This window comes from Halorhabdus salina, assembly GCF_013839425.1.
GTDB lineage: Archaea > Halobacteriota > Halobacteria > Halobacteriales > Haloarculaceae > Halorhabdus > Halorhabdus salina.
Genome location: NZ_JACDNP010000002.1, coordinates 125453 through 181404, shown reverse-complemented (window position 1 = coordinate 181404; position 55952 = coordinate 125453). Strand labels below are relative to the sequence as shown.

Here is a 55952-nt window from a genome sequence, read left to right as displayed (position 1 = left end):
TCCCTGAAGCGAGCGTCAATCACCAGTTCCTATGAGTGAACCCACTGACGAGCGAACCGAGGAATCCGATCCTGTTGATCTCCTTCTCGAATCAGCTCGCGACGAGGCGATCGAGTCGCCGTTTCACGTTACCGGCGTCATGATGCAATACTACGAGGTTTGTAAGCGCGAACTCTGGTTCGAGAGCCGAAACATCGAGATCGACAGGGAGAATCCGAACGTCGTCCGGGGAACGCACGTCGACGATACCGCCTACGACGACAAGCGACGGAACCTCAGTATCGACGGCCGGATCGCGCCGGATATGCTGGACGACGGACGGATCGTCGAGGTCAAACCGTCCTCGTCGCTGGTCGAGCCGGCTCGCCTCCAGTTGCTGTACTACCTATGGTATCTCGACCGTGTGGTTGGCGTCGAGAAAGAGGGCGTTCTCGCCCATCCGACCGAGCGAAAGCGCGAACCGGTCGAGTTGACCGACGAAGCGGTTGAACGAGTCGAGGATGCGATCCGCGGGATCCACGGGATAGTGCAGCAGGAATCCCCACCCGCAGCGACTGAGAAGCCGTACTGTGACTCGTGTGCGTACCACGACTTCTGCTGGAGCTGTTAAGCCATGAACGACAACTACCACATCTTCTCGGACGGACGCGTTGAGCGACACATCGACACGGTGCGGCTCGTCACCGAGGACGGCGAGAAGAAGTACCTCCCGATCGAGAACGCCGAGGCGCTGTTCTTGCACGGTCAGATCGACTTCAACACGCGTGTTGTGTCGTTTCTCGACGATCACGGGGTCGCGATGCACGTCTTCGGCTGGAACGACTACTACTCGGGGTCGATCATGCCCGAGCGCGGCCAAACATCGGGTCAGACCGTCGTCGAGCAGGTCCGAGCGTACGACGATCCCACCCAACGGACCGAACTCGCCCGCGAGATTGTCGAGGGGAGCATCCACAACATGCGGGCGAACGTCTCCTATTACGATAACCGGGGGTACGACCTCGATTCGACACTGGACGCACTCGATCGCCGCGGTGAGGAGATACCGTCTGTGGCGTCCGTCGAGGAAGCTATGGGCGTCGAAGCGAGTGCTCGACGGGCGTACTACGCGATCTTCGATCAGATCCTGCCGGACGGGTTTGTCTTCGGCGGCCGAAAGTACAACCCGCCGAACAACAAGGTGAACAGTCTGATCTCCTTTGGGAACAGTCTGGTCTACGCGAACATCGTCTCGGCCATTCGAGCCACGGCACTCGATCCGACGATCAGCTATCTCCACGAACCAGGCGAGCGGCGGTACTCGTTGGCACTTGACCTTGCAGACCTGTTCAAGCCGGTACTGACCGATCGGGTGGTGTTTCGCCTCGTGAATCGAGGGCAACTATCCGACGACGACTTCGATTCGGAAATGAACTCGTGTCTGCTCACCGAGAGCGGGCGAGAGACGTTTTCGAAGGAGTTCGAGGAGACACTGGACCGGACCGTCGAACATCCGAATCTCGACCGGAAGGTGAGTTACCAGTATCTACTCCGGGTCGAGGCGTACAAGCTCAAGAAGCATCTACTGACCGGCGAGCCCTACGAATCCTTCGAGCGGTGGTGGTAACGTGGTGTACGTCGTCGCCGTCTACGATGTCGAAGCCGATCGAACCCGGCTGTTCTTGAACTTCCTCCGTCGGTATCTAACCCACGTCCAGAACTCGGTGTTCGAGGGGGAGATAACGGAGGGTGATCTGGAAGAGATCAAGCAGGAACTCGAATCGATGTTGGAGCCCGGTGAGTCCGTGATCGTCTATCGGATGAGCGCAGAACAATACGTTTCCCGGACAGTCTACGGCGAGGATCCGACTGAAGACGACCAATTTCTATAGTCTGTCATCGACCCCCCCGGTGTTTGGGGGCTACTGAAGGTCGACGAAAATACTAACAGCTATCCTCCCGTATTGGGCCATATATGGCCAGTTTCGGCCATGGTTTCAGACGGACCCTCGTGGGGTTGAAGCGAGGCGTCTGATTCCGTGCCGTCGAGGACGGTCGTGACGGTTTCAGACGGACCCTCGTGGGGTTGAAGCCGTGACCCCAGCCAGAGCCCGACGGCCTACTACAGCGTTTCAGACGGACCCTCGTGGGGTTGAAGCACGGACCTACGGCCAGGAACCGATCGACTTCAACAGTTTCAGACGGACCCTCGTGGGGTTGAAGCACGTACTTGACTGGGGACGAGCTGTACTGCGTCCTGTTTCAGACGGACCCTCGTGGGGTTGAAGCGCTTTGTAGGCTTGGCCGCCGGCTGTTGCGGTATAGTTTCAGACGGACCCTCGTGGGGTTGAAGCCGATCGAAGGTGATGCTCCCGACGGTCAGCCACGACGGTTTCAGACGGACCCTCGTGGGGTTGAAGCCTCCTGGTCGTCGACGTCGTCCTGGTCGTCGTCCTGGTTTCAGACGGACCCTCGTGGGGTTGAAGCTCGGTCACATCGAACTGATGCAACTGCCCCTCAGTCACGTTTCAGACGGACCCTCGTGGGGTTGAAGCGCCGAGTTGGCGGCCGAGGTCAACCGCCTCCAGAACGGTTTCAGACGGACCCTCGTGGGGTTGAAGCGCCATCCAGCAGCCCCGTGTCGCTGTAGCTGGTCGTGTTTCAGACGGACCCTCGTGGGGTTGAAGCCCCGAGGACGTCGATCCCCGGCAGGCGCTCAAGAGCCGTTTCAGACGGACCCTCGTGGGGTTGAAGCGAAGGGTGCGACCGTCGTCGGCGTGATCGACGCAAGGTTTCAGACGGACCCTCGTGGGGTTGAAGCATAGAGACCGGCGTGGCTCAGGACGTAGGTGACGGTTTCAGACGGACCCTCGTGGGGTTGAAGCAATGCGGGAGATCCGGCCCAATTGAGGGGAGTGAAGAGTTTCAGACGGACCCTCGTGGGGTTGAAGCTTGCTTGATGTGGCGATCGTCGAGCAGTATCTCGAGTTTCAGACGGACCCTCGTGGGGTTGAAGCCCCTGCTGCCAGTTCGACCGGCTCGATTTCCCGCCCGTTTCAGACGGACCCTCGTGGGGTTGAAGCGTGTGGGAGGAGCGCCACGACCCACCGGACTGGGTCGTTTCAGACGGACCCTCGTGGGGTTGAAGCGGTCTAGTCATTGGTGGGGCGTGGACGATCGCAACTGGTTTCAGACGGACCCTCGTGGGGTTGAAGCCAGTATCGATTCAAGGAGATCGAAAACCGCTGCCACGTTTCAGACGGACCCTCGTGGGGTTGAAGCGACGGTCCCGCGCTACTCCTCGACGTCCTCGTCCGGTTTCAGACGGACCCTCGTGGGGTTGAAGCCGAACGACAAGGATATTGGGACGATCTACTCAGACGGTTTCAGACGGACCCTCGTGGGGTTGAAGCAAAACGGCATGGACTCCGGACGCCGCGAGCATGGCGGTTTCAGACGGACCCTCGTGGGGTTGAAGCATCAATACAGGCCACGCCGTTGTGAGCCTTGACAAGCGTTTCAGACGGACCCTCGTGGGGTTGAAGCATGGCGGTGATGGAAGGCCAGTTCGGGATCAAGGTTTCAGACGGACCCTCGTGGGGTTGAAGCAATGGCAACGCGGGAGAGTCGATCCTTCGCAAAGGCAGTTTCAGACGGACCCTCGTGGGGTTGAAGCGGACGCACTTACCCTGTGAAGGGGTTGATGAGTATGGTTTCAGACGGACCCTCGTGGGGTTGAAGCTGTCGGCGGATCTCGCGCCGCGGATCGTGCCTCGGAGTTTCAGACGGACCCTCGTGGGGTTGAAGCATGCAGTTGAGGGCGATCCTTCGTCTCGCCGGTCCTGTTTCAGACGGACCCTCGTGGGGTTGAAGCGTAGATCGCGCCGCCGCCCTCCTCGCTGGCCTTGAACTCGTTTCAGACGGACCCTCGTGGGGTTGAAGCCTCATCGACGGCAGTGACAGCGCGACGGGCGCGGCGTTTCAGACGGACCCTCGTGGGGTTGAAGCGGCGTGATCGCTGCGGCGGCGATCGGCGCACTACCGGTTTCAGACGGACCCTCGTGGGGTTGAAGCAACCCCACACTTGTCGTGCCCCTCTCCAAGATCCGGTTTCAGACGGACCCTCGTGGGGTTGAAGCAGCCATTCGCGCACCGACAGAGAGTTCACTCAGTCCGTTTCAGACGGACCCTCGTGGGGTTGAAGCAAGAACCGGGCGGCCTACGAACTCAAGGCCATTCGTGTTTCAGACGGACCCTCGTGGGGTTGAAGCCATCACGTGGCGATCTCCCCGCCGGCCGAGTGGCACGTTTCAGACGGACCCTCGTGGGGTTGAAGCCTCAAAGTGCACAGTGGTTGTGCGTGCCGCTGTGCGGTCGACGGTGTATTGATACTGGTGTACTCATTCAGACTGATCGTTGCTGGTTCTAACCCGAACCACAATTAAATAATAGTAGCACTTAAAAATAGGGTTATCTAGCTCTCTTTAGCGGCTTCTATCTCCTGGGTAGCTTCGAGGACGAGATCGTGTGCACCACCGTTAGAGGCGACGAGACCCTTGCTGTCCGGTTCCCAGGCGTCGCCGTTCAGGTCCGTCACCGTGCCACCGGCCCATTCGACCATCGCCGCCCCGGCGATCGTGTCCCACGGGTTCGTTTCGAGATTCGTGATTGCGGCTTCGATCTCGCCGGCAGCGACAAGTGCGAGTGCGAGTTGGGTCGATCCGACTCGCCGGAGATCGCTGAAGCGTTCGACGACGGCATGCGCTGCGGCGGCGAACTGCTCACGGCTGTCAAAACCCCAGAAGTACGTTGGTGCGACCATGAACCCTTTCGGGTCGGTACGGTCGCTCACACTGACGGGCTCGCCGTTCCGGTGAACGCCCTCGGGAGTACCGACGTAGGCGTCATCCAGTGCTGGGGCGACGGACGCGGCCGCGACGGGCTCGGCGTTCTCCACTGCGGCGACGCTGGCACACCAGAGGCGGTTGCCCCGCGTGAAGTTGTACGAGCCGTCGAGCGGATCGACGACGAACGACAGTCCCGACTCAGGCACTTCTTTCGCTGCGTCACCTTCTTCACCGATGATCGTCGCATCGGGGTACAGCCGGTCGAGCGTGTCCATGATCGCCGCCTGCGCGCCGCGGTCGGCCTGCGTCACTACGTTGGCCTTGGTATCGTCCTTGTATTCGACTTCGATATTCCGGCGGAAGAGATTGGCCGCAACGGCGCTGCCGGTAACTGCTGCCTGTTCAACGACCGGAGTGTAATCAGTATCGTTTGTCATGGGTGTCGTTTGAGTCTCGGTAGCTGTCTCGGTATCCGTTAGTTGATCCGTCTCAGGAGAATCCGTGATTTCTTCGCCGGACGAACAGCCGGCGAGCCCAATAGCTGCCCCGCTCGCCACGATCCCTTTAATATAGGATCTCCGGTTAAGTGGCCGGACCATCACCCGCCTCTGCCGCTCACTGGCAAATAAAGGTTATGATTTATATGTTAAATCTAACTAAAATCCGCTTTGCAGTTCGACCACGTCAGTTGGAGAGGCGGTTTTGCTGTACCTGGTGGACGCGAAGTGATCTTCCGAGCGTTTGCCGGTCACCCACCACGTTCAAGGGACGTGACACGCAAACCCGGGGCATGTCAGCCTCGGAACTCGCCACCAAGATCCGCGAGACGCTGTCTGTCGACGCTGAGGCCTTCCAGGAGCGCACAGAGGCAGAGGCCGAGGAACTTAAAACGGAGGTCAGAGCGGGAACCTTCGACAACAACCAGGCGATCGTCGGCTTGGAGTTCGAACTGTACGCGGCCGACGATCAGACCGACGCCCTCCGCCGATTCCCGCGGCAGTTGCTCGAACGCATCGGCTTCGAGAAGGAACTCGGACTGCACAACGCCGAGATGCAGACTAGCCCCCAGCCGCTGAACGACTACGGGTTGGAGGCCCAGCAACGGGAATTACAGGCCACCCTCGCACCGGCGCTCGAACGGACCAAAACCAAAGACATCCGCCTGGTCAGCGACGGTCTGTGGACGGTGCCGCCCAACGGCGAGACGGCCACCGAGTATCTCTGTGACTCTGTCGAGGAGGACGGGATCCGCATCGGGACGAACATGTCCGACAGCGTCCGGTACCACACAATGGCCAACACCGAGTACCCCTGTGGCTTCCGACTCGACGCGCCACACGTCTCCGTCCAGGCCGAGACCGTCATGCCCGAGAGTCTCATCACCTCGATTCAGCCCCACTACCAGATCCCTCACGCGCCCGACCTCCCGGAGTACTTCCGATACGCGCTCAGAGTGGCCGGCCCCCTGCTCGCGCTGTCCGTCAACTCTCCCTTTTTCCCGCCGGACTGTTACGACGACGCCCACGATCGGGAGATCGTCGCCGACGCCCACATGGAACACCGGATCGGCGTCTTCGAATCGGTGCTGAATCCACCCGAGGAGAGTGACGCCCAGCCGAAAGTCATCTTCCCGCGGGACCTCGAGTCTGTCGAGGAAGCAATCGACCGGATCGTCGCCGATCCGTTGATCGTCCCGATGGACGTCAAGAGGGGACAGCGTTTTGACGACCGCTTCGCCCACATCCGACACAAACACGGCAGTTACTGGCGGTGGGTCCGGCCGGTCTTCGACGGGGTAACACGGTCTTCGGCCAACGCCCGCATCGAATTCCGCCCCCTCCCCGGCCAGCCGACGATCAGAGACGCGGTGGCCTTCGAGGCCGTCTTCGGCAGCCTGTTGGAGAGTCTGCCGCGCCGGGACCACCCCGTACGGAATCTCGACTGGGAAACGGCAAAGGAGAACTTCTATGGGGCTGCTCGGGACGGATTGAATGCCGATCTGACCTGGATCACGGACGACGGCGAGACGACGGCGACCGACGAGATCTACGGCGACCTCTTCGAGCACGCCCGGGACGGACTCGAACTCCGGGGTCTCTCGACGACGGAGGCACGTCGATACATCAAACCACTCCGCGAGCGGTTCGAACGGCGGATGACGCCTGCCAGATACAAACACGATATCGTCAGCCAGCAGGTGCAGGCGGGGGTGCCCCTGGGGGAGGCGATCTGGGGCATGCAATCGAAATATATCCAGCAGCAACGCGAGACCCTGCTCGAAGGGACGTTCGTCGACTGGCTGGCCTGAGAGCTATGTTTGAGTTCTGACAAACTCCAGCCAGCGTTCCCAGAATCGGTCACGAAGGTCTTCGGTCAAGCGCCAGACGACGTATGCAGGGATGATATAGTACGCGGCGAAAGCGATGATGAATGGGACAGTAAACCATATTGTACGAACCATGGGAAGCAGCTCTCGCCACGTCAGGATTGAGACGAACCACAGCGTGGTTGCCTGGAAGAGGAACTCGATTCGGTCCATGGCAGACGGCTCATAGCGCCCCGTCAAAAATCTTGTTACTTGTATGCCAATATCGATCAGTGTCGAGAGCAGCATCGGAATTGAGAAGGGAAAACGCACTTCCGCCAGGCGGCCGGCCTACGAGTATGGCCACGGCACGATTCGGCGTCGATCCACGGCGGATCGCTACTTTCGGCGGATTGGGCGTGACGACGGCACTGTTCGGCGCGTTTCTCGTCGGGACCTGGCAAGCGCTCGCGGGCGAGAGCACGCCCGTCACCGAGATCGTCTTCACGCTGGCGGTCTTTTTCGCCGCGGCCCTGTTCTTCCTCTCGACGGTCGATCGACCGGCTCGCAGCCAACACCAGGGGCCGATAGCGATCGGTGGCGGGCTGATCGGCGCGGGCGCAGCCGTGCTCGTCCCGCCAGTCTGGAGTGACCTGTCGGTCATCCAGTTGCTCACCTATCCGTTCGTGTTGCTGTGGATTTTCGCGCTCGTGGCGACCAGCGAGTGATCGAGGAACGGCGAGAGTCAGGGTTCGAGTGCACGTTCGACGTACTCGACGGCCGCCTGTGGCGATTCGACGTGCTTGACGCCGTCGATATCGTGGGTCTGGAGGCCCGCAACCGGGTTGCCGGCGTCAAGCGCCAGTGCGATCTCCGAAAGGGTGCCCGTTCCCCCGTCGATCGCGATCGCGGCGTCGCCGTTCATGACCACCAGCGCGTTGCGTGCGTTGCCCAACCCCGTGGCAATCGCTGTCTCGACGTATGCGTTGGCTGCTTCACGATCTTCACCGGGCAGGATGCCGATCGTCTGGCCCCCCGCCTCGCTCGCCCCACGGCAGACCGCTTCCATCACGCCGCCGCGCCCACCGCAGACGACCACGTGATCGCGCTCGGCCAGCAACCGACCGACATCGCGAGCCTGCTCGGCCAGTTCCGGAGAGACAGTACTCCCGCCGATGACGCTGACGCGCATATTCGCTGGATCACCGCCGAGCGTCGTAGCCCTGTCGATCGCCACGCTGGCCGAACATGTTTGCCGGCAGTCCCAAGCGTGGGTCCGCCGTACGACCAGTATGAGCGACGATCAACTCGCAGAGTTGGCGGGATCGGTACTCGAACTGGAGGCACTACTGGACTACCAGGAGGGGGCGATCGTCAGCCGCACACTGGTCGATCGCGAAGCGGCGACGCTGACGGTTTTTGCCTGCGATACGGGCCAGACGATCAGCGAACACACCGCGCCCCACGAAGCACTCCTGCAGGTACTGGACGGGACCGCCCGCGTCACGATCGATGGGACCGACCACGAACTTGAGGCCGGCGAGTCGATTGTCTTTCCCGCCGAGACGCCCCACGCAGTCGCCGCGCCAGCCCGGTTCAAAATGTTGCTGACGATGATCAAGTAGCAGACCGGCCACAGGGCCGGATGGACGTGGTCGAGACTGGCGAGTTGCGCTACGGACCCGGCGAGCCGTCCAGGACGGGAGCGGATTCGCTGACCGAGGCCCGTGTGTCGCCGGACGGGAACGCGGTGGACTTTCGCCTCCCGTGGATCCTGTTGGACGTCGCAGATCCCTCCAGCAAACGGTGGTCCGAACCGACTGGGAAGCGGGGCTCGCGGCCACGGACTTCGAGGATCGGTGTGTACGTGACCACACCGAGCACCAGCGACTCCGGGACCAGCACTCCCGCCGTCGATAGCGTCGCCACGGGACTGACCGGGCGGACGCTACAGACAGCCAGCTATCAATGGGTGCCCTGGAACCAGCTCGAGTACGACGAGCGGCTAAAAGGGTCCGACGCGGTACTTCGGGACTCGGAGTGGCAGACGAAGTGAGACGGTAATTGACTGTGGGCTGAGTCCGCTCATTGGAGCCGGAGCGCTGCTGGTACCAGCCCCCGGAGGCGAACCTCGACCGTCCCCAGCGAGAGGAGTCTTGACAGCCTGTCAGGTGCGGCGTCTGTCCCGGCGACCGCAATCACTGCGTTCCCGACCCGTATCTCGGCCGTCAGGCCAGCCTCGGAGAGTACCCCCGAGAGGACGGGTAGCCGTTCGTGTTCACGGCGGAGGAGCCGGAATCCAGCCCGCACCGAGGGCACCTGAACGCGGATGCGGTCGTCGACGGTACTGATCGCAAGGTCGATGTTTTCGACGGTCACCGAAAGGTTGGCGGTGACACTGAGATCGGGACCGCTGCGAGCGAGACCCTCAATGGTCGAGACCAGGTCACCGCTCGCGGCCACGATCAGTCACTCTCGTTGGTCCTAATGTGAACCGTCCCGTCAACGTGCCAGTGGGCGTGCTCGGCGTCCTCGCCGACTTTGCTCGGAACTGCCACGTCCATGTCTTCGAATTCGTAGACGATTTCGGCTCCCCGACCAGTCAATCTATCGTACAGCCCAACAGCGAGTTCGGGCCAGTTGGTCGTCTCCTGAATCGGCACGTCAGACTCTGTTTCAGTTTCGCTCATCATCTTTCATTATGGTCCAATTAACTTATATCTGTGCTATCGTTTGCAAGCGCGATCTCGGACAGCTTCTATTAGGGGAAAACGAGTTATCCGGATTCCTGTACCTGTGTTTCCGGTTCGACCGTACGGTATCGTGTAATTCTCTCACACCCCACTATCTACGCCAGTACAGGCGAGAGCGTTGCGCCCAACTCCTCACGTACGCGGTTGCCGAACCACGCAGGCGACCCAAGCGACCGGTCTGTCACTGCAGACATAGAACCGACTGGTCTCGACCGAAAGCCGACTGTGGCACGCAATCGAAGTATCACGAACAAGAACTGACGGAGACGATTCATAACCCTCCGACACTTACTGACCACAATGATCGGGACGGACGACGGCGGTGACGAAGGGATTCACGTTCTCTACGTCAACGACGACGAGGGGTTTCGGGAACTCGTCCGAACGAAACTCGGGACGATAGCGCCCGACTTCGAGGTCACGACGGTCGGGACGGCCGAGAGCGCGCTCGATCGACTGGCCACCTCGCAAGTCGATTGTGTCGTCACGTCGTACTCGCTGCCGGACAGTTCGGGGATCGAGCTACTCAGGACGCTGACCGATGAGGGCCACGAACTCCCGACGATCATCTTCACGGGACAGGGTGACGAACAGGTTGCGAGTGAAGCGACGCAGGCGGGCGTCTCGGACTACATCCCGCTCCATGCCGACCAGAACAACTTCGAGGTACTCGCCCGGCGTGTCCGGACGCTCGTCGAGGCCGCCCGCAAAGAGGAGCTGGCCGAAGCAGTCTCCAAACGCTTCGAGCGGACGCTCGAACGAACCACGGACGCGATCTATGCCGTCGACACCGAGTGGCGCATCGAGTACATGAACGACACGATGGCCGATCGTGTCGAGCGCGATCCGGAGTCAGTCATCGGAACCACGCTGTGGGAGGAGTTCCCGTCGATCGTCGACACGGAGATCGAAGACAGATTTCGGACCGCAATGGAGACTGGTGAGTCGGTATCATTCGAACAGCGGGTCGGCGAGCCCTTCGACTACTGGGCCGAAGTCCGGGTCTTTCCCGACGACGACGGGCTGACAGTCTTCTCCCGGGACATCACCGACGAACGGGAGCGCGAACGGGAGCGACGACGGTTCGAAAACGCCGTTGAACACGCTGGCCACGCGATATTCATCACGGACACTGACGGGACGATCGAGTACGTCAACCCGGCCTTCGAGGCAGTAACGGGGTTCGACGAACAGGAAGCCCTCGGCGAGAACCCACGGATTCTCAAATCGGGCGAACTGTCCGAGAAGTACTACGAACGGCTGTGGGAGACGATCACTGCGGGAGAAGTCTGGCAGGAGCAGATCATCAACCATCGGAAATCCGGTGAGCGCTACGTCGCAGACCAGACGATCGCCCCATTCGAGCGCGACGGGGAGATAACCGGCTACGTCGCGATCCAGAACGATATCACGGATCGCAAACGGCGCGAGAACGAACACCAGCGACTCGCCGGGGAGTACGAGGCGCTGCTGGACAGTTCTGGGGACGCGATCTTCCTGCTCGACGTCGATACATCGGGCGAGGAGCCCCGATTCGAGTTCGCCCGCCTCAGTCCGGGCTACGAGACACAGACCGGGCTCTCGACCGAGGAGGTCAAGGGTCGGACACCGCGGGACGTTTTTGGCCAGGAACGTGGTGCGGAACTGCACGCCAACTACAGCCGCTGTGTCGAGGCCGGCGAGCCAATTTCGTATCGTGAAGAGTTGGCTATCGCTGAGGACGCCCAGTTCTGGGACACGAGTCTCGCACCAGTCATCGTCGGCGACGAGCTCGTCCGTATCGTGGGTATTGCCCGGAACGTGACCGAACAAGTCGAACGCGAGCGGGCGCTCGAAACCACGAACCAGCGACTCGAGTCGCTGATCGAAGCGACCCCGCTGACCGTCATGGAGATCGACACCGACGGGACCGTCATTCGCTGGAACGAGGGTGCCGAAGAGATGTTCGGGTGGTCACGCGAGGCGGTGCTGGGCGAGCCAAACCCCATCATACCCGAGCAAAAGGCCAGTGAATTCAGCTCACATCGCGAGCGAGCCCTCGGCGGCGACCGTATCCGCGGCAAGGAGGTCCAACGCGAACGGAAAGACGGCACGGAACTGGAGGCCCTGCTCTCGGTCGTCCCGATCGAAGGTCCCGATGGGGAAATTACGAGCGTCCTCGCTGTCCTCGAAGACATCTCCGCCCAGAAGCGACTGGAGCGGAAACTCCGCTCGCTCCAGGAGACTGCCCAACGCCTCACTGGCGCCCAGTCGGACGAGGAGATCGGCGACCTCGCCATCGAGGCGATCGTCGAGATACTCGGCTTCGATGTCACAGCCATCTGGAAATACAGCGAGCAGGCGAATGCACTCGTCCCGCTCGCCGAGAGCGACGCTGCACGGGACGTGATCGGCGAAGCCCCGCGGTTCGCGCCTGGCGAGAGTCTCGCCTGGGACGCGTTCGAGGCGGGAGAGGTCCAGGTTCACGACGACCTTTCGGCTGTGAACACTCTCCACAACGCCGAGACTCGACTCAGTAGTGAGCTACTGGTTCCGGTCGGTGACTATGGGGTGCTGTCGGCGGCGTCGGTCACGAAGCGGGAGTTCGCCGACGCGGACGTCGACCTGTTCCGGATCCTCGGGTCGACCGTCGAGGCGGCGTTCGCACGAGCGAGCCGCGAAGCGGAACTGAAGCGCCAGAACGAACGCTTAGACGAGTTCGCAAGCGTCGTCGCCCACGACCTCCGGAACCCGCTTTCAGTCGCAATCGGGTTTCAGGAGGTTATCGAACAGACGGGCGAGTTGGAGTATCTGGACCGGATCGGGTCAGCACACGAGCGCATGGAGCGACTCATCGAGGACCTCCTTACGCTCGCGAGCGGGGAATCGACCATCGAGAATACCGAACAGATCGACCTCGAAGCGCTCACGACGGAAGCGTGGGGCTACGTCGATACTGACGGCGCGTCACTCGACGTGTCCGCGGATGTCCCGACGGTAGCCGGTGACGCCGGTCGCCTGACGCAACTCTTTGAGAACCTTTTCCGAAATGCGGTGGAACACGGGGGCCCGGACGTGGCCGTGGTGGTCGGGCCACTGGACGACGGTGGGTTTTACGTCGAGGACGACGGGCCAGGCATCCCGCCGGAGCGACGGGACGAGGTGTTCGAACACGGCGTCACCTACAGCGACGGCGGTACGGGATTCGGCCTCTCGATCGTGGCCGACATCGCGAACGCACACGGCTGGACGGTCTCCGTGACAGAGGGAACGGACGGCGGTGCACGGTTCGAGTTTGTGATGAGTGAGTGATGACGGCCGGTTGCCGACGAAAGCAATGATACTCAGATCGTCAACGAATGGGATCCAATCCGTCGAACCCAGTTCTCGCCGGTTCCGAGGGTACGAGAGTCCGTTCGTATGCGAAGTAGTCAGTCCGATCGACGCCCAACCGTCATCGATCGGGTCGTGACGCCTCCAGTACGTCACAGTCCGCTGGATCTGTCGCCTCACAATTGTACTCACACGGTTGCTCGACACGATCGCCGACGCTTCGTACCTGATCGCGGTCGAACTCGATCGCGATTTGGTAGGCCTGCTCGTTCGACAGCGAGAAGCCGAATTCCTTCTCGAAGAACTGCTGAGTGACACACCGCCGCCACAGCACAGCCCGGGCGACGGCTTCGCCACGGTCGGTCAGCTCGACACCGCGGTAGCGCTCGTGTTCGAGGAGGTCCGTCTCGGCGAGCGATTCGACCATTCCCGTGACGCTGGCGCCGCTCACGTCGAGATAGTCCGTGAGGTCGCGGTTGCTCACCGGCGGGGTGTCCACCAGCGTTACGTACAGGACGCCACAGAGGTATCGCCCCTCGGCGGGTGTCAGATCGTCGACGATGGCATGAGTATCGGTGTCCGGCACCTCGACCATTTGATCACTCACTCTCATGTTCGGTGACTCTCCAGTAAACGATCGTTCTGCCGGTCTTGCGTCGACGACACGTCCCCGCTGATACCAACGCGTTTAGATGCTGTCGAGCCGACTCCGTGGTAATCCCCAGGACGTCTGCGACATCCGTGCTCGTCACGATGGGCCCCTCGACGGCATCGAACACCGCGAGCACCTCTTCGGTGTCGATTTCATCGGTGAACTGTCCGTTCTCGTCACGGACGCGACCGCGACAGCCACCCCCTCGACGACGGCCGCGACGACACCCGCCGGCGCTTTCGCCGCCACGTCGGCCTGTTTCCTGTGCCATACTATCACAAGGCGACTCCACGACATAGCCCTTTTGCTAGTATCCAACTGGTGAGAACGGTTGACGTGGCGGGTTCTCTGGAAATCGATCTGTGAGTCTGCGCCGCCGTGGCGAGAGTGCTGTCGGCACCGTTTCGGGCCCGTACTGTCGGACCTTCGGCGTTTTGCGCCCGATCGGAGCGAGCAAGTGGGGGCGCTCCCCCAGGCCAACCGAGCACTTTTGGCCACTCTATACGTATAGTCTTGGGAGAACTACAAACAACCATGGCACGGGACGATCTCAGCGAGACAGAGCGTGCGATCCTGCGACGACTCGCGGAGACGGACGGCTGCATGCCGGCGGAACTCGCGCTCGACCTCGAGGCGGATCTGGGCAGGATCTACGAGGTCGTCGCGGATCTGCGCGAAGGCGGGCTGATCGAACGCGCGGCGTTCGACACGAGTTCACTCGCCCAGGGCGGCCGGGACGCCCTTTCGGCCGCCGAAGCAGTCGATCCATGACGGGGGATCGATGAGTCCCGACCGCAACGGCGAGCCGACTATCACACTGCTGGACGCCTCGATCGGCGAGACACCCGCACAGCGCAACGTCCGCCGGGAACTCGATCTCCCACAGACGGCCCACAAAGTAAGCGAAGGTCATCTCCCGCCAGATCCCACCGGCGAGGACTGGGATGCCGACGGAGTCGTCATTTCCGGCTCCCAGACCGCAGTCTACGACGATCGAGCGTGGATCAAGCGGACGGCCGAGTGGGTCGAAGACGCGGTGATCGCCGGCGTCCCGGTGCTGGGTATCTGCTGGGGCCACCAGTTGCTCGCCCGTGCGCTCGGGGGCCGGGTCGGGCCCATGGACGACTACGAACTCGGCTACGCGACAGTCGAACGCGTCGCGCCCGATCCACTCCTGGAGGGCGCAGGCAAGCGGTTTCTGGCCTTCGAGAGTCACTCCGATGCCGTGACCGACCTCCCCACCGATGCCAGAGTACTCGCGGACAACGACCAGGCGATCCAGGCGTTTCGCCTCCGGAACGCCCTCGGTGTCCAGTTCCACCCGGAGTACGACGTCGAGACCGCCCGTTGGGTGGTTCAGAACAAAGCGGACGAACTGCCCGACGACCGCCTCGATGCGATCCAGCAGTCGATCACACCACAGCACCACGCCAAAACTGCTGGGGCGAACGCGGTGTTCGATGCCTTCGAACGATTGGTGCGCGAACGGTCATGAGTACAGTCAGTTCCTGTCTGGCCCCATAGTAGTGCGATCAGACTGCGTATGGGCAGGAGGGTTTACAGGTGTGCGGAATCATTATATTCTCATGGCTGAAATTCAGGGCAGCGCTGCTGGCGGCGAAGATCACACCCAGGAGATCGTCGGGGGCAATTCAGTGCCGGACGACGAACTGTGGGACATTCTCACGAACAACCTCCGGGCAGTCATGGAATCGACGGGGGCAGCCATGCGGATCATCGATCTGGAGTTCAACGTCGTCGTCGAGAACGCCCAGATGAAAGCGATGGGAGGTGTCGAGGCCGAAGGGAGTGACGATATCGATTGTTACGATCAGCTCTGCAATCCGGAGGTCTGTGGCACTGACAACTGCACGCTCAAACAGATCGTCGACGAGGGGCGAGACGAAATCCGCGTCGAAGTCCGAAAGGAAAACGCGAACGGTCGTGTCATCCCGACCGAACTGGTCGTCCGCCCGATCCACGATCAGCACGGCGATGTCGTCGCGATCAGCGAGACGTTCCGTGATATTTCGACGGAAAAAGAGACGACCCAGAGCATCAAAGACGCCGTCGACGAGTTGAAAACGAGTTCGGAGTCAGTCGCCGAAAGTTCACAGCAGATCAGCGCACGGACGTCCGAACAGTTGGAATCCGTCACGGAGGTCTCGAACGAGGTGTCCTCGCTGAGCGCAACAGTCGAAGAGATAGCCGCGACGTCTGACGACGTCAAATCGATCAGTCAACGGGCGAAATCCCAAGCGGAGGAGGGTGCCGGCGAGGCCGAGGAAACGATTGCCCTCATGGACGACCTCGAAGCGGCCGCTCAGGGAGCCTCCGAAAACGTGAGTGAGCTCGACGAGAGTATTCGGGAAATCGACGAACTCGTCGAGGTGATCAACGACATTTCCGACCAGACGAACATGCTCGCGTTGAATGCTTCGATCGAGGCCGCACGGGCCGGTGAAGCAGGTGAAGGCTTCGCAGTCGTCGCAGACGAAGTCAAAAGCCTCGCCGAAGAATCACAGCAGCGAGCAGCCGAGATCGAATCGATCGTGGCCGAGATTCGGACGAACACGACCGAAACCGTCGAGAGCCTCGACGAAACGAACGACATCCTGCGCGAAGGGGCCACGAAGGTCCAGCGTTCGGGCGAGACCTTCGAAGAGATCGCGAGTGTCGTCGGGGAGGTCTCGAACGGAGTCACCGAAGTCGCCGAAGCGACGGACGATCAGGCGGCCAGTTCCGAAGAGATCGCCAGCATGGTTGACGAAACGGCCGAAGAGTTCGAACGCGTCGCGAGCGAAGCGGAGTCGATCGCGGCCGCAAACGAACAGCAGACAGCGAGGATTCAACAGATCAGTACCGACATCGACGAACTGGTCGCTCTCGATGTCCAGAGTGATCTGTAATTGGGTTGTGTTCCTCACGAAAATCACTCAGTGGCCCCTGCGCTGACGGCTAATACCGAGAATAGATTACTGTTCGGCGAGCGTGAACCACCAGTCGTACTGCTCGTAGCCCTCGGCGTCGGCCTCGGCCTCACGGGCGTCGACATCCTCACGGGTGCCCGGCGGCGGGAGCAGGACACGATCGCCAAAGCGCTCGTTCTCGGGCCAGTTCGCGGGCGTTGCGACGCCTTCGCTATCGCTGTGCTGGAGAGCATCAAGCGACCGGAGAATCTCGTCGATGTTGCGACCGATCTCTTCGGGGTAGTACAGCACCTGGCGAACGACACCCTCGGGATCGACGATGAACACGGCCCTGACAGTGCTCGTGCCGGCACCGGACTGGATCATGCCGAGTTGCTCGCCGACCCGTCCGCTCTCGTCGGCGATGATCGGGAACTTGATCTCGACACCGATCTCCTCGTCGATCCAGTCGACCCACTTCAGGTGGGAGTGGACGCGATCGACCGAGAGCCCGATCAGGTTGGCGTCGCGTGCTTCGAACGCCTCACGGCGGTCCTCGAAGGCGACGAACTCACTCGTACACACCGGCGTGAAGTCTCCGGGATGGCTGAACAGGACGATCCACTCGCCTTCGTAGTCGTCGGGCAGTGAGAGCGTTCCGTGGGTCGTTTCGACCGCCAGATCCGGGAATTCGTCGCCGATCAACGGAATTCCAGTCGCAGTCTCTGTCTCGGATTCCATTACACTATATTGTACTGTCTTCACAATAGTAAAAGCTTCGATTCCGAAAAACAATGGAATGTTTTCGAATCCATAATCTTAGTTTTGTATCATTGAAATCACGGGACACTTCTGCTCACGGGATCCAGGGAACCTGGCGAAGGCCAGTAGCGACTTCGGGAGCGGAATGTCTTGTTGAAGACGGGATCTGGAAGTGGACGTACGATGATACCGGCGCGTCAGGCCATCGCGAGCGAGAGCCAGACGACGAGGATGGCCCCTGCCCCGGACAGCGTACTCGCGACGGCGTACTGTCGGATGCGATCGATATCGCGTGAACACTGGATCGTCCCGTGCCCGCTCTGTTCGGCGTGGGAGCCGACGTGTGAGCATTCGGGCAACATGTCGATGGCGACGTGAGCGAACACGCCCGTCGAGACGCCGTAGAAGACCGCCTGGACGATCCCGGACAGCGGTGGTGTCAGGATCGACAGCGGGATCGCTGCGATCGCCACCGCGGCGGCGGGCACTATCATGACCGCTCGCGGAATGTTCGACTGTTTGAGTGACTCTGAGCCCGTGAATCCCGCGGGGAACTTGTGGGCCAGCACCCCGAACCCGAACAGTGCTGAGAGGTCGGGCAAGGATCCGTACAGGACGCCCATGATCGACCCGGCGGCCAGGGCGTGTAGCGTGAGTTCGCCGACGGCGAGGTTCAGCGGGAGGTCGCGATGGGAGAGGAGGTGGCCGAGTTCGTGGCCGGCGTATCCGAGCAGATACCCGAAGGCGATGGCGAACCCGCCGATTTCGGGCTCGCGGCCGATCGCCTTCGGCGCGAGCAACGCCGCGGCACTCGCAAGCATTGCACCGCTGGCGAGCCCGTAGGCCCAGACCTGTCGGGTCGGCGTGTCGAACGCGATCGCATAGCTGATCGCGACGCCGGCCATCATGGCGAGAAAGCCGAAGACGACGACGCCGGTGAGTGTTTCGCGACCGCTCGTGGCCCCGAGGCCGACGAGCGCTAGAAAGACCACGAGCGCGATCAGACTGATCGCGACCGCAACTCGATTGCGCCGGCTGATCGATTCGGTCGTTTCAGTGGGTGTCTCTGTCATGGTGTGAGAGGCCAGTCGATCCTGCATGCCACGCGGTCGATCGATGACAGGGTGACAGATCGACGAGACGGGACGGTGCTATCGTGCCGACTGCGCTCTGTTAGTAAAATGGGCCTTGGGATTAATAACACTTGCTCCAGCCGTGTTATCAAGACACATGGATGAGTTGTCTCCTCGAAGCGCGACAGGTTCGCCAGCGGGTCAACAAACGAACGAGGGGCGTCCGTCGAAACTACCGGAAGACGGTCCCGAGTTCCGCGCTCGATTCGCGAGCGTCCCGGTCACGTTTGGCCGCCCGGTAGAGCGCGTAGCCGCCGGCGACGTTCTTGGCGTCGAGGCCGTGTTGGGTCAGGATGCGCGTGGTGATGTACGATCGGAGGCCGGCCTTGCAATGGGGGACGATCGTCGTGTCCTCGGGCAGTTCGTCGAGGCGCTCCCGGAGGTCGGCCAGCGGTATCGTCTCGGCGCCGTAGATCTGGCCGTCGTCGTGGCGCTCTTCGAGCGGTCGACAGTCCAGTAGAGTATACTCCTCGGGATCGAGGTCCTCGAGATCGTGCCAGTGAAGCACGTCGACGACGCCGCGGACGATGTTGCCCGCGGCGAAGCCGGCCATGTTGACGGGGTCTTTTCCGGAGCCATACGGCGGTGCGTAGGCGAGATCCAGATCCTGAAGATCGAAGACCGTCTTCTCGAACTCGATGGCCGTCGCGAGCACGTCGATTCGCTTGTCGACGCCCTCGCCGCCGACGATCTGAGCTCCGTACAGGTCCCCGTCCTCGGGATCGAACAGGAGTTTGATCCACATCGGATCGGCCCCCGGGTAGTAGCCGGCGTGAGACCGCGAGTACGTATAGGATTTCTCGAAAGAGAGCCCCGCCGCGTCGAGGGTGTCTTCGTCGGCCCCGGTCGCCGCGACGGTCCGCTCGAAGACCTTCGCGATCGACGTCGAGAGCACACAATCCTGGCTGTCCTCGATCCCGCCGAGGACGTTGGCGACGATCCGGCCCTGCTTGTTGGCCGGCCCGGCGAGCGGAACGTGGGCGGGGTCGCCAGTCACACAGTCACGCACCTCGATGGCGTCACCGATCGCGTAGATGTCCGGTACGGCGGTCTGAAGCTGGTCGTCCACGACGATCCCGCCCGACGCGCCGATCTCGAGGCCGGCGGATTCCGCGAGGTCGGTCCGCGGGCGCACGCCCGTCGCGAGGACGATCACGTCCGCCGGAATCTTCGTCCCATCAGCGAGTTCGACCGTCGTGGGGCCAGCGATATCGACCGATTCGGCCCGAGCGTTGAGATGGAGATCGACGCCCTGGTCGCGGAGGTGGTTGTTGACCTGGGCCGCCATCTCGTAGTCGAGTGACTGCATGACGTGGTCGGCCATCTCGACCAGCGAGACGTCAAGTCCCGCTTCGGTCAGACTCTCGGTCACTTCGAGCCCGATATACCCGCCGCCGATGACGACGGCGCGTTCGGCCCCACTCTCGACGCGCTCTCGAATCTGGCGGGCGTTCTCAAGTGACTGGAGCGTGTGGACCCGCTGGCAGGCGTCTATGCCGTCGATCGGTGGCCGCACCGGTTCGGCCCCGGGCGAGAGGACGAGCGAGTCGTACGGTTCGACGGACTGGCGGCCGTCGTGCTCAACGGTGACCCGGTGCCCATCGGGATCGATGTCCACGACTTCGTGGCCCGTTCTGACGTCGAGATCGAAGCGCGCTTCGAGTGATTCGGGCGTCTGGACAAGTAGATCATCGATCTCGTCGATCGTCTCGCCGACGTAGTACGGCATCCCGCAGGTCCCGATCGAGACGTTCTCGCCGCGCTCGAAGACGACGATCTCGCGGTCTTCGTCCATCCGCCGCAGCCGAGCGGCCGCGCTCGCGCCGCCCGCGTTCCCGCCGACGATGACGGTCCGCTCGCTCATCGCGATCCCTCCGACAGTTCGAGGGCGTCGGTCGGACAGGTCTCCACACAGTACCCACAACGGAAACAATCGCCGTGATCGACGGAGGCCGATGGTTCCGTCCCTCCGTCGGTCGCGAGCGCGTCCCCGCCAGCGGCCGTTGGATCGAGTTGCGGTCGACAGGACTGCTCGCACTGGCCACACTCGACGCAGGCCTCGGGATCGATCTGGACGGTGGGCCGATCGATGCCCAGGCGTCGCCCGATGGCATTCGTCATCCGGGCGAAGGTTCCGGCCGGACAGACCAGACACCAGGCCCGCTCGTGGTAGGCCACGCCGAGAACGAGCGCAATCGCCGTGCTGACCACCAGCAGGCGCGCGACGACGCCAACCATCGCGACCGGATCGCCCCACTGGCGAGCCAGCCCGACGGTCAGCACCGACAGCATGGCGGCCCCAACGGTCGCGCGGACGAACGGACTCGCGAGCCACGCCGGCGCGTCTACGCGTCGGGAGACTGCCCGGAGATACCGATCGAGGAGCGCGCCACGCGGGCAGGCCCCGTCACACCAGGTCCGGCCCCGGGTCACGCCGAGGGCCACGGCCCCGCCCATACAGCCCAGCACGGCGAGCGCGCCGACAATTGGTGAGAGAATCGCCGCGCCGAGCAGGCCCAGAAACCCCGCACCGAGCACGAGCTGGCGGCGACGTTTCTGGCGGGTTTCTTCTGACGGGTCTCGCGGGACGTTGTACGTCGACGGCCCATCGCCGATCCGTGCGTCGAGCCAGTCGGTGAGTCGTCGATGCGATGCCACTACGTCATCCAGCCGAGCGGACAGTATATCGATCATCGTAATCGGGAACCGAGTCAGCGTCATCGGTGGATTTTGCCGGATAGTATTTATCGGTTGTGTCTCTATTGTGCATTACTATTGGTGCCCGTCGGATGGCTTCCCTCACCAGGTGGCTGTTTCTCAGGACAGTCTTCTCCTGAAAAACGAGTTGAACGCAATCACTCGAGCGTGCTGGCAAGCACCTTCCCGGCGGTCAGCACGGGGTCCCACGTCGGGCTAAAGGGTGGGGCATACGAGAGATCGAGATAGGAGAGTTCCTGTGCAGTCAGGTCCTCGTGGAGAGCCGTCGCGACGGTGTCGAGACGCTTGGCGACGCCCTCCGTCCCGACCATGCTGGCTCCCAGCACCCGACCCGACTCACGATCACCGAGCAGCGTAATCTCGATGTCGTCGCCGCCGGGATAGTAATGGGCTCGCGACGGGGCGGTGATCGTCACCGAGGCTGGATCGAACCCGGCCTCCCGGGCGCGCTCTTCGTCGATGACTCCCGTCCGACCGGCCGCCAGATCGAAGGCCTTCAGGACGGCCGTGCCCGCGATCTCGCCGACCGGAATCGGATCGCCGCCGACGGTCGAACCGATCGCCCGCCCGGCCCGGTTGGCCGTCAGCGCGAGCGGGACGTGGGCCGGATCGCCGGTGACGGTGTGGGTCGCCTCCGTGCAGTCGCCGGCCGCGTAGATCCCGTCGTGGCTGGTGTGCCCGTCCGCATCGGTCGCGATCGCACCCGTCGGGCCGATCTCGATGCCCGCCTCGCTCGCGAGTTCGGTCCGTGGTTCGACGCCGGCGGCGAGCAACACCGCGTCGGCGTCGTGGGTCTCGTCTTCAGTCTCGATCCCGGTGACGCGATCGTCGCCAGCGATCCGCTCGACGCGCGTATCGGTGTGGACAGTGACACCATTGTCCCGCAGTTCCGCGGCGACGCGATCCCCGACCGACGGGCCAAAGGGCGGGAGGACGTGCTCGCGCATCTCGAACAGCGAGACGTCGAGGTCGTGGGCGTCGAACGCCTCGGCCATCTCGATGCCGACGTAGCCGCCGCCGACGACGGCGACGCTGTCGAGATCATCGGTCGATTCGACGAACGCCCGGATCTCGCGCCCCGCGTCCATGGTCTGGAGGGAGAACACACCCTCGTGATCGCGACCCTCGATCGGTGGGTCCAGCGCCCGCGCGCCGGTCGCGATCAGTAGGTCGTCGTAGGACTCCTGATACGGCTCGCCGTCCGTCGGCGAGACCGTCACCGTGCGCGCCTCGGGGTCAATCGCCGTCACCTCGTGGCCGGTCCGGAGATCGATATCGCGTTCCTCGCGGAAGCGCTCGGCCGGGATCGCCACCAGGTCCTCGAGGTCGTCGATCTCGCCTTTCACGTAGTACGGCAGGCCACAGGCGCCATACGAGACCCACTCGCCGCGTTCGAGGACGATAACTTCGCGGTCGGGATCTTCGCGCTTGGCCTTGCTCGCGGCACTCATCCCTGCGGCGTCGCCACCGACGATCACGAACGGGTCGGACATGGCTGTTGGATTGACAGTGAGACGCCATCAACCTTCCCACCGTTGTGAAAGCTGCGCAATTCTCTCTGTCGCACGGGGACTCCGTCGTGGTCGGTGCAGTGGGGGCGCGATCCGGTCGATCCGTCTGTCGAGCCACTCGATTTATCGTGCAATTCCGATGGTGTCAGCGGCCGAGACTGGCACTGCGAACCACACGGTATCCGAACCGTCAGCGAAATCCCGGTTATCCACGACTGGGGAACGGAGGCGTGAATGCAGATCGGACGCAACTCTGCCCGGTGAGATCCGAACAGCCTATGCAGCGACGTCCGTAACCTCAGACCATGGTCGAGTACGACCCGATCGGATACGTTCGATCGCCATACGAGACAGATGCCCCATACCAGCCACAACCGGACGACGCGGCGTTCGCCGTGGAACTCGAACCAGAGTACGCCGATGGCCCCGACGGTCTCGCGTCGTTCAGCTATGCGTACGTATTGTTCGACCTCCACCGCGTCGAGGAGTACGACCTGTCGATCACTCCGCCGTGGCGCGAGGACGATTCACTCGGCGTGTTCGCGACGCGAGCGCCGGATCGGCCGAACGGCATCGGCCTGAGCGTCGTTCGAATCCTCGACGTCGAAGACGGTCGGATCGACATCTCTGCGATCGACGCGTTCGACGGGACGCCAGTCCTCGACATCAAGCCGTACGTCGACGGCCTCGATACGAAAGACGACGCGGACGTGGGCTGGATCGATCTCGACGACGCCGACGACGCCGATCACCTCGAACTGCATCTCGAAGGAATCGTTCACTGATCACCGATCCCCACGATCCAGCCGGACAGATTCGTGGTGGGTTCCATCGAGCGTTCGACCCCGTTCGCCGAGCGACCCGATTGCTGCATGGGTTGGTGGCGATATCGTGACGCAGATCTTCAGCGTCGTCAGTTTCGTCGGTGCGGGGATTCTCCTGTATCAGGGAACACTACCGGTTCGATAGCCCGCCCGGCCCGGTTGTCGGTCAACGCGACAGGTCGATATCGGTGCCGACGCCGACGCGAACGTAGTCCTCGCCGAAGGCGTCTTCGAGGCGTCGTTCGGCGTCGTGACCGGTGCAGTGTGTCGGCGCGATCCGGTCGATCCGCCCGTCGAGCCACTCGACGATAGCGTCGATCTGCGCCGGATCGGGCGACCGGAGATGCGTCCCGCCGACGACCGTCCGGACGGGGGCGTCGAAGACCTCCTCGGCGTGGGCGATCGTGTTCCGGAGGCCCGCGTGACAACATCCAAGGACGAGTGAGATTCCGTCGTCGGTCTCGACGGCCAGCGACTGGTCGTCCCGGACGGGATCGTCGACGCGCTCGCCGTCCGCGACGATTTCGCCCGTGGCGCTGTCGGGGTACTCGCGTGGGATCTCGCCCAGCGCGGTGATTCCGGGCGCGACCTCGACTGGCTCCGTGTGAGTCTCGATGCGGGCGTGCGTGTCGAGCCACTCGCGCGTGTAGGGCAGGCCGATCGACTCTTCACCGTGGTATTTGGGCTCGAACGCGGCGGGGTGGACGTAGATCTCTGCAGCATCGTCGACGAACGCCGGGAGCCCCCTGGTGTGGTCGTAGTGACCGTGACTCAGGACGATCGTCTCGAAGGGACCACGATCGAGTTTTCGGGCGTTGTCGGCGGCGATACCCGACTGTCCGGTGTCGAAGAGGATCTCGCCGACAGCGGCCGCAAAGCCCCACTCCGCACCCAGTCCCTTCGGTCGAGACCCGCCGACGCGGTTGTCCGCGAGGATGGTGGCTGTCGTCATTCTGTGGACGTTTCCGGGCCGTCTCCGTGATCGTGGCCGTGGCCCTCACCGTGATCGTGGCTGTGGCCGTGTCCGCCATCGTGGCCGTCACCGTGGCCGTGCCCATGCCCGTCATCGTGGTCGTGGCCGCTGCACCCCGATGCCGGCGTCGCTTCGTCGAGCGCGCCCGCATCGAACTGGTCGATCGCCTCGCGAACTGTCCCCTCGGCCCCACAGTAGACGTCGATATCCATCTGATCGAAGCGCTCGATCGCCTTCCGACCGAGATTGCCGGTCAGCAACACGTCGGCCCCCGTCTGGGCGATGAATTGCGGCGGGGACCGACGGCCGCCGTTGTGATCGCTGTCGTTGTCGATCGCCTCGGCAGCATCCGCCTCGGTGTCGTAGATCGTATATCCCGGCGCACGGCCGAAGTGCTGGGAAACCGGTGCGTCGAGCGATCCGTCGTCCAGACTCGGGATACAGACCAACATCTGTTTATGAAACTAAGGATTCCGGATCACCTTGTCGGTTCTGGTTGCCGCGCCCGTCGATCTGTCAGTTTCGGCTGCTCCATCGTTCGTGTGCCGACGAACGACGCGATCCGAACCGACCGACGCCGTCTGTTCGTCGATCTCGTGACGCCGAGCGTTGCATTGAGGGGGGTGGCTGACCGATGTGCACAGCATGGACCTCGCCTATGGCCCCGTTCCGTCGCGTCGCCTCGGCCAGAGCCTGGGGATCAACACCATCCCGCCGAACACCTGCACGTACGCCTGCGTGTACTGTCAACTCGGACCGACGACGACCAGTGGGACCGATCGCTGCGAGTTCCACTCGCCGGAGGAACTGGCCGGAGCGGTCCGCGAGCGCGTCGAGGCGGTCCGTGCGGCCGGCGAAACGATCGATTACCTCTCGATCGTTCCCGACGGCGAACCGACGCTCGACGCGAATCTCGGGCAGACCATCGAGCGCCTGCAGGCACTGGATATCGACGTTGCGGTCATCACGAACGCGTCGCTGGTGGCCCAGGCCGACGTGCGCGCCGACCTCGCGACCGCCGATTGGGTGTCGCTGAAGGCCGACGCGGGCACGGCGGCCGTCTGGCGCGAGATCGATCGCCCGAACGGGACGCTCTCGTTCGATGCGATCACGCAGGGCATGCGACAGTTCGCCGCGGAGTTCTCCGGCACGCTAACGACCGAGACGATGCTGGTCGATGGGATCAACGACGACGAACGGACGCTTCGGGACACCGTCGATCTGGTCGCCTCGATCGACCCGGACACGGCCTACATCGCCGTCCCGACGCGACCGCCGGACGAAAACTGGGTCGAACCCGCCGGTGAGCGAGCGCTCGCGACCGCCTACGCCATCTTCGACGAACGTCTCGACACCGTCGAGTACCTCATCGGTGCCGAGGGGCCGGAGTTCGCGGCGACGGGCGACGTTCGCGCCGACGTGCTGGGCGTGACGGCCGTCCACCCGATGCGCGAACGTGACCTTCGTGATCTGCTCGACCGTGACGACGCCGACTGGGCGGTCGTCGAGTCCCTCCTGGACAGCGGCGACCTCCTCGAACGCGAGTACGGCGGCGAGCAGTTCTACCTGCGACCGGTCCAGACTGTCGCGGAGTCATAAAAGAAAGCGCAACATTTACCTGAACCTGCGACCGAGTTTTGGTACGCCGAAATTAGGTGGGGCTAAGTGACGGATCACCACACATCCCAGTCGGACGAGTCGGCCGCAGGCACCGGGCGTCGGAAGCGAAAGCGCTGTCGCCGCCGGTGCGGTGACGGCGTCTGCAAGCGACTGGTCGATCTCGACGCCGGGGAGACCGGGACGGTCGAGCGGGTCGGCCGTCGCGGTCGCCGACGGCTGCGGTCGATGGGCGTCCGGCGGGGCAAGGAAATCAAGGTGTGCTCGAAACACCCCTTTGGCGGGCCCGTCGTCGTGGACGTCGGTCAATCGACGGTCTCGCTGAGTCGCGCCCACGCCCGCGATCTCGAGGTCGCGACCGAAGGATGAGTGTGCCGTCTCGCGTTCTGTTGATGCGGCATCCAAACGTCGGCAAGAGCGCACTGTTCAACAGGCTCGCCGGCACGTCGATCACCGAATCGAACTATCCGGGCACGACGGTCGATTACACCGAGAGCGAACTGGTCCGGTCGGACGGATCGGTGCCGATCGTGGACGTGCCCGGGACGTTCTCGCTGTCGCCGAGCGATCGAGCCGAGGCGGTCGCCGTCGAGATGCTCGAAGACAGCCCTGCGGCCACGGTCGTCTGTGTCCTCGATGCGACGCAGATCGAGCGCGGACTCAACCTGGCCGTTGAGATCCTCGAACGCGACCGGGACGTGATCGTCGCGCTGAATATGTTCGACGAGGCCCGCCGGGAGGGCGTCGATATCGACGTGGATCGCCTCTCGGAGTTGCTCGGCGTCCCAGTCGTCCCGACGATCGCGGTCGACGGAACTGGCATCGACGCTCTCCAGGCGCGACTCGACGACGCCAGGAATCCATCGGTTCAGCGGATCCTCGAACGGGTTGCGGACGAGGGCCCCGACGGAGGTGAGAGTGAACCGTCGATCGCCGTTGCGGACCCATCTCCGCCGGTCGACGAGCGAACGCCTGCTGATGGCGAGACGGGAGGTGACGATCGAACGCCCGATGAGGACGGGGAAAACGCGCTCGGGACCGGACAGCGGTGGAATCTCGTCGATGCGATCGTCGCTCGGACGGTGTCCTACAGAGAGACCGACGCGTCGCTGTCCGATCAGATCGGTCGGCTTGCCGTCTCGCCGCGCACGGGGATACCCTTCGCGGTCGCTGTACTCTACGGCGTCTGGACGGTGTTCAGTGCTGTGGCGGGCTTTTTCACTGACGGCTATTTCGTCCCGCTGTTCGACGACTACTGGCTGCCGTGGCTCCAGTCGGCGTTCCCGATGGAGGGGTCGTGGCTGTACTTCCTCGTGGTCGGCGATCCGACGGCGACGAACAGTTTCGAGGCGTTCGGCGTGCTCACCAGTGGCCTGTTCGTCGCGATCGGCGTCGTGTTACCGGCCATCCTCACACTGTACGCCATCCTCGCCGTGCTGGAGGATTCGGGGTACATGGCTCGGCTGGCCGTCCTGCTCGACGCCGCCTTCCGCCGGATCGGCCTCGACGGGTTCGCGATCGTCCCGATGGTACTCTCCTTCGGGTGTAACGTCCCCGGTGTCGCGGCGACGCGGTCGCTCGAAACCGAGAAACAGCGGTTTCTGACCATGACGCTCCTGTCGGTGTTCATTCCGTGTGGTGCGCAACTGGGGGTCATGCTGTCGTTGATCCCTCAGTACACGGGCTACATCCTGTTGTATCTGCTCGCCGGCTTTTTCGTCTTCGGGGCCGTCCTGAACCGACTCGTTCCCGGGTCGGCCCCCGACATCGTCATCGACATCCCGCCGATGCGACAGCCTCGGGTCGCCAACGTCACGACGAAACTCTCCGTGCGCGTTCGTGGCTTCGTGACGACGGCGATCCCGTTCGTCTTGCTGGGCGTCGCCGTCGTCAACGTGCTGTATCTCGGCGGCGCGGTCGAGTGGCTCGCGAACACGTTCCGCCCGGTCCTGTCGGGGTGGTTCGGCGTGCCCGGTGAGACCGTCCCCGCGCTGATCGCGGGGTTCATGCGGAAAGACCTCGCCGTCGCCCAGTTGAGTGCCGTCTCGATGACGCCCTTCCAGACGATCACGTCTGTCGTCATGGTGAGTCTCTACTTCCCGTGTGTCGCCACGTTCGCGATGCTCATCAAGGAGGGCCGCGAGAGTGGCGGCGTCCTCAAAGTCCTCGGCGGGGCCCTCGCGACGCTGCTGGCCGCGCTATTCGTCTGGGGTGGCCTGTTGCGTCTCATCGGCATCGCACTGGGGGTGGCCTGACATGCGGTGGGACACGCTCCCGGTCGGCGGACTCGGAGCCATTACGACGGTCATCGGAGTCATCGTGATGGCCCGTGGAGTCGGTCTCGGCACCCCGGAACCAATTCTCGGCGTCGTGACCATCTCGGGATCGATTTTGCTCTGGCGCGGGGCCGTCCTGACGGCCGCCGGGGCGATGTATCTCTCCGGGGCGAGTGGGGGCCTCACGGATCGAGAGAGTCAGGCGACTGTCGTCATGGCGAGCCTGATGATCTGGGTCGTCGCCGGGAGTGACTTGCTGGCGACCGTTCTTGGGGCGATTCCCGGCGGGTCGGGCGTCTGGATCGCGCCGCCAGAGGCGATCGTCGCCGCGCTCGGACCGCCCTATACGCCGGCGGTCCTGCTCGCTGTGCTCGCGCTCGCCACCCTGCGATACACGGGAGTGACGCGCCCGTGAGTCTCTACCGGACGGTACTGACCCGTCTCCAGGCTGGAGCCACACCCGAATCGATCGCAGCGGACCTCGACCGCCCGTCTCACGTCGTCGAGGGGATTCTCGACACCATGCAACGGGAGGGACACGTCCGACGGATCGACTGCGAGGCGACCGGCTGTTCGGCCTGTCCGATGGGCGACGCCTGCTCGCTGGCGGCGGAGACGCCCGCTCAGTACGTCGTGACCGACGCCGGACGGGCCGCCCTCGGAGAGGGAGCGACCCCCGAAGCCGGCGACCGACAGTAGTCTTGTACACCTGTCGAATACTATCGGAACGGCTTTGCTTGTGGATCGACGAGCGTAAACTGGATGACTTCAGACATCACAGTCGAGCGCGTCGAAGACGCGATCGCTGACGTCACGCACCCGGAAATCGACGCGACGCTGGTCGAACTGGGCATGATCGACGACGTGCGCGTCGATGGCTCCGCGGTCACCATCGACGTGGCGATTCCGATGGCCGGGATTCCCGACCAGATCAAGCAACTGCTCGCTCGGGGGCTCGCGGACGCCCTCGAGGGTATGGATGTCGACATCACCGTCCAATTCGTCCTGATGGACGAGGAGACTCGGGAGAACTTCTTCGAGATGGAAGAAGACAACTGGAGCGGGCTGGACGAGGAGAGTGCCCCGGACGAACCGGCCGGCGCAGCCGACGACGGTGGGGCCGACGCCCCGTTCTGACACTCGCAATCGTTCACCGCCACGCTTCTGCCGCGTTCCATGCGGGCGAGGGGCCACCAACCCGCCGATTGTATTGGGGCGGTGGAACAATATTGATGGTGGTCGATCGCCAACGATACCCACACGATGGAGATCGGCGACCGCACGCTCGACAACGAGTTCGTGATGGCACCCGTCAAGACCGGCTACGGGGACGCCGAGGGTCGAGTGACCGACCGGATCCGGGATTTTTATGCCCGCCGGGCCGATCACGTCGGCGCGATCACGCCCGAACCGCTCGCGCTGGACCCCAGCCTGCGGGAGTTACCGAACCAGTTGCGAATCGATACCGACGAGGCAATACCCAGTCTCTCGACGCTGACGAAGACGATCCACGACGGCGACGCTGCGGCTATCGCCCACCTCAACCATCCTGGGCGGATGGCAAATCCGGAGATCGAGGGGAATGTCCACCACTCGGCGTCGGCGACCTCCTGTGAGCGGACCGGCGTCACCCCCGAGCGGATGGACGATGACGATATTGAGACGGCGATCGATCTGTTCGCCGACGCCGCCGACCGGGCCGAACGCGCCGGCTTCGACGCGATCGAACTCCAGTTCGGTCACGGCTACCTGGTCGCGCAGTTCCTCTCGCCGGCCGTCAACGACCGCACGGACGCCTACGGCGGGAGTCAGCAGGCCCGCGCTCGCTTCGGTCTCGAAGTATTTGCGGCCGTCCAGGCGGCGACGGATCTGCCGATTCTGGTTCGGCTGACCGCAGACGACGGCGTCGAGGGCGGGATCGACTTCGAGACGGCCCAGTGGTTGGCCGGCGAACTCGAGGCCCATGGCGTCGACACCGTCCACGTCACCGTCGGGACGATCTGTGCGAAGCCGCCCGACTTCTTCCAGCACATGTACGCCGAGAAGGGGCGGCCCTGGGCGTACGCCGGCGATCTTCGGGACGATCTCGACGTGCCCGTGATGGCCGTCGGCCGGATCAACGAGTTCGAGGACATCGAGACGATTCGCGAGGAAGACCTCGCCGATTTGATCGCCGTGGGCCGACCGCTGGTCGCCGATCCGGATTTCGTCGGCAAGTACCTGGGTGTGGTCGAGGGGCCGTCCCGGCCGTGCATGGCCTGCAACGACGGGTGTCTCGGCGGCGTGAAGTCCGGCGAGGGGCTCGGTTGCGTGATCAACCCTGCGGTGGGCCGGGAGGCCGACCTCCGGATCGAACCCGCCGCGGAGACGCGCGCGTTCGCGGCCGTCGGTGGCGGCCCCGCGGGGCTGTCAGCTGCCGAAACGCTCGCCGACCGTGGCCACGATGTGACGCTGTTCGAGCCCGACGAACTCGGCGGGCAGTTCCATTATGCGCCGTTTCCGCCCGGCAAGGAGCCACTCCGGAAGGGCATCGAGTACTTCCGGGAGCGCCTCGAGGCGATCGACCTCGTCGAGATCCGGCGGGAACCCGCAGCACCGGCCGACCTCGCGGACTTCGACGGCGCGATCGTCGCGACCGGTTCGGAGCCGATGGAGCCACCGATCGACGGGCTCGACTCGGTCGAGCCGGACGGTGTCGAGATTCTCGACCCCGAGCGGCTACCGATCGAAGAGCGCGTCATGGTGATCGGCGGCGGGTACGTCGGCCTGGAGGCCGCAGACGCCCTCGCGGCGGCCGACAACGATGTGATCGTCGTCGAACTCCAGTCGAACCTCGGCGGGGACATGATCGACCTCGAGAAGGGGCCGCTACTCGAGCGCCTGGGAGCTGACGACCGCGTAGAGATCAACCGCGAGACGGACCTTGAGCGGGTCGAAGACGGTCGGGCGGTCGCCACTCGCGACGGCGAGACGATCTACTGGGAGGCTATCGACCGTTACGTTCTCGCGACCGGCGTTAGCAGCGACGACCAGTTCGCGGAGGCGGCGAGCGATCTGGATGTCCCGCTGTACCGCGTCGGGGACGCCGAGACCGTCGGCAAGGCTCAGGACGCCATCGCGTCGGGCTTCGAGGTCGCTCGGACGCTGTGAGTCGTCACTCGAGCAACCGCCGGATCGACCGGACCCCCACGAACCGCGGGACAGACTCGCAATACGTTCTGTAGGCGTCGCCGAACTCCGTTTCGAGCCAGGGCTCTTCGGCCCGCGGCAGGAGCCACAGCCAGACGACCGTCGGCCCGAGACCGGCTGTGAACGGCCGACTGTCGATCAGGACAGCTAGGCCGGTCAGTGCGAGCGCGAATCCGACCAGCTGTGGATTGCGCGAGTACTGATAGGGGCCGTCGGTGTGCAGGTCGGCCGCGAGACCGGCGCTCGTCGCGACCCGCAGCGTCCGGGCGGCCCAGCCCGCGACGGCCAGCCCCGAGAGAATCGTCGCGATCGCGATCCAGCTTCGGGCCGCCTCGACCCGAATAGTCGCCGTCAGGACTGCGACGATGGGCAGTGACACTGCCACCACGCCGACCGATCCCCAGTAGAACCACAGCCGCCAGTCGCGCCTCCCGGGCGGCCAGACCCGGTGGTCCGGCCACCGGGCGCTGACGCCGAGCGCGACGATCACGAGTGTTTCGACGATCAGCGCGATCCCGAGGCTCGTGGCGACGATCGGCCGGATCATCACCTCGAAGTACTCACCCGGGCGAGGAGACCCTTTCGGCGAAACGGGCCTGTTTGTGTGCCCAATCTGGAATACTGAATATCGGTGTCGACGGCCGAGGGGCGATTAAAACCGTTGAAACTGCCTATTCCAGTCCTTCATCCGCTAAAATCCTACATTATCGTTAGTTAGTATTGTACGAATTCCAAACAATTATTGCCGGCGCGTGCTCCGGGACGAGTATGAGCACCCATGTTGCGGTGATCGGAGCCTACGGAAGCGCCGGCGGCGCGGTCGCAAAGCGGCTCGCGAGTGCGCCCGACATCGAGTTGACGCTGATCGACGATGGCGACCCGGGCGGTGGCCTGTGCATTCAGGCAGGCTGTATGCCGTCGAAGGAACTCCTTTCGGCGGCCGAACATCGCTTCGCCGCGCGCCACGACGATCGCCTCAAGGGGACGCCCGAGGTGGATCTTGAGACCGTGGTCGCCCGGAAAGACGAACACACCAGTAACTGGGCGGCCCGACGTCGCAACGGAATCGAGGGACTGGCCGAGCGCGACGGCGTCGAGTTCGTCCACGACACCGCCCGGTTCGTCGACGACCGCGTCATCGAGGTCGGCGATCGGACGATCGAACCCGACTACGTCGTCGTCGCGACGGGATCGACGCTCGACGTCCCGCCGATCCCCGGTATCGACGAGGTACCTATCCAAACGAGCGCCGATGTCTTCGAGACGACCGAGTTCGGCGATTCGGCCATCGTGCTCGGCCTGGGTTACGTCGGGCTCGAGCTGGCACCGTATCTCAGCGAAGCGGCCGACATGGACGTGACTGGCGTCGAAGTCCTGCCCGAACTGGTACCCGAGGCAGACGACGGCTTCGGCGAGGACCTGGCCGAGTACTACCGCGAGGCGTTCGACATGGACCTCCTGTTGAACGCCGAGGCCCGACAGGTCGAGGCGACCGACGGCGGGGTTCGGGTCACCGTCGATCACGACGGCGAGGCGGCCACCATCGAGGCCGAGCACCTGTTCGTTTTCACCGGCCGTAAGCCCTCCCTCGACGGGCTGGGCCTCGACGCGACGCGTCTCGACCCGGGCGAGGACTGGGTGAGTGACACGATGCAGGCCCGGGGTGACGACCGCGTGTTCGTCGTCGGCGACGCCAACGGTCGCGAGCCGATCTTGCATGTGGCAAAAGAACAGGCCGGGACCGCCGCCGCGAACATCCGGGCGCACCGCGCTGGCGAGGCGCTCGAACCGTCCGAGCCCACCCACCATCACGTGATCTTCTCGGGGCTCGGTCGATTACCGTTCGTCCGGGTCGGCCACTCCGAGCGGTCGGCGACCGAGGCCGGCATCGATCACGTCACGGTCGACACCGCGGCCGCCGAGGACGGCGTGTTCAAAGCCAAAGACGCCCCCGAGGGCCGCGCCCGACTCGTCGTCGGGAGCGACGGGACGGTGCTGGGCTATCAGGGCCTGCACTATCACGCCGACGCGATGGCCAAGACGATGCAACTGGCCGTCGAGATGGGGCTGGACGTGCGATCGATCCCCGACCGGGCCTACCACCCGACGACGCCCGAGATCATCGACGCGCTGGTGACCGAGGCGACCGAGAAACTCGCCACACGAGAGCGTAAAGTCGCCGACGCCACCCAGTAGTATGCGGACCGATCGATGTCGGGGCCCCGATCCCGCCGGGGAAGCCAACCGTTATTATCGGACGGCTCTGCGTTAATGTATGCCCATTGTCAGCGTCTCGATGCCGGAGGATCTGGTCGACCGTCTCGATCAGTTCGCCGCGGATCACGGTTACAGCGGGCGAAGCGAAGTGATTCGAGATGCCAGCCGGGACTTACTCGAGGAGTTCGACGACGAATCTCTCGACGGCCGACAGCTCATGGCCACGGTGACGGTCATGTTCGACTACCAGTCCGGGGAGATCGAACAGCAGATGATGGACGTCCGCCACGAGTACGACGACATCGTCGCGTCGAACTTCCACACCCACGTCGGTGACAAGAACTGCCTGGAGTTGTTCGTCCTCGAGGGCACGATGGACGCCATCTCGACAGTCGTCGGGGCCATTCGGGCCACCAAAGATGTCCACACCGTTGGCTACTCGGTCCTGCCGATGGACGACGGACGCGTCCTGCTGGATTGATCCGCGCGGCTCTTTTCACGGGCATGGACTGACCGGCAGGAAACCGCCGCAGACACCACTTGTCGATGGTGCTGGCCCCACGAGGGACTCGACGTCGAGAACATGACCGATCGCCCTCCAGTCACCGAGGCCGAGCTCGTCGATCGACTCGATGACGATCACAGTGTTCGCAACCCGGGACTCGCCGCATCGGACGATTGAGCGCCTACAGCTGTCGATTCCACTCGTCGATGCCAAACTGTTCTCCAACCAGGTCACGGGCGCTGTCGAGTTCCCGATCGGTGAGTTCTCGTTCGTTCGCCCCGTGTCGATCCCGGATCCCATGTTTCAGCGCGTCGATCACGGCTGACCGGGACGCGTCGACGTGATCGGTGATCCGAGCGACGCGGCGCTCGGCTGATTCGATCGCCTTATCCGAGACCTTTTCCTCACCGATCCGCAGGACGCGGAGCATCTCTGCGATATCGAGATCGTAGCTCATCGTTGTGTGATGCAGGACCGCGGCGTCGGTGCGACGCTGTGCCGACCCGCCGATCTTGCCCTCGGCGTGGGCGATATCGTTCAGCGGCTCGTGGTGGACGTCGAGGTCGAGGCCACGGAGCGCCTCGAGCGCCCACTGATCGAGATCGGCGTAGCTCTGCCGAATATCGTCGCTCACCAGGTCGGTGGGCAGGTACAGCGAATAGGTCACAACCGCCCCCGGCTGGACGAACATCGCACCACCGCCGGTGATCCGCCGGACAACGTCTATCTCTTGAGATTCGACGTATTCGACGGCCACCTCGTCGGCGAACGATTGAAAGCGACCGAGTGCGACCGCTGGCGACTCGCGATACCAGACTCGTAGCGTCGGCCCAATCTCACCGCTGTCAACGCGATCGAGCAGCACGCGTTCGAGTGCCTGCTGGACCGGTTCGCTGTACGTGCCGCTGTCGATGATCATCCACGGCTCGTCAGTCATCACAGGGCCTCCATCGTCAGGTCCGCCAGATCGCTCGCAGCGAAGCCGATCAGCGTCGCCTCGACGGCTTCGAGCGCCGCCAGGATCGTTTCGCGGTCGACGTCGACAGGGTGTCCTTCGATCGCGGTTTCGAGATCCCGTCGCGCCTCCGGCGGTTCGACGAAGAAGTCGCCGGTAATCGTCACGGTGTCGATCCGTTCTTCGACGTCGATATCGACGCGAACGAGCTTGCCATCGGGGACCTTCTTTGAAGCCTGTGGAGTCATTGTGAAGTGGGAAAGGACAGCTCAGTTCGCAGTGTGGATCGCTTCATCGCGGGCGTTCGCGGCGGCTTCCATGACGGCTTCCGAGAGTGTCGGGTGGGTGTGGACGGTCTCGGCGATATCAGCCAGGCGGGCGTCCATTTCGATGGCGAGGGAGACTTCTGCGATCATCTCGGATGCGTTGGGGCCAACGATCTGTGCGCCCAAAACGAGTTCAGTTTGACTGTCGGCGACGATCCGGACAAAGCCTTCAGTGTCGCCAAGCGTGAGCGCCCGGCCGTTACTCGACAACGGCATTCGACCGATGACGGGATAGTATCCGGCGTCCCGGGCATCGGATTCGGACATGCCAACGGTCGCGACCTCGGGATCGGTGAATACGACGGCGGGCATGGCCTGGTAGTCCAGTACGGCAGGCTCGCCCGCGATGGCCTCGGCGGCGACCTCGCCCTCGCGGCTGGCTTTGTGGGCGAGCATGGGATCGCCGACGATGTCGCCGATTGCGAAAATCCGCTCACAGGTGGTCCGGCCCTGCGCGTCGGTCTTGACGAATCCGTCCTCGTCGAGTTCGATCCCGGCAGCCTCGAGGTTCGCCGTGTCGGTGACTGGTTCGCGCCCGCCGACGACGAACACTTTCTCGGCCTCGAGAGCGGTGGTATCACCGTTCTCGTCTTCCGTGTGGACGACGACACCGTCGTCGGTCTCCGCCCAGTCGTTGGCCATCTCGTTGAACCGGAAGTCGATGCCGAACGCCTCGGCGCGCTCGCGGACGAGCCGGGAGATATCGTCCTCGTAGCCAGAGAGCACGTCATCGAACATTTCGACGACGGTGACGTCGGTCCCGAGCTTTTCGAATACCGTCGAGAGTTCCATGCCGATGTAACCCGCGCCGATGACGACCAGTGACTCGGGGAGTTCCTCCACCGCAAGTGCGTCACGCGAGTCCAGAACGTACTTACTGTCGAACGGGAAGTCGGGGATCTCGACAGGGCGACTCCCCGTCGCGACGATCGCGTTCCCGAAGTCGATGGCCGTCTCTCCCTCGTCGGTCGTGATTGTCGCCCGCCGATTGTTGACGAACGCGGCGACGCCCTCGACGACCGTGACACCCTGAGCCGAACACAACTGCTCGACGCCGCCCGTCAACTGGTCGACGACGCCGTCCTTCCAGTCTGTCAACTTGTCGATATCGACGGTCGGATCGGCGCTGACCCCGAGATGCTCGGCGTTTGCGGCCTCATAGGCAATGTCCGCGCCATGAATAAGTGCCTTCGACGGGATACACCCGTAATTGAGGCATGTGCCGCCCACTGCGTCGTCCTCGACGAGCGTCACGTCGAGGCCGAGTTGGCCAGCCCGGATAGCCGCGACGTAGCCGCCAGGGCCGGCACCGATAATCAAGATATCGGTCCGTTCGGGGACTCCGTTGACGCTGCCCGGACTCGGGACATCCGTCGCAACGTCAGCACCGACTGGTCGGACCGTCCGGTCGGACGCGCTGTCTCTCGACTGGCGATCGATCGCATCCGTAGATTCGGCCGTCTCTTCGGACGGCTCCGACTCGTCTTCGGCGGCTGCTGAGTGCCCCGCTTCGTCAGCCGGCTCCTCGGGCATCTCGGCGGTATCGGCAGATTCGTATCTCAAAAGCGTGTCACCGACTTCGACGTCCTCGCCCACCTCGGCGATACACTCCTCGATCGTCATCGTCTCGGGCGCAGTCACTTCGACGATCGACTTGTCGGTCTCGACCTCGGCGATGAGGGTGTCCGTGAGGACCGTCTCCCCGGCCTCGATTTCGAGGGCGACGAGTCGTCCCGCTGTGGCACCGTCTCCCAGATCAGGAACTTCAAACGCAGTTGTCATCTGAAACAACCCCAGAAGAATCCTCAGGCGTCCGTTTCGGCGTCCAGTTCCTCGAGGATCTCGTAGGCCTCGATTGCATAGGTCATCGCCGGGCCACCACCCATCAGGACGGCCACTTCGAGGGTCTCGATGATTTCTTCCCGCGTCGCGCCAGCCTCGAGCGCGCCATCCAGGTGCCAAAGGACGCAGTTCTCACACCGGGCGGCACAGCCGACGGCCAGGGACATGAGTTCTTTTGTCTTCGTGTTTAGGGCCCCTGGACTCTCGGTGCCTTCGACGTAGCCGACGAACCCTTCGAGGTTCTCGGCTTCACCGACGAGTTCGTGCAGACTCTGCTTCATCTCTGCGAGCTCACTGGATTTCGACATCAATCTACTATTCGCTTCTAGCGGCATAAATCTCCCGTAATCTGCCTATAGAGAGTCTATAACGTAATTTTTGAGGCAAGGCTAAAGCACCACTCGGACACCGCTCGGATCGACAAGTCAGACTTCGAACCGGTAGGCGTGGTGAGCAACTCGCATCTACGAGGGTGGCACCGTCGGCACAACCGACTCGATCAGTCCGAAGCGAGGGGCGAGGACGAGTTCGTGGGGACCATCCCGTCGAAGGACGGCGCGAGCAACTGCTGGACCTGGTGCTGGACGCGACGACCACTGGCCGTGAGTTGCTTGTACGCCTGGAGCGGCTCACGATTCCCGATCAGAACACCACCGACGAGCTGACCGTCCCGGAAGGCGAGGCGGCGCCACTCGCGGTCGCCGTACTGGCGTTCCTGATAGCTGTCCCCGAGTCGGGGATGGCCAAAGGACGCCAGCGGGAACTCGAAGTGTGAGACGGAGTACGACGGCACGTACTCGAACGGTGCTCTCGCCTCGGGTGCGGCGAGCATGTTCCGGGCGGCCAGTTCGCCCTGGGCGGCCGCACTGCCCCAGGAACCGTTGCTGACGTGTTCCCCGAGGCGCCGGTCGTCGTAACGAGCGACATCGCCCGCCGCCCAGATCGACGGGACAGCCGTCTGGAGCGTCTCGTCGACGACGACGCCGTCCTCGATGGCGATCGGGGTCTCTTCGAGCAACCCCGTGTTGGGCGTCGTCCCGATCGCGACCCCGGCACAATCAGCCTCGTACCGGCGTCCATCGGACGCGACGGCCGCGCTGACGTGGCCGTCGTCGGTCTCGAAGCGTTCGACCTCGGTCTCGACGACAGGTGTCACGCCACGCTCGCGCAGAGCCTCATGGACGATCTCAGCACCCGTCTCGGAGAGTGCCCCCGAGAACCAGTGATCCTCTCGGATGAGATAGTGGGCGTCGACATCCTGGGCAGCGGCGATGGCAGCGTAGTCGATGCCCAACAGTCCACCGCCCACGATCACGCCGCGCTCGGCTGCCGCGGCGTTCTCCCGGATTCGGGCGGCATCATTGATCGTCCAGAAGGTGGTCACGCCGTCGGCGTCGGCGTTCTCGACCGGCAGCGATCGTGGCGTACTTCCAGTCGCGATCAGTAACTCGTCGTAGGCGATGGACTCGCCAGCCGCTGTCTCTATGACCTGTGCCGTGGTGTCGACGGTCTCGACGCGCGTGTCCAGCCGGAGGTCGATGTCGCGGTCGTCGTACCACGACCGGTCGTGCATTCGAACCACGTCCGCATCCAGGTTCCCCTTGGCGAACTCTTTGATCAGAATCCGGTTGTAGAGCGGTTCAGATTCAGCAGTCACTACCGTGATCGAGGCGTCGGTGGTTCGCTCGGCGAGTTCTGCCGCTGCTGAACTTCCGGCGATACCGTCTCCGATCACGACGTAGGCCGCGTCGCGTCCGTGTTGAAGGGGCTGTGATGGCATGATTGTCAGTCTCCGATCGAGCCACGGGGATCACCCCGATGCTCTTGTTGCGTCCATTCACTATTAGGATTTGTATACACATAAATCTAGGTGTAATAAACCACACGATGGTTGAGTACTAATTGATATTGGTGATATAGGATAGTATGAAATTGTAATTATAATGCAATACTATTGGGCGACCGATGGGAACGACAACGGAGACAAACCACCCCGATTATTTGAGACGGACTTCATCCGGAAATAATCTACAATAATCCGTATCAGGCCACGACGATGCTGCCCTCGGGCGCACCGACGGTGTCGGCGACGACGCCACACTTGACCATGAACAGGAAGTACAGATTCGCCTCGCAGTCGCTGAACAGTTCGTAGTTCCCCTGGCCTTTGCTGATCACGATGTCGGCTGCCTGGAGTCGCTCGGCGAACGCGTCGGTGATCGTGCCCACACCTGCTGTCCCCCGCGTCGAGAGGTCCGCAACTTCGTGGAGGTCGACCGAACGGGCCTCCCGGGCCGTGGCGTCGTTGAGGAACGGCCGATCCTTGAGCACGACCTCGACGTCAGCCTCCAGTTGCTCGATCAACAGGCGATCGAGGACGATCTCGCCCGCGTTGTCGGCCAGGTAGAGGACGTCCTCGGCGTCTTCGAGATCCGACCGCAACTCCGCGAGGCGATCGACCGCGAAGGGCTGACCGAGTACCTCGTCGATCGTCGCCTCGATATCAACGTCGTGGCCCGGGCCGACATCGATGACGTTGCCCGCGATGGCGAGGCGCACGGCCCGTCCGAAGCGATCGTCGGCTTCTTCGAGGCGGTACTCCAGTGCCGGCAGTAACGCCTCAACCGTTCGATTCGCCGCCTGCTTTTGTTCCTCGAAGGGATCGTCCTCGCCGGTCTCCTCGCGAACGATCGCCTGTCCGCGTTCGGCGATCGCCATCGGCGTCTCGGTGAGTGAGATGTCGCTGATCTCGGTCGCCACACGACGGAGTACGCGCTCGCGGGTTGTCTCGTCGGCATCCGTTTGCTGTGCTGCATCGAGGGCCTGCCGGAGAAGGCAGGGCCCACACTCAAGACGGGCGTCCATACCAGTCCGTTCGACTGAACAACGAAAACGGCGACGATCGTCCCCTCGCCCAGAGGCTATCAGATCTCTTTCAATGTCGGGATCAGACTCGTCCGAGTCTCCTCGGAGACGGACTTGATCGTCGAGATCTGTTCGGGCGTGAACGGGACTTGTGCGAAATCAGTCTCGACGGGGACCGACTCACTGTCTACCCCACGGAGTTGCAGGCGCTGGTCGTCCATCTCGGTCAGCAAAACGGTGTCGGCGGCCGATTCGACGCGGGCGATCTCGTCAGCGAACGCCGACGTGCTCACGGTGAACAGATACGTCCGGTCGTCCTCGCGTTCGATAGTTCGCAGGAAGGTATCGAGACTCTCCTCGCGATACGTCGAAGCGAACAGAAAGAGGTTCAGCGCCGTTGCGAACACGAGCGTTCCCGGTCCGTCGTCAGCCAGCGGCTCGGCCGCCGAATCGATCGCTTCGGTCCAGACGGCGCTATCGAGGAGGTTCGCCCGGATTGGTCCGTCATCGGGGCGATCGATCGCCTCGATGGTCGGATCCATCTCCGGATCGAACTCGACAAACGACAGTTCTGATGCATACTCCTCAACGTCGACATCGTAAAGTTCGGCCATCGTCTCGGCGACGAAGTCTCGCCCCGAATTCGTCAACAAGAAGACGACGCTTCCACCCTTCGCGAGCCAGGACTCGACGACGGCGAACCCAACCAGGGGCTTGCCTGATCCGCCAGGCCCCGACACGACGGTCGTCTCATCGATAGACAGCCCTTCGGGCAGCACTTGCTGGAACCACTCGTGATCAGGTTGGAATGTCGCAGCCTCCATTGTACTATCCATACAATATTGTCGGCTAAATCGTTGACGGTTTCGTCGATACTGAGTCCGTGAGTTACGTTAGATGTCATCAGAATAGTGCAAATATTCCACAGAGTACAGCGGACAAAGCGACCATTCAGAGACGACGGCGGTACTGTGCGGACGTACAAGAGAGGGTCCAGAAACAACGCACACTCATTTCTCGGCCCCGACTAGATCGTCCTCCCGCTCCAGTTGGGCCAACAGCACCTCCCGCATGGTATTCATCCCTTCTGCGATCCGTTCATCCGTCAGAACGTAGTGGTTGTAGACGCCGTCCGCACGCTTGTGGACTGCTCCCCGATCGCGCATCAGTTTGAGATGGCGGGAGACGGTCGACTGAGGGATGTCGGTCGCGTGTTGAATATCCGAGACAGTATGTTCTGCACCGTCCTGGAGGACATCGAGGATCTGCAGACGCTTCGGGTTCGAGAACACCGAGCAAAGATCGGCCTGGCGCTGGTAGATATCACTGGTCACGTCTTGGCGATGGTCCTCGATGGTGAAACGTTTTCGGGAACATTCGAATATTCGGAGAACCAGATATATGAGTGTCGAGAGCGAACATCGATCCACACCGTGAATATCAAAGAGCAGGGCCGTTCGGAACCGAGCGCCAGTCGTGCACTCGAAGTGATCTTTGGGCTCACTCATTCTGAACGGAAAACGTACGAAACGATCGTCGAGATCGACGACCCCATGACAGTGACCGAAATCGCAGCGAGGGTCGGGTGTGCCGAGTCGTCTGCCTATCGCTACATCGATACGCTTGAGGAAAACGGACTCGTCCGGTGTGTGACTGATGAATACGAATCCACCGGTCGATCAGCATTCGTCGCGAACCCACCCGAAGTCGTTGCTGACCGGATGGAACAGGAAGTTGCGGATATATTCGGGCACTGCCAGCAGGCCGTCGAAGATTGTCGGAGCACGTTTGAAGGGACATCGAGTCTCTCCTGACTGAGACTGGATTGATTGCTCCGTTTGACCCGGTTCACGTTCGTGACTCGACTGGCCGTTCAGCCGTTCGGCGACCACGACTGATCGTCCACAGATCGATCGGAATCCGTCCGCTTATCATTGGGCAGTATTTGGTCATAGATACAAGACAATGGCTGGATCGACGACACTGAGGAACCAGCGGAGAACGCAGTTAGCGGGCATCGTCGAGTACTTCGGCCCGCAGTGGTTCGGATCAACAATGGGCACCGGTGCGCTGGGCCTTGCCCTGGCACTGGTCGCTTCGGAATACGAGTTTGGGCCTGCAGCAATGCTTGCACAGGTTTTCGTAGGACTCACGGCGTTGCTGACGGTCGTATTTACGATCCCCTGGTTGCTTCGAATTGTGACCCATCCCGGGCAAGTTCGAACCGATTTGACTCACCCGATCCGGAGTCAATTCTTCCCGACAATGCCGATCACGTTGCTCGTCCTTGGAGTTGGTATTGCTCGAACAATGCAAGATATATTGCCGAAGGTAGTTCTCGAACCGTTGCTCGTCGGATTGTTCATACTCGGGAGTATCGGTATCTTCGGCTTTGGCCTCCTGTTGGTCACAATCATGTTCGCCAACGATAATATCGGGTCTCATCACGGGGTGTTCGCGTGGTACATCCCGCCAGTTTCCCATCTGGTCATCCCCATTCTCGGGTTCTGGCTGGTCGAAAACATCTACGCAGGCAGCGCGGTCGGACAGTTCGTCTTCGTCATCTCGATGATGGCACTGGGCATCGGGAGCTTCATGTTCGTGTTCTTCGGCTCGATCATCCTTCATCGGTACGCCTACGAATCGCTTCCACAGGAGAAACTTGCGCCAACGTTCGTGATCGGACTCGCGCCGACGGCCGTGCTGGTCATCGCAATCGGCCGACTCGTTCGCGCACTGCGGGCAGGCGTCGGGTTCGATCTCGCGGTCGAACCGATCGTCGCCAGCATGAAACTACTCGCGATGGTCCTATGGGGTTTCTCCGCCTGGTGGTTCCTGCTGACTGTCGCAGTCGTCGCCTACTACGTGACACAGCGCGACCACCAGTTTTTCTTCACCTGGTGGGCCTACACCTTCCCGACGGGTGCGTTTGCCATCTCGGCAGGCGTGATGGGGCATCTCCTCGGGATCGCGGCGTTCAACGCGATCCTGGCCGGCGTCACCGGAGTGCTCGTGATCGTCTGGACGGTCACGACTGCATTCACCAGTCGGATGATCATCCGTGGCCACGCCTTCACGCCGGAGTAGGGAATCTTACTCCGACGGTTCGATCCGACTCAGTCCGCGGCCATCAAGTTGTAGATACGACGCATTCGCGCAGTCCCGGCAGTACGTCTCGCCGTCGCGTTCGACCGCCTTCGGTGCCATGATTGACTCCCCACAGTCGACACACTGGGCATCCTCGTAGATCGGCGCTTCGTCGGGTAGATCTACGCTGACGCCGGTCTGGACGTCACAAACATCGAAGATCGGACGGCCGATCAGGTCGAAGGCCACTGCCTGCCAGCGTTCCGTGAGGCGCTCGCGCTCGGCAGGGGTGCCATCACGGTCGGCGATGACGGTCTCGAACAACTCGCTCGCCTCGGGGTAGTCACGCTCGATAATCTCCTCGCGCTCTTTGACGTGGACTCGGACGCCGTTGTCGGAATTGTCCCGCGAAACCAGCGTCATCGCGGTCTTGCCGTAATCCCGATAGAGCAGGGCGTTGTTTCCGAACGTACAGCCCGTCACAGTCTGGACGCCATCCGCGAAACAGCTGTTCGTCTCGACGACGGCCACGAGATCTTCCATCCCCTCGCTTTCCGTACCGAGTTCGCGCATCGCGTGGACACCGGCCATCACGCCCAAGGCGAGGTACGGACAGAAGTGGCCGTGGATCTCCCCCGCCCGGAGGAGTAGTTCCTCGCGCTCTCGATTCCGGATCCCGCGTTTGATCCGCCCGCGCGGCGCGTCCCGCCGGTCGTCGTCGGCCTCCTCGGGCCGGTCCAGACTCGGCGCGTAGGGCTTGATGTCAAGCACTGGCGTGCCGTCGATGGCGTCGAGCCCTCGAACCTGAAGCGCCAGGCCGTCGCGTTCGAGTAACTCCACAGTCGTGGTCCCGATCGGACTCGGCCGGTGGGGACTCCGGCAGGCGAACGTGCCCCGCTCGACGCCGTAGCGTCGCGGCCCGCGTAGCGTCGGCTCGTCAGCCTCGTGAATGTAGAAGACGATCTTCAGGTGATCGCTGTCCTCGATCCGGTACAGTGCCTCCTCGTAAGCCTCGTCGACGACGATCGTACTCGCCACTTCTCGCATCGCGTCCGGATCGGCCGGTTCGTCGAACTCGCTGTGCACGGTCCCGATCTGTGTTACATTGAATTTCATCGTATCACGCTCTGTCAGTCGTCGGTCTCAGCGGTATTTGGGGTGGGTCGATCCGCCACATGCCCCTCGATCGGAGGCTCGGCGGCCGACGGTCCCGTGTCTGCAGGCGCTTCGGGGACGACCAGGCGCCGATCTCGGTGGCGTCTGACGGACGCTTCGACACCGTAGACTTCCCGGATCGCCTCGGCGGTCAGTACGTCCGGTGGGCCCACTGCGTGGACTTCGCCTTCGGCAAGCAGCGCGACCCGATCGCAGTAGCGGGCCGCCAGATTCAGGTCGTGGATCGCGATCATCCCCGCGACGTCGCCCTGGAGTTGCCCCACGACGAGGTCCATCACCTCCAGGCGGTGTTTCAGATCGAGCGCACTCGTCGGCTCGTCCAGGAGCAGGACCGACGGATCACCGACGAGGGCCCGGCCCAGACGGACCTTCTGGCGCTGTCCACCCGAGAGATTCTCGACGTTCCGGGTCGCCAGGCCGTCGAGTCCAAGTCGATCGATCACCCGCTCGACAGCCTCGCGATCGCTCGCGCTGGGTGACCAGCCACCGTGGGGCCGTCGACCCTGCAGGATCGTCTCGAAGACCGATGCCGGGAACGCCCCTGACTCGGACTGGGGAACGTACCCGACTCGCCGGGCGCGCTCGTCGGGCGCGAGCGTCGCAATGGGATCGCCGTCGATCGTGACACGCCCTGAATCGGGCCCAAGCAAGCGATTGCAACACTCCAGTAGCGTGCTTTTCCCGGACCCGTTCGGGCCGAGCAGACCCAGCAGTTCGCCAGATTGGACTGTCAGGTTGATCTCCTCGAGGATCTGTTCGTCGTCGTAGGCGAACGTGAGGCGCTGCATATCGAGTGTCACCAGTATGCCCTCCCTTCGATCACGAGATACAGAAACAGCGGCGCGCCCAGAAACGAGGTCAGGATGCCGACGGGCAGGACCACCGGGGAAAGCACTGTCCGAGCAGCCGTGTCGGCGACCACGAGCAGCGTCGCGCCAACGAGCGCTGAGGCCGGCATGAGGTATCGTTCGGTGCCGCCGATGACCATTCGCACGACGTGGGGGGCGACCAGCCCGACGAACCCGATAATACCCACGAACGAAACAATCAGTGCCGTCACGAGCGACGCGATCGCCATTCCACGGATCCGTAGCGAGTCGACGTTCACACCGAGACTTCTCGCGGTGTCGGTCCCGGCATCGAGCACGTCGTAATCCCAGCCGTGCCGGAGGAAGTAGGCCGTCGCCGCGAGGACGACTACTGTCATGACGATCACCTGCGGCCAGCCCGCCCGACCGATGTCGCCGAACGTCCAGTAGACGATTGCCGCGACCTCGGTGTCGCTGGCGAAGTACTGCAGCAGCGTCAGCCCGGCCTGGAACAGCGATCCGAGCGCGACGCCGGTGAGGATCATCGTCTCGGGGGTCGCCTGTCGGTAAGTCACCAGCGCGAGGATGACGCCCGTCGAGACCATCCCACCCAGAAAGGCCGCGATCGGCGTCAGCCACGTCGCGAGGAGTCCACCCGCCGCCGAGCCGGCCCCCACGCCGGTCAGCAGGATCGCAAGTGCTGCACCGAAGGCAGCCGCCTGGGAGATCCCGAGCGTGTATGGAGCCCCCAGTGGGTTCCGGAGGACGGTCTGCATCGCCGCGCCGGCGATTGCCAGGCCCCCACCGGCGACAATCGCGCCGAGGACGCGGGGCAGTCGATTCCGCCAGACGATGTTCCGATGGAGTTCGGTCCCGCCGCCGGTCAACGCGGCGAGCAGATCGGCGAGCGGAACCTGTACCGACCCGATCGCGAGCGCGAACGTCCCAGCGATCGCCAGGGTCAGGGCGACGCCGCCCAGGAACCCGACGCGTCGTCGCCTGCGCTCGCCGACCGCGGTGGCTGTTTCGGTCATTGGAGATCGAGTCGCTGATAGGCGTCGTTCGGGTCAGTGAGGCTCTCGAAGAGCGGGTCCCCGAGCATCGTCTCGAAGATCGCTTTGGTTTTCGATTCCAGGGAGACGTCCCCGAAGCGATCGGGAGAGACGCGTTTCCCGACGAAGTAGGCGTTTGCGAGGATCGACCCGTAGTTGTGATGGTAACTGGCGTGTGGGAGGATGGAATACGTCTCGTCGGTCTCGATCGCGGCGAGTGATTCGTACTCGGGGTTGGTGGCCACGTCCTCGCGGACGCGTCCGACGTTCACGCCACTGACGAACATCGTCGCGGGATCCCAGGCCAGTAGCCGTTCGGTGCTGACCTGCACCGAGGCCGCGTCGCTGTCGATTGTGCTGGCCACGTTCTCGACGCCCGACCACCGGAACGGGGCGAACTGTTTTCGCGTCGTCGCGAGGCCGTGCGCGCCCTTGTAGTTGATCGCCCCGACGTAGGCGCGCTCGCGATCATCCTCGGTTACTCCGTCCGCCCGCTCTCGGAGGTCCGCGATCGTGTCCTCGACGAACGTGATCAGGGTCCCAGCGCGCGAGCGCTCGTCGAGTACGTCTCCGAGCAGTCGCCAGGTCTCGAACATCGTCTCGCGGGCCTCTCGATCCACGAAATCCACGATATCCAGGCCAACGACCGGTGTATCGGTCTGAGATTGAAGGGTTGGGACCCGCGAGCGCTCGCCGTAATAGAAGATCACGTCCGGATTGACCGCGAGAATCTGTTCGCTGTTCCCTCCGGCGTTCGGGCCCGCCATTCCGATCTTTTGATGGTCCTGCAGGTCTGGATTCGCCAGGTTGTACGGGGATGTCAAGATAGATCCAGTCTCCTGCTCGACGCCGACGACGCGATCGGTCGCGTCGAGATAGGCGACCTGCCGGAGGGCCCCCGGCCCGACGGCGACGACACGCTTGACGGTCTCGGGGACGCTCACCGTCCGGTCGTAGCCGTCCGTGACCGCCCGTGAGTTTCTCGCGCTGCTTGTGTCCGATCCAGGGATCACCTCCGCACACCCGGACAGCCCCATGACAGCCGTGGCGCCGACTGCCCCGAGGAACGATCGTCTCGATTTCATTACGTTCGAAGCGGTACCATTTGCCGAAATAATACTTTTTCGATTTTGAGTAATACTGGATGGGCCGAAGTGGGCGCTCCACGAGTGATACTGAAAACTGCTGTCGAGACAGACATTCCGGAGCGATTAAGGCAGGAAGGGGAGATATTTTCCGCATGCTCGCCGGCAATCGTGAGCTTCTCGTCCGGACAATCAGCGTTGTCTTTTGTCTGCTCCTGGTGGTGGGCGTTTTCGGCGGTGCGGTCGGACCGGCGGTCGGAGCCCAGGAGGAGGACACACGATCGGCGACGAACGCCATCACGACAAACGAAACGGGGTCCGTGACGGTTGTGTTCTTTTATCTCCCTGGCTGTCCGCACTGTGGGAACGTCGAGCAGTTCCTCGAAGCGCAACGCGACGAGTACGAATTTACCGTCGAGAAGTACAACGCACGTGACCATCCCCGCCGCTTCGCCCAATATCTCCAGGGGTACGACGTCCCTCGCGAGCAGTGGGGGCCTGTCCCTGTCGTTTTCGTCGGGGACGAGTACGCGATCGGCGAGGATCGGGCGATCGAACTGCTCGAACAACGGTTCGAGGCGGCACAGATGACCCCTGAAACGAAGGCAACGACTGACGTGGCGAGGACTGCTCGGGAGACTCCCGACGAAGCAACGACAGATGAAACGACCACCGCCGAATCCGCGAACGACAAGCCAGGAACTCACGAATCCCCGACGAAGACGGTTACCGGAAAGTCAACTGAGGACCCCTCGATGGGAACGCTTCTGACACTGGCAGGGCTCGCACTCGGGGATGCGGTCAACCCGTGTGCACTGGCCGTCCTCGTCGTCTTGCTCACGACGATTCTGACGCGCCATCCCGAACGCCCGCGAACGGTGATCGCTGCCGGACTGACGTTCGCCCTGACAATCGCCGTCGCCTACGGCGCAATGGGCGCGCTGCTGGTGTTCGGCTTCAAATCAGCGGGCGCCATCGACGCCCTTCAGATCGCCGGGATCCGACAGCTGTTTGGCGTTCTCGCGATCGGACTCGGCCTGTTCGAACTCAAAGACGGCATCAGCCACGGGGCCGGTGGGTTCACGATGGAGGTCCCCGAATCCTGGCGACCTGGGATGCAACGCCGACTGACGGAACCACTGTGGGCCCACAGTACGATCGTCGGGGCGGTGCTGGCCGGCGTCGGCGTCAGTCTCTTCCTGTTGCCGTGTACAGCCGGCCCCTACGTCGTGGCCGGCGGGATGCTCGCTAGCCTCCCCTGGCAGCAGTCGCTCCCGCTGCTAGGCGCTTACAACCTCCTGTTCGTCGCTCCGATGATCGCGATCACCCTCGTGGTCGGCAGCGGCTACGTGGCCGCCGACGCGGTGGGCGAGTGGCGCCAGCGCCACCTGGAAACGTTGCACCTGGTCGCCGGAGGCTTGCTGGTCGTGCTCGGCGGTGCACTGGCAGGAGGGATCATCTAAGCGGCGCCCGATACCCGAACGGTCGCCGTCGCTTTTGGGACGAACGCAGGTGATGGAGAGCCAACACGGATCTCTCGAGTAGTCGGAGTCATACGGATTAGATTATTTCCGGATAACGCCGACCCGGGATCGGCGGATACCGCTACAGCACTACAATAATCCGTATCAGCTGACTCTCACGGGAACCGAAAGACTCGGATCGTATCCCGGCTGGTCGGTTCACAGAGTAACTGAGCACCCCCGAGATCGCTGAACACCGTCTTCCAGTCGCGGTGATAGAGGGGAAACTCGTCGTCGACTTCGGACACCTCAGCGCCCGGACGGCCCCGGTCGGGGGCGTTCCCCTCGTTTTCGGCCGTGATCAACAGGTCGCCGGTCACGCGCACGAGCTCTTCGAAGACGGCCGTCTCTTCCGGGTGGACGTGCTGGAGGGTCTCGACCGAGTAGACGACATCGTAGGCGTCGTCGGGGTACTCCGGGAGGAGGTCCTCGATCGCCCCGGTGAGGAAGGTGCCCGTGTCGACGAGTCGCGGATACTCCTCGGCCATCACCTCGAAGGAGTCGTCGTTGATATCGATCCCCGCGAGGTCGCTGTAGCCGGTATCCAGAAGGTGTGCGAGGTGTCGCCCGGAGCCACAGCCGACTTCGAGGACGCTCGGGTCTTCGCTGGCGTAGTGCTCGAGAACGCTCGCGAGCGTCTCGCTCACTTCGTTGTGGCCGATATGGGCGTAGTACTCCGGCGAGTACGCACCCGAGCGCTCGGCCCAGGTCTGGCGGTTGTCTTCCGGATCCATGCGAATCGTCGCTGGCTACGTGACCGTGCGAGAAAAGGACAGCGAACTGGCTGGGCGTGACGGGGACGTCCTGGGTTGATTTTCCGGCCAGCACAGTCTCCCCCAGTGTTCGTCCGTCATACTTCGTTTTCAGTCTCGTCAGTCGCGGTGGGGCCGTTGATTGGCGACTCGATCTCGTCCGGATGGTCTTGGTGGGTGTCTATCTCCCCGCAAATTAGCGTTCACCTCACTCGGTGATGACGTGGACGCTATTCCCGAAGTCACGGAGCAGACCATGGTTCAGGCGAACCAGAGACACAGTTAACTGTCATCTTCAGCCTCGCGGTACTCTTCGACGTCGACAACCTGCTTCGTCTCCGGGTGGGTGCGATCACCGTCGCTGGAGACCACCGGCGCATTCAGTTCCCCGCCGACGGCGGCAATCAGTGCATCGAGGCCATCCAAATACGGTCCTCCCGGTTGGACTCGTCCGCGATCTCTCCCGCTGTCACGGCCATCCGTTCGTCGACGGCGTACGTCTTGCCCCACGAAAGATCAGCACGAGCACCGTCGACGTCGCCATTCGGAAGGGTCCCTTCGCCGACGAGTGCCCCAGCGTAGGCCGGAACGGGCATCACCCAGCGCTCGTTCTCGCCCCCATGTGCCTCGTAGAACGCTTCGTCGCTTCGACGCCGTCCAGATAGTCGATGAGACTGTCGCGTCCAGGACCGTCATGCAGCGTCCTCGGATCGCTCTCGCAGTCGCTGCGTTCGCTTCTCTTTGGCCTCTCGGCGCGCCTCACGGACGCGGTCGGCTTCCTCGCCGGACCACCGACCGAACCCGTCGTAGAAGTCGCCGAGCTTCTCTTCGTCGAGAATGCGCTCAAGCACGTCGTTATGACATCCTCCGCGCCGTAAACGGAGAGGGATCGAAGATCCCTCAGGCAGCCGGCCGTAGGCCGGCGACGGCGCGGTTTCCTCTCCGGCGTGGGAGTCTCAGTCGGTCTGAGAGTCCCCGGAGGCAATATTTCCCGTCACGGTGGACGGTACTCTGGTCTGTACGCTGTTCGTTGGGACTTTCGTGAGAGCGTGGTGACTCCGACCAAGTGTGGTCGTCCCACTGGAACCGCACGGGCCGTGCCATCGGCCTGACTGTCTGCTCTGTCTGCCGCTTCAGGAATGTTTCTGACGCTGTGAGGTCGGCGTGCCCCTCAAAGCCACAGGAACAGGAGAGCGTATCCTGATGCCGTGTTGTCCGGTCTGTGCCGCCACACTGCGGGCACTCTTGGCTGGTCCACGCTTCCGACCGAACCTCGACGGAGATACCGTATTCCTCGGCAGTACACGCCAATCGGTCAGTGAATTTCTTGAACGCCCAGAAGTTGTGCGTCTTCGCGTTTGTCTCGACCGACCAGTGTGTATCCAACACGTCGGTCAGACCACCGATATACACCGTGTCCACGCCCTCGGCGTACAGTCGGTCCAGCAGGTCACGACACAGTGCCTCTTGTGCGTGGTCACGGCGACGGGTTCGTTTCCGATACAATCGCCGGATACGCTTGCTACTGTATCGTCCGTCTTCGAGTTTCGACTGCAACCGGGCGATTTCTCGTGTCGTCTCACGGAATCGCTCAAACAACTCACGGCCTTCGTACAGATACTGCTCGCCGGTCGTGGTGGTACAGGCGACGAGATTGTTTGCACCGATATCCAGAGCGGCCGTCTCGTCGGCCAGTGGAGTATCCCGTGCATCGTCAGAAAGAGTCACGGGTTGCGAAGCCCTGAACGTGCTATCAGTCTCGTCATACCACAATTCCAACCGGCTCTGGTCCTCGTACTCTGGCCAGTTTGGGTCGCCAGCGATTTCCAGCCGGAGGCGCCCGGTGTGGTCGTATCGGTCTTTCAACTCGCGCCCGACCAGTATCTCAAGCCGGGAGCGATCGCCCCACTCAACGGTGTAGGCGTCGTTGCGAATGACTCCCTTGAGGTGGCGTCCATCGTTCTCATTCCCACGGAACCCCGGCGGTTCAGGGTGTTCTGTGACTACGGTGTTCGACTCGTCGTGGTACTGTTCTTTCAACCGGAAGAATCCACGCCACGCTTCGCTGTTTTTGCGTATCACCTGTTGAGCGGTGGACGCACCGAGAACGCCTTTGTATCTTCCTTCGAGAGCACCGGTATCGGCGTCCCATACGTCGCCCTCGAAGCCGTCCTCGTCGTTGTATCGCAGGAGGCGCTGGTAGTTTATCTCGTTCCAGAGAGCGGCGGAAGCGTCCAACAAGTCTCGTAGCAGTTGCTCTCCATCGTTGGTGAGCGGTCGCACGGCGAATGTGTTGGTTCGCTTCATGAGCCAGTCCATAGGAGGAGGTGTCAGAACGTAAATGACAGCCATGCAGAGTGAAAGTGAAACTGCTAGTGACTGTTGGAGACTCAGGACCAGCAGTAACGTGGCGGATTCTCAAAGGAGCGTACGCGATTCACGCCCGCCCTGAACAGCGTGGCGTCGGAGACGCCACGGGCAGACGGCGCGAAGCGCCGTCGACGGCGGGACTCTCTCGCTGAATTAGGTAGCTTTTGCCCTCTCGCCGTCGGCGGTCGAGTTCCCGCTTTACCCTCTCGGTGACGCGGATATGTTCGTCGGCGGTCGCCATCACTACGTTAACGGTCGCGTTAACTGACGTTCGGCGGTGAGGACACACGCTCCGCAAGTGGGCCTGATTGCGCATCCGGTCCATCATAGCCCACAACCAGTCGGACTCCCATCACTCGACGAACTCAACACCAGTGATCTCGAATCGCGCCCCACCGTTGTCCCCCTCCGTCACGCGGATATCCCAGCCGTGGGCCTCGGCGACGCGTCTGACGATGCTCAGCCCGAACCCGGTCCCGTTGTCCTGGGTCGAATAGCCTGCCTCGAAGACGTCCTCGCGTTTCTCGGGTGGGATTCCCGGCCCGTCGTCTTCGACGTAGAAGCCACGGTCGAGCGGGCCGATCCGGATCGTGACCGCTGGGGCGTCAGTGCCGTTTTCACCCGCTGTATTGGGCGGTTTCGAACCGTGTTCGACCGCGTTGCGAATCAGATTCTCGAGTAGTTGCTGGAGTCGGTTGCGGTCGGCGGTTACTGTCCGATCAACTTCTGTTCGGAGTTTGGCCCCGTCAGTGTCGACCGTCTGCCAACACCCTTCGATCACCGACTGGAGTGCCACCGGCTCGGTCTCGGTGACGCGATCGCCTTCCCGGGCCAGCGTTAGCACGTCCTCGATCAGAGTTTGCATTCGCTCGTGGGCGGCTTCGATGGCTTCGACGTGCTCGCTGTCGCACTCGTCACCGAGCAATTCGAGTCGGCCGCTGGCAACGTTCAGCGGATTTCGGAGGTCGTGACTGAGGGCGCTCGCGAACTCCTCTAAGCGCTCGTTTTGCCGCTTTAGGGCTCGCTCGTTCTCCAGTTGATCGGTGATGTCCGAGATCGCAGTGACGACCGCTTGGGGGTCGTCCGCCGCTGTCGACAGCGGTGCGGCGTTGATCGAGAGCCAGCGAACGCTCTTGTCGGGCCATTCGATCCCGTGCCGGTAGTCGTAGACTGGCTGGCCGGTCGCCATTACCCGAGCGAACGGGAGGTCTTCGGGCGGGATCTCCTCGCCGTCCTCATCGACAATCTCCCATTCGGGATCGTCGTACATTCGGTCGACAATGTCCGATTCGTCCAGGCCGAGGACGTCTTTGGCACGCTCGTTGGCTCGAGTGATGTCGCCGTCCTCGCCGAGCACCGTCACGCCCACTGGAACCGTCTCGAACAGCGTCGAGAGGAGTGTATTGACGGCTTCGAGTTCTTCCTCCCATTCCTTGCGCTCGGTGATGTCGGTGATGAAGCCTTCGAGGACGGGTTCGTCGTTGCGTCCGTCGACGAGTTGTCCGCGTTCCCACATCCACCGCGTCTCCCCGTCCGCCGTCCGGATCCGGTAGGTGAGTTCGAAATGCCCTTCCGCATCGAGACTGTCTTGGACGGCTTGCCAGACGCGCTCGCGGTCATCGGGATGAATGACGTCTTCACCCCACACGACCGACTGATTCTCGATCGCCGTCGCGGCGTAGCCGGTGATCGCTTCACAATCGCCCTTGACGTACTCCATGGGCCAGCCGGGTTCGTTGCGACACCGATAGACGATCCCGGGGAGATTGCCGATGAGAGTTTCCAGTCGGCGCGTCCGTTCGACGCGCTCCGTGATGTCCCGGACGAACCCGACGATCTCGCTGACACTCCCCTCGTCGTCGAAGACGGGTTTCCCTTCGCTGTGGACCCATCGAACCTCGTCGTCGGGTGTCCGAACGCGGAACTCGATCGATTCGGTTCTGCCCGCCGAGAGGCGATCCATCGATCGTTCGACGGCCTCGCGATCCCCCGGATGAACGCCCTGCAGGAACGACTTCGGGTCCGATCGAAGTCGTTCGATCGACTCCTCGAAGAAGTCTTCGTAGGCCGAGTTGACGAACTGGAACTCCGCCCAGTCACTGTCGACGACGAACAACACATCGTCGGTGTGATCGGCGATCTGTCGGAGCGTGGAGTCGGTGGCAGCCTCGGAGCCCTCGTGACGACTGCCCTCGATCGCGTCGGTGATCCGGCTGGCGAGCGTGGCATACTGCTCGTCACTTCCGTCCCGTCCGACGTACGCGGTGACGCCCGCCGAGACGGCGCTGCCAGCTAATTGCTCTGAGCCAGTTTTTGGAAACAGCACGACGGGCATCTCCGGATCGATCGACCGCACCCGTTCGAGAACGCTGAATACGTCAATTTCGGGCGGGTCGTGGTCGCTGACGACACAATCGACGGCCGGGAGATGATCGATCCCTGCCTCGATTGTCGTCGCCGTCTCGACGCGAAACCGGGACCGTTCGGTTTCGAGGGTCGCCCTGATCGTCTCGGTGTCATCCGGATCAGCGGCGACGGAGAGAATCCGGGTTTCAGCACCCATACTCCCGAAAGGCGACTGATTGATGATAATGGTTATGCTAGCCTGTCCAATAGGACAGAGATCGACGCTGCTCTCGCTCGTCTCCCCATCGACTCGAGACCGTCTCGTGGGTATCTCCCTGGAACACGGTAGTGCGGGGTATTCAGTTATCAATCCTGATTAATTGGAGCGCACACTCATGCCCTCGCCTCCCACGACCTCCAGGAACCCCTCCGGATGGTGTCGAGTTACGTCGACCTCCTTGAGCGCGAATACGGTGACGAATTAGACGACGAGGCCGAGGAGTACATGGCGTTTGCGGTCAACGGCGCAAAGCGGATGAAGCGGATGATCAATTCGCTGCTGGAGTACTCTCGCGTCCACACCGAGGCCGAGGAGTTCGACGAAGTCGACGCCGAGGCAGTGTTCGAAAGCGCCCGCCAGGACCTCGAACTGCTGATCGCCGATCATGATGCCGAAGTCACAGCCGAGGATCTACCGACCGTCAGCGCCGACGGCGACCAACTCGGGCAGGTGTTCCAGAATCTCGTGAAGAACGCCATCGAACACGCCAGTGAGGACGGCATACCAAAGATCGATGTGACTGTCGCTGACCGGACGGACACCCACGAGTTCGCCGTGTCGGACAACGGGCCGGGGATTCCGGCCGACGAACAGGACGATGTCTTCGAGATCTTCAGGCAAGGAGCGGATGCCGAAGCCGGCAACACCGGGATCGGGCTAGCGATCACCCGCCGGATCGTCCAGCGCCACGGCGGCGATATCTGGGTCCAGTCGGAGCCAGGAGACGGCGCGACGTTCAAATTCACCATCCCGAAGGGGCTGAACGCCGCCCAAAGCAAGGGGGTCGGCGATGACTGAGACTGGGCAGCCGGTCGAGATTCTCCTCGCGGAAGACAACCCGGGCGATGCCAAACTCACGGAGAAAGCCTTCGAGCAGGGAAATATCCTCAACAACCTCCACGTCGTCGAGGACGGCGTCGAGGCGATGGAATTCCTCAACCAGCGTGGCGAGTACGCGGACAAGGAACGGCCTGACCTCGTGTTGCTGGACCTTAATATGCC

Annotated in this window: 56 protein-coding genes, 5 pseudogenes and 1 CRISPR repeat array (1 of these 62 cut by a window edge); of the genes and pseudogenes, 28 read left to right on the top strand and 33 right to left on the bottom strand. The window is 62.8% G+C overall.

Features of this window, described 5'->3' with window-relative positions:
* The 4 genes in view from HZR20_RS03600 to cas2 are tightly spaced (at most 3 nt apart) and all read left to right on the top strand, a layout consistent with a single transcriptional unit that may run on beyond the window.
* On the top strand, positions 1-35 hold the end of the coding sequence (locus tag HZR20_RS03600; RefSeq protein WP_181685225.1) for a CRISPR-associated endonuclease Cas3''. It extends 2533 nt beyond the left edge of the window; only the last 35 of its 2568 coding nucleotides appear in the window; its start codon lies beyond the left edge, outside the window; the stop codon is at positions 33-35.
* The gene (gene cas4, locus HZR20_RS03595) at positions 32-610 is read left to right on the top strand and encodes a CRISPR-associated protein Cas4 (protein ID WP_181685224.1); all 579 of its coding nucleotides are present in this window, start codon (positions 32-34) and stop codon (positions 608-610) included. Before HZR20_RS03600 ends, cas4 begins: the two co-directional genes overlap by 4 nt.
* Before the next feature lie 3 nt (positions 611-613).
* Positions 614-1606: a type I-B CRISPR-associated endonuclease Cas1b gene (gene cas1b / locus HZR20_RS03590; RefSeq protein ID WP_181685223.1), complete on the top strand. Its 993-nt coding sequence runs from the start codon at positions 614-616 to the stop codon at positions 1604-1606.
* Between the two features lies 1 nt (position 1607).
* Positions 1608-1871 carry a CRISPR-associated endonuclease Cas2 gene (gene cas2, locus HZR20_RS03585; RefSeq protein ID WP_181685222.1) on the top strand — a complete coding sequence of 88 codons (264 nt, stop codon included), beginning with the start codon at positions 1608-1610 and terminating at the stop codon, positions 1869-1871.
* 102 nt (positions 1872-1973) lie between these two features.
* Positions 1974-4316: direct repeats of the CRISPR family, unit length 30 nt; unit sequence GTTTCAGACGGACCCTCGTGGGGTTGAAGC.
* 137 nt (positions 4317-4453) lie between these two features.
* Here the strand turns inward: cas2 and HZR20_RS03580 are convergent.
* Positions 4454-5425 (bottom strand): inositol monophosphatase family protein, encoded by a 972-nt coding sequence (locus HZR20_RS03580; RefSeq protein ID WP_309484887.1) that lies wholly within the window; start codon positions 5423-5425, stop codon positions 4454-4456.
* 191 nt (positions 5426-5616) lie between these two features.
* Between HZR20_RS03580 and HZR20_RS03575 the strand changes: the two genes are divergently transcribed.
* Positions 5617-7134, top strand: a complete 1518-nt coding sequence (locus tag HZR20_RS03575; RefSeq protein ID WP_181685221.1) for a hypothetical protein — start codon at positions 5617-5619, stop codon at positions 7132-7134.
* Between the two features lie 3 nt (positions 7135-7137).
* On the opposite strand, the gene HZR20_RS03570 is transcribed toward HZR20_RS03575, so the two are convergent.
* On the bottom strand, positions 7138-7365 hold the full coding sequence (locus HZR20_RS03570) for a hypothetical protein (protein ID WP_181685220.1): 228 nt from the start codon (positions 7363-7365) through the stop codon (positions 7138-7140).
* 125 nt (positions 7366-7490) lie between these two features.
* Here HZR20_RS03570 and HZR20_RS03565 point away from each other — a divergent pair, with 125 nt between their 5' ends.
* On the top strand, positions 7491-7859 hold the full coding sequence (locus HZR20_RS03565) for a hypothetical protein (RefSeq protein WP_181685219.1): 369 nt from the start codon (positions 7491-7493) through the stop codon (positions 7857-7859).
* Between the two features lie 17 nt (positions 7860-7876).
* Here the strand turns inward: HZR20_RS03565 and HZR20_RS03560 are convergent, their stop codons facing one another.
* Positions 7877-8323: a TIGR00725 family protein gene (locus HZR20_RS03560; RefSeq protein WP_181685218.1), complete on the bottom strand. Its 447-nt coding sequence runs from the start codon at positions 8321-8323 to the stop codon at positions 7877-7879.
* Between the two features lie 100 nt (positions 8324-8423).
* Between HZR20_RS03560 and HZR20_RS03555 the strand changes: the two genes are divergently transcribed.
* Complete coding sequence (locus HZR20_RS03555) at positions 8424-8756, top strand: cupin domain-containing protein (RefSeq protein WP_181685217.1); 333 nt, start codon at positions 8424-8426, stop codon at positions 8754-8756.
* Between the two features lie 20 nt (positions 8757-8776).
* Entirely contained in the window at positions 8777-9187 is a 411-nt protein-coding gene (locus tag HZR20_RS03550; RefSeq protein ID WP_181685216.1) for a hypothetical protein, read from the top strand.
* 29 nt (positions 9188-9216) lie between these two features.
* Here HZR20_RS03550 and HZR20_RS03545 read toward each other — a convergent pair whose 3' ends face one another.
* Together HZR20_RS03545 and HZR20_RS03540 are read right to left on the bottom strand one after the other, a co-directional pair.
* Complete coding sequence (locus HZR20_RS03545; RefSeq protein WP_181685215.1) at positions 9217-9594, bottom strand: peptide ABC transporter ATP-binding protein; 378 nt, start codon at positions 9592-9594, stop codon at positions 9217-9219.
* A gap of 2 nt (positions 9595-9596) precedes the next feature.
* Positions 9597-9821 carry a hypothetical protein gene (locus tag HZR20_RS03540; RefSeq protein ID WP_181685214.1) on the bottom strand — a complete coding sequence of 75 codons (225 nt, stop codon included), beginning with the start codon at positions 9819-9821 and terminating at the stop codon, positions 9597-9599.
* Positions 9822-10184: 363 nt separating this feature from the next.
* On the opposite strand from HZR20_RS03540, the pseudogene HZR20_RS14765 reads away from it, so the two are divergent.
* Positions 10185-10886: pseudogene (locus tag HZR20_RS14765) on the top strand (response regulator); the annotation flags it as partial.
* 21 nt (positions 10887-10907) lie between these two features.
* Positions 10908-13175: a PAS domain-containing sensor histidine kinase gene (locus HZR20_RS03535; RefSeq protein ID WP_374057582.1), complete on the top strand. Its 2268-nt coding sequence runs from the start codon at positions 10908-10910 to the stop codon at positions 13173-13175.
* Between the two features lie 142 nt (positions 13176-13317).
* On the opposite strand, the gene HZR20_RS03530 is transcribed toward HZR20_RS03535, so the two are convergent.
* Both HZR20_RS03530 and HZR20_RS03525 read right to left on the bottom strand, forming a co-directional pair.
* Positions 13318-13809, bottom strand: a complete 492-nt coding sequence (locus HZR20_RS03530; RefSeq protein ID WP_258560331.1) for a metal-dependent transcriptional regulator — start codon at positions 13807-13809, stop codon at positions 13318-13320.
* Positions 13796-14119, bottom strand: coding sequence for a FaeA/PapI family transcriptional regulator (locus HZR20_RS03525; protein ID WP_181685212.1), 324 nt, complete (start codon positions 14117-14119; stop codon positions 13796-13798). The genes HZR20_RS03530 and HZR20_RS03525 overlap by 14 nt, the downstream gene beginning before the upstream one ends.
* A 263-nt stretch (positions 14120-14382) precedes the next feature.
* Here HZR20_RS03525 and HZR20_RS03520 point away from each other — a divergent pair, with 263 nt between their 5' ends.
* The 3 genes from HZR20_RS03520 to HZR20_RS03510 all read left to right on the top strand — a co-directional run bounded on the left by HZR20_RS03520 (position 14383) and on the right by HZR20_RS03510 (position 16757).
* Positions 14383-14619 (top strand): hypothetical protein, encoded by a 237-nt coding sequence (locus HZR20_RS03520; RefSeq protein ID WP_181685211.1) that lies wholly within the window; start codon positions 14383-14385, stop codon positions 14617-14619.
* A 10-nt stretch (positions 14620-14629) separates the two neighbouring features.
* Positions 14630-15343 carry a type 1 glutamine amidotransferase gene (locus HZR20_RS03515; RefSeq protein ID WP_181685210.1) on the top strand — a complete coding sequence of 238 codons (714 nt, stop codon included), beginning with the start codon at positions 14630-14632 and terminating at the stop codon, positions 15341-15343.
* Between the two features lie 91 nt (positions 15344-15434).
* Positions 15435-16757: a methyl-accepting chemotaxis protein gene (locus HZR20_RS03510; RefSeq protein ID WP_181685209.1), complete on the top strand. Its 1323-nt coding sequence runs from the start codon at positions 15435-15437 to the stop codon at positions 16755-16757.
* Between the two features lie 66 nt (positions 16758-16823).
* On the opposite strand, the gene HZR20_RS03505 is transcribed toward HZR20_RS03510, so the two are convergent.
* The 5 genes from HZR20_RS03505 to HZR20_RS03485 form a co-directional block, all read right to left on the bottom strand.
* Entirely contained in the window at positions 16824-17498 is a 675-nt protein-coding gene (locus HZR20_RS03505; protein ID WP_181685208.1) for a peroxiredoxin, read from the bottom strand.
* A gap of 218 nt (positions 17499-17716) precedes the next feature.
* Positions 17717-18592: a ZIP family metal transporter gene (locus tag HZR20_RS03500; RefSeq protein WP_181685207.1), complete on the bottom strand. Its 876-nt coding sequence runs from the start codon at positions 18590-18592 to the stop codon at positions 17717-17719.
* Between the two features lie 232 nt (positions 18593-18824).
* Positions 18825-20516 (bottom strand): FAD-dependent oxidoreductase, encoded by a 1692-nt coding sequence (locus HZR20_RS03495; protein WP_181685206.1) that lies wholly within the window; start codon positions 20514-20516, stop codon positions 18825-18827.
* Positions 20513-21310 (bottom strand): 4Fe-4S binding protein, encoded by a 798-nt coding sequence (locus HZR20_RS03490; RefSeq protein ID WP_181685205.1) that lies wholly within the window; start codon positions 21308-21310, stop codon positions 20513-20515. Before HZR20_RS03490 ends, HZR20_RS03495 begins: the two co-directional genes overlap by 4 nt.
* Before the next feature lie 197 nt (positions 21311-21507).
* Positions 21508-22863 (bottom strand): FAD-dependent oxidoreductase, encoded by a 1356-nt coding sequence (locus tag HZR20_RS03485; protein ID WP_181685204.1) that lies wholly within the window; start codon positions 22861-22863, stop codon positions 21508-21510.
* A gap of 323 nt (positions 22864-23186) precedes the next feature.
* Between HZR20_RS03485 and tsaA (HZR20_RS03480) the strand changes: the two genes are divergently transcribed.
* On the top strand, positions 23187-23666 hold the full coding sequence (gene tsaA / locus HZR20_RS03480; protein WP_181685203.1) for a tRNA (N6-threonylcarbamoyladenosine(37)-N6)-methyltransferase TrmO: 480 nt from the start codon (positions 23187-23189) through the stop codon (positions 23664-23666).
* A 205-nt stretch (positions 23667-23871) separates the two neighbouring features.
* Here tsaA (HZR20_RS03480) and HZR20_RS03475 read toward each other — a convergent pair whose 3' ends face one another.
* Complete coding sequence (locus tag HZR20_RS03475; RefSeq protein WP_181685202.1) at positions 23872-24657, bottom strand: MBL fold metallo-hydrolase; 786 nt, start codon at positions 24655-24657, stop codon at positions 23872-23874.
* A complete protein-coding gene (locus HZR20_RS03470; RefSeq protein WP_181685201.1) occupies positions 24654-25130 on the bottom strand; it encodes a NifB/NifX family molybdenum-iron cluster-binding protein in 477 nt (158 codons plus the stop codon). Before HZR20_RS03470 ends, HZR20_RS03475 begins: the two co-directional genes overlap by 4 nt.
* A gap of 193 nt (positions 25131-25323) precedes the next feature.
* On the opposite strand from HZR20_RS03470, the gene HZR20_RS03465 reads away from it, so the two are divergent.
* The 7 genes from HZR20_RS03465 to HZR20_RS03435 all read left to right on the top strand — a co-directional run bounded on the left by HZR20_RS03465 (position 25324) and on the right by HZR20_RS03435 (position 31721).
* Complete coding sequence (locus HZR20_RS03465; RefSeq protein WP_181685200.1) at positions 25324-26277, top strand: radical SAM protein; 954 nt, start codon at positions 25324-25326, stop codon at positions 26275-26277.
* Positions 26278-26343: 66 nt separating this feature from the next.
* Positions 26344-26664, top strand: coding sequence for a FeoA family protein (locus HZR20_RS03460; RefSeq protein WP_181685199.1), 321 nt, complete (start codon positions 26344-26346; stop codon positions 26662-26664).
* A complete protein-coding gene (gene feoB / locus HZR20_RS03455) occupies positions 26661-28550 on the top strand; it encodes a ferrous iron transport protein B (RefSeq protein WP_181685198.1) in 1890 nt (629 codons plus the stop codon). Before HZR20_RS03460 ends, feoB begins: the two co-directional genes overlap by 4 nt.
* A gap of 1 nt (position 28551) precedes the next feature.
* Positions 28552-28986, top strand: coding sequence for a hypothetical protein (locus HZR20_RS03450; RefSeq protein ID WP_181685197.1), 435 nt, complete (start codon positions 28552-28554; stop codon positions 28984-28986).
* Entirely contained in the window at positions 28983-29270 is a 288-nt protein-coding gene (locus HZR20_RS03445; protein ID WP_181685196.1) for a hypothetical protein, read from the top strand. The genes HZR20_RS03450 and HZR20_RS03445 overlap by 4 nt, the downstream gene beginning before the upstream one ends.
* A 63-nt stretch (positions 29271-29333) precedes the next feature.
* Positions 29334-29708 carry an iron-sulfur cluster assembly protein gene (locus HZR20_RS03440; RefSeq protein ID WP_181685195.1) on the top strand — a complete coding sequence of 125 codons (375 nt, stop codon included), beginning with the start codon at positions 29334-29336 and terminating at the stop codon, positions 29706-29708.
* A gap of 126 nt (positions 29709-29834) precedes the next feature.
* Complete coding sequence (locus tag HZR20_RS03435; RefSeq protein ID WP_181685194.1) at positions 29835-31721, top strand: oxidoreductase; 1887 nt, start codon at positions 29835-29837, stop codon at positions 31719-31721.
* A 4-nt stretch (positions 31722-31725) separates the two neighbouring features.
* Here the strand turns inward: HZR20_RS03435 and HZR20_RS03430 are convergent, their stop codons facing one another.
* Positions 31726-32307: a methyltransferase family protein gene (locus tag HZR20_RS03430; RefSeq protein ID WP_181685193.1), complete on the bottom strand. Its 582-nt coding sequence runs from the start codon at positions 32305-32307 to the stop codon at positions 31726-31728.
* A gap of 221 nt (positions 32308-32528) precedes the next feature.
* Here HZR20_RS03430 and HZR20_RS03425 point away from each other — a divergent pair, with 221 nt between their 5' ends.
* A complete protein-coding gene (locus tag HZR20_RS03425; RefSeq protein WP_181685192.1) occupies positions 32529-33956 on the top strand; it encodes a dihydrolipoyl dehydrogenase family protein in 1428 nt (475 codons plus the stop codon).
* Positions 33957-34035: 79 nt separating this feature from the next.
* Positions 34036-34458 (top strand): nickel-responsive transcriptional regulator NikR, encoded by a 423-nt coding sequence (nikR, locus tag HZR20_RS03420; protein ID WP_181685191.1) that lies wholly within the window; start codon positions 34036-34038, stop codon positions 34456-34458.
* Between the two features lie 205 nt (positions 34459-34663).
* Here the strand turns inward: nikR and HZR20_RS03415 are convergent, their stop codons facing one another.
* The 9 genes and pseudogenes from HZR20_RS03415 to HZR20_RS03380 all read right to left on the bottom strand — a co-directional run bounded on the left by HZR20_RS03415 (position 34664) and on the right by HZR20_RS03380 (position 41804).
* Positions 34664-35419 carry a lipoate--protein ligase family protein gene (locus tag HZR20_RS03415; RefSeq protein WP_181685190.1) on the bottom strand — a complete coding sequence of 252 codons (756 nt, stop codon included), beginning with the start codon at positions 35417-35419 and terminating at the stop codon, positions 34664-34666.
* Positions 35419-35685, bottom strand: a complete 267-nt coding sequence (locus HZR20_RS03410; RefSeq protein ID WP_181685189.1) for a lipoate protein ligase C-terminal domain-containing protein — start codon at positions 35683-35685, stop codon at positions 35419-35421. Before HZR20_RS03410 ends, HZR20_RS03415 begins: the two co-directional genes overlap by 1 nt.
* Positions 35686-35706: 21 nt before the next feature.
* Entirely contained in the window at positions 35707-37086 is a 1380-nt protein-coding gene (gene lpdA / locus HZR20_RS03405) for a dihydrolipoyl dehydrogenase (protein ID WP_309484897.1), read from the bottom strand.
* Positions 37087-37383: 297 nt separating this feature from the next.
* Positions 37384-37545, bottom strand: a pseudogene (locus tag HZR20_RS14440) (biotin/lipoyl-containing protein); the annotation flags it as partial.
* A gap of 23 nt (positions 37546-37568) precedes the next feature.
* Positions 37569-37913 carry a carboxymuconolactone decarboxylase family protein gene (locus HZR20_RS03400; protein WP_181685187.1) on the bottom strand — a complete coding sequence of 115 codons (345 nt, stop codon included), beginning with the start codon at positions 37911-37913 and terminating at the stop codon, positions 37569-37571.
* Between the two features lie 191 nt (positions 37914-38104).
* A complete protein-coding gene (locus HZR20_RS03395) occupies positions 38105-39385 on the bottom strand; it encodes an NAD(P)/FAD-dependent oxidoreductase (protein ID WP_181685186.1) in 1281 nt (426 codons plus the stop codon).
* A gap of 263 nt (positions 39386-39648) precedes the next feature.
* Positions 39649-40470 (bottom strand): damage-control phosphatase ARMT1 family protein, encoded by an 822-nt coding sequence (locus tag HZR20_RS03390; RefSeq protein ID WP_181685185.1) that lies wholly within the window; start codon positions 40468-40470, stop codon positions 39649-39651.
* Positions 40471-40529: 59 nt separating this feature from the next.
* Entirely contained in the window at positions 40530-41294 is a 765-nt protein-coding gene (locus HZR20_RS03385; RefSeq protein ID WP_181685184.1) for a hypothetical protein, read from the bottom strand.
* Positions 41295-41480: 186 nt separating this feature from the next.
* Positions 41481-41804 carry an ArsR/SmtB family transcription factor gene (locus HZR20_RS03380; RefSeq protein ID WP_309484886.1) on the bottom strand — a complete coding sequence of 108 codons (324 nt, stop codon included), beginning with the start codon at positions 41802-41804 and terminating at the stop codon, positions 41481-41483.
* A 99-nt stretch (positions 41805-41903) separates the two neighbouring features.
* On the opposite strand from HZR20_RS03380, the gene HZR20_RS03375 reads away from it, so the two are divergent.
* Together HZR20_RS03375 and HZR20_RS03370 are read left to right on the top strand one after the other, a co-directional pair.
* Positions 41904-42284, top strand: coding sequence for a helix-turn-helix domain-containing protein (locus tag HZR20_RS03375; RefSeq protein WP_309484885.1), 381 nt, complete (start codon positions 41904-41906; stop codon positions 42282-42284).
* A 151-nt stretch (positions 42285-42435) separates the two neighbouring features.
* Positions 42436-43557 carry a TDT family transporter gene (locus HZR20_RS03370; RefSeq protein WP_181685181.1) on the top strand — a complete coding sequence of 374 codons (1122 nt, stop codon included), beginning with the start codon at positions 42436-42438 and terminating at the stop codon, positions 43555-43557.
* A 6-nt stretch (positions 43558-43563) separates the two neighbouring features.
* On the opposite strand, the gene tsaA (HZR20_RS03365) is transcribed toward HZR20_RS03370, so the two are convergent.
* From tsaA (HZR20_RS03365) to HZR20_RS03350, 4 genes are read right to left on the bottom strand one after another with little or no spacing between them, the layout of a single operon-like run.
* Positions 43564-44673: a tRNA (N6-threonylcarbamoyladenosine(37)-N6)-methyltransferase TrmO gene (tsaA, locus tag HZR20_RS03365; protein ID WP_181685180.1), complete on the bottom strand. Its 1110-nt coding sequence runs from the start codon at positions 44671-44673 to the stop codon at positions 43564-43566.
* A gap of 14 nt (positions 44674-44687) precedes the next feature.
* Positions 44688-45533: an ABC transporter ATP-binding protein gene (locus HZR20_RS03360; protein WP_181685179.1), complete on the bottom strand. Its 846-nt coding sequence runs from the start codon at positions 45531-45533 to the stop codon at positions 44688-44690.
* The gene (locus tag HZR20_RS03355; protein ID WP_181685178.1) at positions 45530-46576 is read right to left on the bottom strand and encodes a FecCD family ABC transporter permease; all 1047 of its coding nucleotides are present in this window, start codon (positions 46574-46576) and stop codon (positions 45530-45532) included. Before HZR20_RS03355 ends, HZR20_RS03360 begins: the two co-directional genes overlap by 4 nt.
* Positions 46573-47679 (bottom strand): ABC transporter substrate-binding protein, encoded by a 1107-nt coding sequence (locus HZR20_RS03350; protein ID WP_181685177.1) that lies wholly within the window; start codon positions 47677-47679, stop codon positions 46573-46575. The genes HZR20_RS03355 and HZR20_RS03350 overlap by 4 nt, the downstream gene beginning before the upstream one ends.
* Positions 47680-47834: 155 nt before the next feature.
* On the opposite strand from HZR20_RS03350, the gene HZR20_RS03345 reads away from it, so the two are divergent.
* On the top strand, positions 47835-49142 hold the full coding sequence (locus HZR20_RS03345; protein WP_181685176.1) for a glutaredoxin domain-containing protein: 1308 nt from the start codon (positions 47835-47837) through the stop codon (positions 49140-49142).
* 176 nt (positions 49143-49318) lie between these two features.
* Here the strand turns inward: HZR20_RS03345 and HZR20_RS03340 are convergent, their stop codons facing one another.
* The 5 genes and pseudogenes from HZR20_RS03340 to HZR20_RS03320 form a co-directional block, all read right to left on the bottom strand.
* Entirely contained in the window at positions 49319-49936 is a 618-nt protein-coding gene (locus tag HZR20_RS03340; protein ID WP_181685175.1) for a class I SAM-dependent methyltransferase, read from the bottom strand.
* 300 nt (positions 49937-50236) lie between these two features.
* A pseudogene (locus HZR20_RS14760) lies at positions 50237-50650 on the bottom strand (VapC toxin family PIN domain ribonuclease).
* Positions 50647-50805 carry a hypothetical protein gene (locus HZR20_RS03330; RefSeq protein WP_220132635.1) on the bottom strand — a complete coding sequence of 53 codons (159 nt, stop codon included), beginning with the start codon at positions 50803-50805 and terminating at the stop codon, positions 50647-50649. Before HZR20_RS03330 ends, HZR20_RS14760 begins: the two are co-directional and overlap by 4 nt.
* A 105-nt stretch (positions 50806-50910) precedes the next feature.
* A pseudogene (locus HZR20_RS03325) lies at positions 50911-52261 on the bottom strand (RNA-guided endonuclease InsQ/TnpB family protein).
* Between the two features lie 415 nt (positions 52262-52676).
* Positions 52677-54887: a PAS domain S-box protein gene (locus HZR20_RS03320; protein WP_181685174.1), complete on the bottom strand. Its 2211-nt coding sequence runs from the start codon at positions 54885-54887 to the stop codon at positions 52677-52679.
* Positions 54888-55049: 162 nt separating this feature from the next.
* Between HZR20_RS03320 and HZR20_RS03315 the strand changes: the two genes are divergently transcribed.
* The gene (locus HZR20_RS03315; RefSeq protein ID WP_309484896.1) at positions 55050-55748 is read left to right on the top strand and encodes a sensor histidine kinase; all 699 of its coding nucleotides are present in this window, start codon (positions 55050-55052) and stop codon (positions 55746-55748) included.
* Positions 55741-55952: pseudogene (locus HZR20_RS14420) on the top strand (response regulator); the annotation flags it as partial. The gene HZR20_RS03315 and the pseudogene HZR20_RS14420, both read left to right, overlap by 8 nt.

What these genes read in the sequence shown, in the direction of transcription:
- tsaA (WP_181685180.1), bottom strand. Translation starts at nt 44,673, where the DNA reads ATGAAATTCAATGTAACACAGATCGGGACCGTGCACAGCGAGTTCGAC.
- HZR20_RS03485 (WP_181685204.1), bottom strand. Translation starts at nt 22,863, where the DNA reads ATGTCCGACCCGTTCGTGATCGTCGGTGGCGACGCCGCAGGGATGAGT.
- HZR20_RS03530 (WP_258560331.1), bottom strand. Translation starts at nt 13,809, where the DNA reads ATGAGAGTGAGTGATCAAATGGTCGAGGTGCCGGACACCGATACTCAT.
- HZR20_RS03355 (WP_181685178.1), bottom strand. Translation starts at nt 46,576, where the DNA reads ATGACCGAAACAGCCACCGCGGTCGGCGAGCGCAGGCGACGACGCGTC.
- HZR20_RS03515 (WP_181685210.1), top strand. Translation starts at nt 14,630, where the DNA reads ATGAGTCCCGACCGCAACGGCGAGCCGACTATCACACTGCTGGACGCC.
- HZR20_RS03520 (WP_181685211.1), top strand. Translation starts at nt 14,383, where the DNA reads ATGGCACGGGACGATCTCAGCGAGACAGAGCGTGCGATCCTGCGACGA.
- HZR20_RS03565 (WP_181685219.1), top strand. Translation starts at nt 7,491, where the DNA reads ATGGCCACGGCACGATTCGGCGTCGATCCACGGCGGATCGCTACTTTC.
- HZR20_RS03395 (WP_181685186.1), bottom strand. Translation starts at nt 39,385, where the DNA reads ATGCCATCACAGCCCCTTCAACACGGACGCGACGCGGCCTACGTCGTG.
- feoB (WP_181685198.1), top strand. Translation starts at nt 26,661, where the DNA reads ATGAGTGTGCCGTCTCGCGTTCTGTTGATGCGGCATCCAAACGTCGGC.
- HZR20_RS03390 (WP_181685185.1), bottom strand. Translation starts at nt 40,470, where the DNA reads ATGGACGCCCGTCTTGAGTGTGGGCCCTGCCTTCTCCGGCAGGCCCTC.
- HZR20_RS03510 (WP_181685209.1), top strand. Translation starts at nt 15,435, where the DNA reads ATGGCTGAAATTCAGGGCAGCGCTGCTGGCGGCGAAGATCACACCCAG.
- HZR20_RS03440 (WP_181685195.1), top strand. Translation starts at nt 29,334, where the DNA reads ATGACTTCAGACATCACAGTCGAGCGCGTCGAAGACGCGATCGCTGAC.
- HZR20_RS03560 (WP_181685218.1), bottom strand. Translation starts at nt 8,323, where the DNA reads ATGCGCGTCAGCGTCATCGGCGGGAGTACTGTCTCTCCGGAACTGGCC.
- HZR20_RS03475 (WP_181685202.1), bottom strand. Translation starts at nt 24,657, where the DNA reads ATGACGACAGCCACCATCCTCGCGGACAACCGCGTCGGCGGGTCTCGA.
- HZR20_RS03570 (WP_181685220.1), bottom strand. Translation starts at nt 7,365, where the DNA reads ATGGACCGAATCGAGTTCCTCTTCCAGGCAACCACGCTGTGGTTCGTC.
- cas1b (WP_181685223.1), top strand. Translation starts at nt 614, where the DNA reads ATGAACGACAACTACCACATCTTCTCGGACGGACGCGTTGAGCGACAC.
- HZR20_RS03500 (WP_181685207.1), bottom strand. Translation starts at nt 18,592, where the DNA reads ATGACAGAGACACCCACTGAAACGACCGAATCGATCAGCCGGCGCAAT.
- HZR20_RS03340 (WP_181685175.1), bottom strand. Translation starts at nt 49,936, where the DNA reads ATGGATCCGGAAGACAACCGCCAGACCTGGGCCGAGCGCTCGGGTGCG.
- HZR20_RS03400 (WP_181685187.1), bottom strand. Translation starts at nt 37,913, where the DNA reads ATGTCGAAATCCAGTGAGCTCGCAGAGATGAAGCAGAGTCTGCACGAA.
- HZR20_RS03350 (WP_181685177.1), bottom strand. Translation starts at nt 47,679, where the DNA reads ATGAAATCGAGACGATCGTTCCTCGGGGCAGTCGGCGCCACGGCTGTC.
- HZR20_RS03525 (WP_181685212.1), bottom strand. Translation starts at nt 14,119, where the DNA reads ATGGCACAGGAAACAGGCCGACGTGGCGGCGAAAGCGCCGGCGGGTGT.
- HZR20_RS03425 (WP_181685192.1), top strand. Translation starts at nt 32,529, where the DNA reads ATGAGCACCCATGTTGCGGTGATCGGAGCCTACGGAAGCGCCGGCGGC.
- HZR20_RS03470 (WP_181685201.1), bottom strand. Translation starts at nt 25,130, where the DNA reads ATGTTGGTCTGTATCCCGAGTCTGGACGACGGATCGCTCGACGCACCG.
- HZR20_RS03540 (WP_181685214.1), bottom strand. Translation starts at nt 9,821, where the DNA reads ATGAGCGAAACTGAAACAGAGTCTGACGTGCCGATTCAGGAGACGACC.
- HZR20_RS03410 (WP_181685189.1), bottom strand. Translation starts at nt 35,685, where the DNA reads ATGACTCCACAGGCTTCAAAGAAGGTCCCCGATGGCAAGCTCGTTCGC.
- HZR20_RS03550 (WP_181685216.1), top strand. Translation starts at nt 8,777, where the DNA reads ATGGACGTGGTCGAGACTGGCGAGTTGCGCTACGGACCCGGCGAGCCG.
- HZR20_RS03430 (WP_181685193.1), bottom strand. Translation starts at nt 32,307, where the DNA reads ATGATCCGGCCGATCGTCGCCACGAGCCTCGGGATCGCGCTGATCGTC.
- HZR20_RS03555 (WP_181685217.1), top strand. Translation starts at nt 8,424, where the DNA reads ATGAGCGACGATCAACTCGCAGAGTTGGCGGGATCGGTACTCGAACTG.
- cas4 (WP_181685224.1), top strand. Translation starts at nt 32, where the DNA reads ATGAGTGAACCCACTGACGAGCGAACCGAGGAATCCGATCCTGTTGAT.
- HZR20_RS03450 (WP_181685197.1), top strand. Translation starts at nt 28,552, where the DNA reads ATGCGGTGGGACACGCTCCCGGTCGGCGGACTCGGAGCCATTACGACG.
- HZR20_RS03495 (WP_181685206.1), bottom strand. Translation starts at nt 20,516, where the DNA reads ATGAGCGAGCGGACCGTCATCGTCGGCGGGAACGCGGGCGGCGCGAGC.
- HZR20_RS03575 (WP_181685221.1), top strand. Translation starts at nt 5,617, where the DNA reads ATGTCAGCCTCGGAACTCGCCACCAAGATCCGCGAGACGCTGTCTGTC.
- HZR20_RS03505 (WP_181685208.1), bottom strand. Translation starts at nt 17,498, where the DNA reads ATGGAATCCGAGACAGAGACTGCGACTGGAATTCCGTTGATCGGCGAC.
- HZR20_RS03385 (WP_181685184.1), bottom strand. Translation starts at nt 41,294, where the DNA reads ATGGAGGCTGCGACATTCCAACCTGATCACGAGTGGTTCCAGCAAGTG.
- tsaA (WP_181685203.1), top strand. Translation starts at nt 23,187, where the DNA reads ATGGTCGAGTACGACCCGATCGGATACGTTCGATCGCCATACGAGACA.
- HZR20_RS03320 (WP_181685174.1), bottom strand. Translation starts at nt 54,887, where the DNA reads ATGGGTGCTGAAACCCGGATTCTCTCCGTCGCCGCTGATCCGGATGAC.
- HZR20_RS03415 (WP_181685190.1), bottom strand. Translation starts at nt 35,419, where the DNA reads ATGACTGACGAGCCGTGGATGATCATCGACAGCGGCACGTACAGCGAA.
- HZR20_RS03435 (WP_181685194.1), top strand. Translation starts at nt 29,835, where the DNA reads ATGGAGATCGGCGACCGCACGCTCGACAACGAGTTCGTGATGGCACCC.
- HZR20_RS03370 (WP_181685181.1), top strand. Translation starts at nt 42,436, where the DNA reads ATGGCTGGATCGACGACACTGAGGAACCAGCGGAGAACGCAGTTAGCG.
- HZR20_RS03580 (WP_309484887.1), bottom strand. Translation starts at nt 5,425, where the DNA reads ATGGTCCGGCCACTTAACCGGAGATCCTATATTAAAGGGATCGTGGCG.
- HZR20_RS03345 (WP_181685176.1), top strand. Translation starts at nt 47,835, where the DNA reads ATGCTCGCCGGCAATCGTGAGCTTCTCGTCCGGACAATCAGCGTTGTC.
- HZR20_RS03465 (WP_181685200.1), top strand. Translation starts at nt 25,324, where the DNA reads ATGGACCTCGCCTATGGCCCCGTTCCGTCGCGTCGCCTCGGCCAGAGC.
- nikR (WP_181685191.1), top strand. Translation starts at nt 34,036, where the DNA reads ATGCCCATTGTCAGCGTCTCGATGCCGGAGGATCTGGTCGACCGTCTC.